Source organism: Burkholderia sp. IMCC1007 (genome assembly GCF_027257875.1).
Taxonomy (GTDB): domain Bacteria; phylum Pseudomonadota; class Gammaproteobacteria; order Burkholderiales; family Burkholderiaceae; genus Burkholderia.
The window spans coordinates 1-55,972 of record NZ_JAPVQY010000021.1; the positions used below are offsets into that span (position 1 = coordinate 1).

51 protein-coding genes and 2 tRNA genes (1 of these 53 cut by a window edge) are annotated in these 55,972 nt (G+C 66.3%); 26 read left to right on the plus strand and 27 right to left on the minus strand.

From position 1 onward, the window contains the following. The 5 genes from O1Q03_RS19085 to O1Q03_RS19105 form a co-directional block, all read left to right on the plus strand. Window positions 1–202: hypothetical protein (locus O1Q03_RS19085; protein ID WP_269505395.1), on the plus strand; the 202-nt coding region annotated here is incomplete at its 5' end. Continuing rightward, the gene (locus tag O1Q03_RS19090; protein ID WP_269505396.1) at window positions 199–3,453 is read left to right on the plus strand and encodes a T6SS effector BTH_I2691 family protein; all 3,255 of its coding nucleotides are present in this window, start codon (window positions 199–201) and stop codon (window positions 3,451–3,453) included. The genes O1Q03_RS19085 and O1Q03_RS19090, both read left to right, overlap by 4 nt. Further along, window positions 3,453–4,259 carry a DUF6708 domain-containing protein gene (locus O1Q03_RS19095; RefSeq protein ID WP_269505397.1) on the plus strand — a complete coding sequence of 269 codons (807 nt, stop codon included), beginning with the start codon at window positions 3,453–3,455 and terminating at the stop codon, window positions 4,257–4,259. The genes O1Q03_RS19090 and O1Q03_RS19095 overlap by 1 nt, the downstream gene beginning before the upstream one ends. Window positions 4,260–4,324: 65 nt before the next feature. Then, on the plus strand, window positions 4,325–5,131 hold the full coding sequence (locus O1Q03_RS19100) for a DUF6708 domain-containing protein (protein WP_269505398.1): 807 nt from the start codon (window positions 4,325–4,327) through the stop codon (window positions 5,129–5,131). Between the two features lie 65 nt (window positions 5,132–5,196). Further along, a complete protein-coding gene (locus O1Q03_RS19105; protein WP_269505399.1) occupies window positions 5,197–6,003 on the plus strand; it encodes a DUF6708 domain-containing protein in 807 nt (268 codons plus the stop codon). Window positions 6,004–6,240: 237 nt separating this feature from the next. Here the strand turns inward: O1Q03_RS19105 and O1Q03_RS19110 are convergent, their stop codons facing one another. From O1Q03_RS19110 to O1Q03_RS19120, 3 genes are all read right to left on the minus strand, one after another. After that, window positions 6,241–6,921 (minus strand): HAD family hydrolase, encoded by a 681-nt coding sequence (locus O1Q03_RS19110; RefSeq protein WP_269505400.1) that lies wholly within the window; start codon window positions 6,919–6,921, stop codon window positions 6,241–6,243. Window positions 6,922–7,014: 93 nt separating this feature from the next. Further along, entirely contained in the window at window positions 7,015–8,424 is a 1,410-nt protein-coding gene (gene argH, locus O1Q03_RS19115; protein ID WP_269505402.1) for an argininosuccinate lyase, read from the minus strand. A gap of 106 nt (window positions 8,425–8,530) precedes the next feature. Next, the gene (locus O1Q03_RS19120) at window positions 8,531–9,340 is read right to left on the minus strand and encodes a helix-turn-helix transcriptional regulator (protein WP_269505404.1); all 810 of its coding nucleotides are present in this window, start codon (window positions 9,338–9,340) and stop codon (window positions 8,531–8,533) included. A 200-nt stretch (window positions 9,341–9,540) separates the two neighbouring features. Between O1Q03_RS19120 and O1Q03_RS19125 the strand changes: the two genes are divergently transcribed. Further along, the gene (locus tag O1Q03_RS19125; protein ID WP_269505405.1) at window positions 9,541–10,293 is read left to right on the plus strand and encodes a class I SAM-dependent methyltransferase; all 753 of its coding nucleotides are present in this window, start codon (window positions 9,541–9,543) and stop codon (window positions 10,291–10,293) included. 134 nt (window positions 10,294–10,427) lie between these two features. Here O1Q03_RS19125 and ppc read toward each other — a convergent pair whose 3' ends face one another. Next, the gene (gene ppc, locus O1Q03_RS19130) at window positions 10,428–13,433 is read right to left on the minus strand and encodes a phosphoenolpyruvate carboxylase (protein ID WP_269505406.1); all 3,006 of its coding nucleotides are present in this window, start codon (window positions 13,431–13,433) and stop codon (window positions 10,428–10,430) included. A 217-nt stretch (window positions 13,434–13,650) separates the two neighbouring features. Here ppc and hemC point away from each other — a divergent pair, with 217 nt between their 5' ends. The 3 genes from hemC to O1Q03_RS19145 are packed head-to-tail and all read left to right on the plus strand — an operon-like array spanning window position 13,651 to window position 17,812. Then, window positions 13,651–14,652 carry a hydroxymethylbilane synthase gene (gene hemC, locus O1Q03_RS19135; RefSeq protein ID WP_269505407.1) on the plus strand — a complete coding sequence of 334 codons (1,002 nt, stop codon included), beginning with the start codon at window positions 13,651–13,653 and terminating at the stop codon, window positions 14,650–14,652. Beyond that, window positions 14,652–16,622, plus strand: coding sequence for a fused uroporphyrinogen-III synthase HemD/membrane protein HemX (hemDX, locus tag O1Q03_RS19140; protein WP_269505408.1), 1,971 nt, complete (start codon window positions 14,652–14,654; stop codon window positions 16,620–16,622). The genes hemC and hemDX overlap by 1 nt, the downstream gene beginning before the upstream one ends. A 2-nt stretch (window positions 16,623–16,624) precedes the next feature. Then, window positions 16,625–17,812, plus strand: coding sequence for a heme biosynthesis protein HemY (locus O1Q03_RS19145; RefSeq protein ID WP_269505409.1), 1,188 nt, complete (start codon window positions 16,625–16,627; stop codon window positions 17,810–17,812). Between the two features lie 88 nt (window positions 17,813–17,900). Here the strand turns inward: O1Q03_RS19145 and O1Q03_RS19150 are convergent, their stop codons facing one another. From O1Q03_RS19150 to O1Q03_RS19160, 3 genes are all read right to left on the minus strand, one after another. Beyond that, window positions 17,901–19,205: an MFS transporter gene (locus O1Q03_RS19150; RefSeq protein ID WP_269505410.1), complete on the minus strand. Its 1,305-nt coding sequence runs from the start codon at window positions 19,203–19,205 to the stop codon at window positions 17,901–17,903. Between the two features lie 134 nt (window positions 19,206–19,339). After that, window positions 19,340–20,098: an SDR family oxidoreductase gene (locus tag O1Q03_RS19155; RefSeq protein ID WP_269505412.1), complete on the minus strand. Its 759-nt coding sequence runs from the start codon at window positions 20,096–20,098 to the stop codon at window positions 19,340–19,342. A gap of 56 nt (window positions 20,099–20,154) precedes the next feature. Continuing rightward, window positions 20,155–21,594 (minus strand): aldehyde dehydrogenase family protein, encoded by a 1,440-nt coding sequence (locus O1Q03_RS19160; RefSeq protein WP_269505414.1) that lies wholly within the window; start codon window positions 21,592–21,594, stop codon window positions 20,155–20,157. 530 nt (window positions 21,595–22,124) lie between these two features. Between O1Q03_RS19160 and ppa the strand changes: the two genes are divergently transcribed. Then, complete coding sequence (gene ppa / locus O1Q03_RS19165) at window positions 22,125–22,652, plus strand: inorganic diphosphatase (protein WP_269505415.1); 528 nt, start codon at window positions 22,125–22,127, stop codon at window positions 22,650–22,652. Window positions 22,653–22,709: 57 nt separating this feature from the next. Here the strand turns inward: ppa and O1Q03_RS19170 are convergent, their stop codons facing one another. Both O1Q03_RS19170 and O1Q03_RS19175 read right to left on the minus strand, forming a co-directional pair. Next, entirely contained in the window at window positions 22,710–23,630 is a 921-nt protein-coding gene (locus O1Q03_RS19170; RefSeq protein WP_269505417.1) for a GIY-YIG nuclease family protein, read from the minus strand. A 151-nt stretch (window positions 23,631–23,781) separates the two neighbouring features. Next, the gene (locus tag O1Q03_RS19175) at window positions 23,782–24,966 is read right to left on the minus strand and encodes a GNAT family N-acetyltransferase (protein ID WP_269505419.1); all 1,185 of its coding nucleotides are present in this window, start codon (window positions 24,964–24,966) and stop codon (window positions 23,782–23,784) included. 107 nt (window positions 24,967–25,073) lie between these two features. Between O1Q03_RS19175 and O1Q03_RS19180 the strand changes: the two genes are divergently transcribed. Continuing rightward, window positions 25,074–26,828, plus strand: coding sequence for an NAD+ synthase (locus O1Q03_RS19180; protein ID WP_269505422.1), 1,755 nt, complete (start codon window positions 25,074–25,076; stop codon window positions 26,826–26,828). 82 nt (window positions 26,829–26,910) lie between these two features. Further along, entirely contained in the window at window positions 26,911–27,249 is a 339-nt protein-coding gene (locus O1Q03_RS19185) for a P-II family nitrogen regulator (protein ID WP_128841862.1), read from the plus strand. Window positions 27,250–27,388: 139 nt separating this feature from the next. Here the strand turns inward: O1Q03_RS19185 and O1Q03_RS19190 are convergent, their stop codons facing one another. Together O1Q03_RS19190 and O1Q03_RS19195 are read right to left on the minus strand one after the other, a co-directional pair. Next, window positions 27,389–28,474: a porin gene (locus tag O1Q03_RS19190; RefSeq protein ID WP_269505425.1), complete on the minus strand. Its 1,086-nt coding sequence runs from the start codon at window positions 28,472–28,474 to the stop codon at window positions 27,389–27,391. A 572-nt stretch (window positions 28,475–29,046) separates the two neighbouring features. After that, window positions 29,047–30,018: a LysR family transcriptional regulator gene (locus O1Q03_RS19195; protein ID WP_269505426.1), complete on the minus strand. Its 972-nt coding sequence runs from the start codon at window positions 30,016–30,018 to the stop codon at window positions 29,047–29,049. Between the two features lie 89 nt (window positions 30,019–30,107). Here O1Q03_RS19195 and O1Q03_RS19200 point away from each other — a divergent pair, with 89 nt between their 5' ends. After that, window positions 30,108–30,605, plus strand: a complete 498-nt coding sequence (locus O1Q03_RS19200) for a GNAT family N-acetyltransferase (RefSeq protein ID WP_269505428.1) — start codon at window positions 30,108–30,110, stop codon at window positions 30,603–30,605. Window positions 30,606–30,658: 53 nt separating this feature from the next. On the opposite strand, the gene O1Q03_RS19205 is transcribed toward O1Q03_RS19200, so the two are convergent. From O1Q03_RS19205 to O1Q03_RS19220, 4 genes are all read right to left on the minus strand, one after another. Then, the gene (locus tag O1Q03_RS19205) at window positions 30,659–31,438 is read right to left on the minus strand and encodes an ABC transporter ATP-binding protein (protein ID WP_269505430.1); all 780 of its coding nucleotides are present in this window, start codon (window positions 31,436–31,438) and stop codon (window positions 30,659–30,661) included. A gap of 18 nt (window positions 31,439–31,456) precedes the next feature. Continuing rightward, window positions 31,457–32,170, minus strand: coding sequence for an ABC transporter permease (locus O1Q03_RS19210; RefSeq protein WP_269505432.1), 714 nt, complete (start codon window positions 32,168–32,170; stop codon window positions 31,457–31,459). Continuing rightward, window positions 32,167–32,856, minus strand: coding sequence for an ABC transporter permease (locus O1Q03_RS19215; protein ID WP_269505434.1), 690 nt, complete (start codon window positions 32,854–32,856; stop codon window positions 32,167–32,169). Before O1Q03_RS19215 ends, O1Q03_RS19210 begins: the two co-directional genes overlap by 4 nt. Window positions 32,857–33,083: 227 nt before the next feature. Next, the gene (locus tag O1Q03_RS19220; protein ID WP_269505435.1) at window positions 33,084–33,860 is read right to left on the minus strand and encodes an ABC transporter substrate-binding protein; all 777 of its coding nucleotides are present in this window, start codon (window positions 33,858–33,860) and stop codon (window positions 33,084–33,086) included. A gap of 367 nt (window positions 33,861–34,227) precedes the next feature. On the opposite strand from O1Q03_RS19220, the gene O1Q03_RS19225 reads away from it, so the two are divergent. Beyond that, window positions 34,228–34,926, plus strand: coding sequence for a pirin family protein (locus O1Q03_RS19225; protein WP_269505436.1), 699 nt, complete (start codon window positions 34,228–34,230; stop codon window positions 34,924–34,926). Between the two features lie 69 nt (window positions 34,927–34,995). Here the strand turns inward: O1Q03_RS19225 and O1Q03_RS19230 are convergent, their stop codons facing one another. Continuing rightward, entirely contained in the window at window positions 34,996–35,547 is a 552-nt protein-coding gene (locus O1Q03_RS19230; protein ID WP_269505437.1) for a periplasmic heavy metal sensor, read from the minus strand. A 223-nt stretch (window positions 35,548–35,770) separates the two neighbouring features. Between O1Q03_RS19230 and O1Q03_RS19235 the strand changes: the two genes are divergently transcribed. Further along, entirely contained in the window at window positions 35,771–36,496 is a 726-nt protein-coding gene (locus O1Q03_RS19235; RefSeq protein ID WP_009693256.1) for a response regulator, read from the plus strand. Further along, on the plus strand, window positions 36,480–37,796 hold the full coding sequence (locus tag O1Q03_RS19240) for an ATP-binding protein (protein ID WP_269505438.1): 1,317 nt from the start codon (window positions 36,480–36,482) through the stop codon (window positions 37,794–37,796). The genes O1Q03_RS19235 and O1Q03_RS19240 overlap by 17 nt, the downstream gene beginning before the upstream one ends. 40 nt (window positions 37,797–37,836) lie before the next feature. Here the strand turns inward: O1Q03_RS19240 and O1Q03_RS19245 are convergent, their stop codons facing one another. Further along, window positions 37,837–38,103 carry a double-stranded DNA-specific endonuclease gene (locus O1Q03_RS19245; protein ID WP_027786765.1) on the minus strand — a complete coding sequence of 89 codons (267 nt, stop codon included), beginning with the start codon at window positions 38,101–38,103 and terminating at the stop codon, window positions 37,837–37,839. Between the two features lie 493 nt (window positions 38,104–38,596). Here O1Q03_RS19245 and O1Q03_RS19250 point away from each other — a divergent pair, with 493 nt between their 5' ends. Beyond that, on the plus strand, window positions 38,597–40,354 hold the full coding sequence (locus tag O1Q03_RS19250; RefSeq protein WP_269505439.1) for an ABC transporter permease: 1,758 nt from the start codon (window positions 38,597–38,599) through the stop codon (window positions 40,352–40,354). Window positions 40,355–40,376: 22 nt separating this feature from the next. Further along, window positions 40,377–41,714 (plus strand): ABC transporter ATP-binding protein, encoded by a 1,338-nt coding sequence (locus O1Q03_RS19255; protein ID WP_269505440.1) that lies wholly within the window; start codon window positions 40,377–40,379, stop codon window positions 41,712–41,714. Window positions 41,715–41,786: 72 nt separating this feature from the next. On the opposite strand, the gene O1Q03_RS19260 is transcribed toward O1Q03_RS19255, so the two are convergent. Both O1Q03_RS19260 and O1Q03_RS19265 read right to left on the minus strand, forming a co-directional pair. Further along, complete coding sequence (locus tag O1Q03_RS19260) at window positions 41,787–42,281, minus strand: hypothetical protein (RefSeq protein WP_269505441.1); 495 nt, start codon at window positions 42,279–42,281, stop codon at window positions 41,787–41,789. Continuing rightward, on the minus strand, window positions 42,278–42,829 hold the full coding sequence (locus O1Q03_RS19265; RefSeq protein WP_269505442.1) for a hypothetical protein: 552 nt from the start codon (window positions 42,827–42,829) through the stop codon (window positions 42,278–42,280). The genes O1Q03_RS19260 and O1Q03_RS19265 overlap by 4 nt, the downstream gene beginning before the upstream one ends. A gap of 288 nt (window positions 42,830–43,117) precedes the next feature. Between O1Q03_RS19265 and O1Q03_RS19270 the strand changes: the two genes are divergently transcribed. The 3 genes from O1Q03_RS19270 to O1Q03_RS19280 all read left to right on the plus strand — a co-directional run bounded on the left by O1Q03_RS19270 (window position 43,118) and on the right by O1Q03_RS19280 (window position 45,461). Then, window positions 43,118–43,315: a hypothetical protein gene (locus O1Q03_RS19270; RefSeq protein ID WP_269505444.1), complete on the plus strand. Its 198-nt coding sequence runs from the start codon at window positions 43,118–43,120 to the stop codon at window positions 43,313–43,315. Window positions 43,316–43,465: 150 nt separating this feature from the next. Then, window positions 43,466–44,887 (plus strand): alpha,alpha-trehalose-phosphate synthase (UDP-forming), encoded by a 1,422-nt coding sequence (gene otsA, locus O1Q03_RS19275; RefSeq protein ID WP_269505445.1) that lies wholly within the window; start codon window positions 43,466–43,468, stop codon window positions 44,885–44,887. Then, on the plus strand, window positions 44,880–45,461 hold the full coding sequence (locus O1Q03_RS19280) for an AAA family ATPase (protein WP_269505446.1): 582 nt from the start codon (window positions 44,880–44,882) through the stop codon (window positions 45,459–45,461). The genes otsA and O1Q03_RS19280 overlap by 8 nt, the downstream gene beginning before the upstream one ends. 25 nt (window positions 45,462–45,486) lie before the next feature. On the opposite strand, the gene O1Q03_RS19285 is transcribed toward O1Q03_RS19280, so the two are convergent. Together O1Q03_RS19285 and O1Q03_RS19290 are read right to left on the minus strand one after the other, a co-directional pair. After that, window positions 45,487–46,854: an MFS transporter gene (locus O1Q03_RS19285; protein ID WP_269505448.1), complete on the minus strand. Its 1,368-nt coding sequence runs from the start codon at window positions 46,852–46,854 to the stop codon at window positions 45,487–45,489. A 188-nt stretch (window positions 46,855–47,042) separates the two neighbouring features. After that, entirely contained in the window at window positions 47,043–47,423 is a 381-nt protein-coding gene (locus O1Q03_RS19290; RefSeq protein ID WP_269505449.1) for a DUF5594 family protein, read from the minus strand. 117 nt (window positions 47,424–47,540) lie between these two features. Between O1Q03_RS19290 and O1Q03_RS19295 the strand changes: the two genes are divergently transcribed. Beyond that, window positions 47,541–47,942 (plus strand): hypothetical protein, encoded by a 402-nt coding sequence (locus O1Q03_RS19295; RefSeq protein WP_269505450.1) that lies wholly within the window; start codon window positions 47,541–47,543, stop codon window positions 47,940–47,942. Window positions 47,943–48,135: 193 nt separating this feature from the next. Here the strand turns inward: O1Q03_RS19295 and O1Q03_RS19300 are convergent, their stop codons facing one another. Next, window positions 48,136–48,447, minus strand: coding sequence for a hypothetical protein (locus O1Q03_RS19300; RefSeq protein WP_269505454.1), 312 nt, complete (start codon window positions 48,445–48,447; stop codon window positions 48,136–48,138). A gap of 144 nt (window positions 48,448–48,591) precedes the next feature. Here O1Q03_RS19300 and eco point away from each other — a divergent pair, with 144 nt between their 5' ends. Beyond that, window positions 48,592–49,092: a serine protease inhibitor ecotin gene (gene eco, locus O1Q03_RS19305; RefSeq protein WP_269505455.1), complete on the plus strand. Its 501-nt coding sequence runs from the start codon at window positions 48,592–48,594 to the stop codon at window positions 49,090–49,092. Between the two features lie 340 nt (window positions 49,093–49,432). Here eco and O1Q03_RS19310 read toward each other — a convergent pair. From O1Q03_RS19310 to O1Q03_RS19330, 5 genes are all read right to left on the minus strand, one after another. Beyond that, window positions 49,433–49,509: transfer RNA gene (locus O1Q03_RS19310), tRNA-Met, on the minus strand. 397 nt (window positions 49,510–49,906) lie between these two features. Further along, window positions 49,907–50,143, minus strand: coding sequence for a hypothetical protein (locus O1Q03_RS19315; RefSeq protein WP_269505456.1), 237 nt, complete (start codon window positions 50,141–50,143; stop codon window positions 49,907–49,909). A 9-nt stretch (window positions 50,144–50,152) separates the two neighbouring features. Continuing rightward, window positions 50,153–50,320: a hypothetical protein gene (locus tag O1Q03_RS19320; protein ID WP_269505458.1), complete on the minus strand. Its 168-nt coding sequence runs from the start codon at window positions 50,318–50,320 to the stop codon at window positions 50,153–50,155. Window positions 50,321–50,524: 204 nt separating this feature from the next. Next, window positions 50,525–50,599 (minus strand) — tRNA-Arg (locus O1Q03_RS19325). 147 nt (window positions 50,600–50,746) lie between these two features. After that, the gene (locus O1Q03_RS19330) at window positions 50,747–50,929 is read right to left on the minus strand and encodes a rubredoxin (RefSeq protein WP_006478164.1); all 183 of its coding nucleotides are present in this window, start codon (window positions 50,927–50,929) and stop codon (window positions 50,747–50,749) included. A 198-nt stretch (window positions 50,930–51,127) separates the two neighbouring features. On the opposite strand from O1Q03_RS19330, the gene O1Q03_RS19335 reads away from it, so the two are divergent. The 3 genes from O1Q03_RS19335 to O1Q03_RS19345 all read left to right on the plus strand — a co-directional run. Beyond that, a complete protein-coding gene (locus O1Q03_RS19335; RefSeq protein ID WP_269505459.1) occupies window positions 51,128–51,532 on the plus strand; it encodes a DUF4399 domain-containing protein in 405 nt (134 codons plus the stop codon). A 253-nt stretch (window positions 51,533–51,785) separates the two neighbouring features. Beyond that, window positions 51,786–53,735, plus strand: a complete 1,950-nt coding sequence (locus O1Q03_RS19340; protein WP_442865813.1) for an ATP-binding cassette domain-containing protein — start codon at window positions 51,786–51,788, stop codon at window positions 53,733–53,735. Between the two features lie 274 nt (window positions 53,736–54,009). Then, on the plus strand, window positions 54,010–55,972 hold the 5' portion of the coding sequence (locus tag O1Q03_RS19345) for a DNA topoisomerase IV subunit B (RefSeq protein WP_269505462.1). Its footprint extends 20 nt past the window's final position; only the first 1,963 of its 1,983 coding nucleotides appear in the window; its start codon is at window positions 54,010–54,012; its stop codon lies beyond the right edge, outside the window.

The following is a 55,972-nucleotide window of genomic DNA, read 5'->3' on the forward strand; positions in this document are numbered from 1 at the left end:
GCGCCTGAGCGCCGACGTCATCGATCTGTGCATGCATCGCGTGTTCATTCATCCGGATTTGCCACTGCACCCTCACGTACAGGCTGACATTGCGCGCGCGTTGGCCGGCACATCCACGTTACAGGCGCGTTTTGAGACCTACGACGATTCGGCCTGGATGCGCATCGTCGCGTCGTTACCCGCAGCAGTGAGCTATTCATGAGCACGAGCCAAACTCTCACCCGAGCCGCACGCCAAGCAGCGCCCAATCCCACCGGAGATTGCAACGCGTGTCAGCGCACGGGCGTACCGATCCTGCCGTTGCGGCTCGCCGTCATGCCGGTTACCCAGGGGCTCAAGCGGCAGGGTGCGCTGCATCACGCGTCGGTACAGACCGCGTTGCGTGTACTGCGACAGGGCTACGTCTATGTGCTGCTGGATGAAAAAATCTGGCACGCCTATCAGGTGACTCCGGAAGGCTACCTGCGTCAATGCAATCCCTTTGCCATGCCGCGCGCGAAACCCGAGCCGCTCTCGAAGGCGTGCGTGGATGCCGGGCATGATCTGCGTGCTGCGTTCATCAACATCGACACGGCAACCTACAAGCAGGCCTGGATCGCGTTCGCGCAGGACCCCTGGCCGAAGGCCACGCTCGATGCGTATCGCACGGGCAAGCACGCTAACGGCAAGCCGCTGCCGGCAGACTATCGCCAGCGATTCAAGCTGATCAATCTCGCCATCCTGAAGTCCGATCCAAAAGCGAACAATCAGGCACTTGCGCTGGAGCATGGCGATGCACTCCACGAGCACGTGGCCGAATACGCCGCGAACACACGCGACTTCGGTAGCGTTCATGCGTGGCATCCTCGCCAAGCACGCGCGCAAGCGATGCGCGCGCAATTGCACATACTCGAGAAGCAGCATGGGCTCGAGAAAGGGGTAGCGGGCCTCATCTTGCCCGATCCGGTGGGCATGGCAGCGGAACTCAACAGCTTGCGGCTCTCCGTCAGCACTTTGCGCCAGCACTGGCGTGAGGAGCCGGCGCGGCGATATGCCTACCTCACTTCGCAATGCTTGCTGGGCATAAAAGCCTACATCGCCCAGCTCGTGGATGCCGACACGCCACCTCCCGCCGATGATTTCTGGATGCCCAGCGAGGCTGGCGTGCCGCCGGTGTTCCAAGATCCGGCGAAAGAGCGCGCTACCACGGTCGAGCACAAGGTCAAGAGTCGAATCGCGCGACTCGAAGAGCGTTACTGGGAAACCGGCCCGAAGGGACGGAAAACTTTCCAGGACGCCTACGACAAAACGGTCGACGATTTCCAGAAGCAGATCGATGCCTATGCGACCGACTGGGGTACGCAGGTGGGCAGTGCTGACTGGAACCGTATCATGACGCTCGACTATGCCGACGCGGATGTTCGTTCATGGCAATGTCGTCTCGTTACCGCCGCCGACTGTCTTGCCGGGGGTATCACCGATGCGCCATCGTCGCCGGCCAAAGCGGGCGAAACACCCAAGCCCCAAGTACTCGGCCCGAGTGGCAAGGTATGGCAGCAGTTACTGAAAGACCCCAACAGCCCGGCCTACATCGCGCTGAATGGGCAGCATACCGACCTGCAGAAAGCGTTTGAGCCGCAGTTCGCAGCCGGCGCCATGCCCAACGATGCGGGCAAGAAATACTATGACGTGCTCAAACTCATCGCGACCAGTAAGGACGGTGATGATTGGCGCAGAAGTGTCATCGTCGGTGCGGCTGATCAGTTGCTCGCCGCGATGCATGACGCGGCCAATCGCCTGGACAGTACCCTGAGCATCGGCGCCAAGGCGGCGCTGGACAATCTCCATATGGGCGCGGCGTGGCTCTACGGAAAAACCAAGCTCACTCAGGTCACGATCCAGCTCACGGTAGGCGAGTGCTTCGATCTGTTGTCGGAGGAGATACGCGGCCACGCCAATGCGGCGCAAAAGGCTGTCGGCAAGGGGGCGCGCGCGATGCTGTTGGGGAGCTTGATCACTATCCCGAACGCCAACGTTCGCAACGTATTGATCGACGTCACGCTATGGGTTCATGGTTCGGCCGAAGAGGTCAAGCAACGGCTCGTACAGTTTGGGCAGGATGCGACGGAGCGGGCGCGCGATATCAAACAGGCCGGCGGTGTGTTGGGGCAGGACGTGAACCGGGAGGCCAAGGCGGCACTGCGCCAGATCAAGGCAGGCCTCAAGAATCTGGAGCCGGCCGCGGCCAAGCTGCTTAACGGCTTGCAGATCGGTGCCGCCGGTGCGCATCGTTTTGCTGGCAGCAGCTTCGCTGGCCTCAAGAGCTTGTCTGTCGGCAGCGTGGACGCGGGCTTGTCGTTCGTCGGGCTGTACTTTCTGCAGGACAGCTTGAAGAGCACGCTGGCCGATCTGGATGCGAAGGTCGGTGCGCGCCATCCGGAAGCGGTGGCTGCGTTTTACAGTGTGTCGATTAGTTTGATGGGGGCGCATGTTGAAGCGGCTGGTTTGGCGATCAAAATTCCGGCGGAGGCGATGAAGGAGTTTGCGCGGCGTTGGGGCGTTGAGCAAACGCCGGTGCTTGGTCGAGTCGTTGGGTTGGGTAGCCAAATAGTGAAGGTCGGTGGGGCTATAGCGTCGCTAGCAGGAATCGCGGACGGAGCAGCGAATTTTCGTGCAGCAGTACGAGTGGCAAAGGCGGGGGACAAGACCGCACAGTTGACTTATACAGTTGCTGCTGGATTGTCGATTGGAGGCGCGATCGCGAGCGCAGTTGGGACTCTCGGCTCGGGAGCATTATTTGGCGTTCTTGGGCTTGGAATTGCTCTCGGCCTTTTTGCCTTTGCCGCAGTCCAGTACGCGAAGAGTCTCGAATCTGATGCTTTGGAACAATGGGCACGGCGTTGCTACTTCGGCCAGGCACAGGGCAAGCAGCATTGGGCGGATCCAGAGATAGACATGGATCGTGCTATCGCGGCACTCAATGCCGCGGTACTCGGTATGGATGTGACACTCAGTTTCGAGAGCGGAACTCGCGCGAGATCCGTCGATGAGCTTATGGCTGAAGACGTCGAGGTACTGAAAAACGGTGGTGCCGTGGAGGCAGGAACGGTGTTGGCCTACGGTGCGGTCTTACCGGGATTCGATGCTCAACGATCACGCTATCGCTTTACGCTTTCTAGCGAGCGCTTTGGCGTAGCAAGCACTGGTAAGCGCCTGCCCGCTCTATCCTCCCATGTCATGGCATCAGGGCAATTCAACGACACCGCAACGCTCAAGCCAGCCACAGTGCTGAAGCGCTTGGATTACTCACTCGAAATCGAGACGAAGCCCACTTCGAAGCGGCCAGTGTTGAGCGGCCGATATTGGTTGGATCCAGTTCACAAGATCAAGTCGGCAACATTGATTGTGACCTTCTGGCCTGATAAGAACGATAGTTCTGGCTTCGCAGCCATCGAAATCACCGAGGAAGCCTAATGGCAAAATCCAAACTCAATGTCCCATGCAAGGGTTGGCAGCGCGATTTGCCCGAGCCTAATGAGCCGATAGAGGAATCCCCGTCGTTGCTATGGCTGGCACCTACATACATTGACCAGATATTTTTAGAGCTATCACGTAACACTTCCACCGTTCGAGGACTGGTACTGTGCGGAGCTGCCTTGATGGCTGCGGTAAGCATTCACTTCTTCTTTTTTTCGATTTCGTTATTTACCGATTCACAGTTTGCTGGCCAGATTAGTATCGCCGAATACGCAGGATTTCTACTTGTTGCTATTTCTTGCATAGTTCTGTTTGTATGGCTCACGTGCCTTTTATATCGAATGGATGTTTCTCCGCCGCGGGATCTGCCTCTACGCTTCAATCGCATGCGCCGCAAAGTATACGTGTACGGCTTTCACTCGGTCTGGTGGAATCCGTTCACACGCTGGCATGTCACTACGGCGAGTTATGACTGGGACGATTTGCGCGCCGAGAAATGGAAGGTACGCGGAGCAACCGCCGGTGGTGCACCCATCATCAAAGAAGGTGTCTCCATTGCCGTCGTGAAGCCTGGTACCAACGAAGTCATTACGCGCTTCGATTTCAGTACCACCGCTGCAAACACCACGAACCTTTGGGCCTATGTGTGCTCGTACATGCAACACGGCACCGAGCGTCTTGATCCAGACCATGCCGAGCCGCGCGATCCCAATGACGTTGCCCCGTATAACGTTGCGTTGCGCTTGGCACCGAAGGTGGAGTGGCCTGCTGATATGGATCATGAGTCGCGCACGGCACCATGAATACCTATGTCTGATAAGAACGACAGTTCTGGCTTCGCAGCCATGGAAATCACCGAGGAAGCTTGATGGCAAAACCCAAACTCAATGTTCCGTGCAAGGGTTGGCAGCGCGATTTGCCCGGGCCCAATGAGCCGATAGAGGAATCGCCGTCGTTGCTATGGCTGACGCCTACGCACCTCGATACGATCTACTTGGAGCTTGAACGCAATACCTCAACGGTACGTGGCCTAGGGTTGTTGTGTTCGCTGGTGACGGCATTGACAACCATCTTCTATGCAATCTTTGATGTTTGGTTTTTTGTAACGACTGACCTAGTTGCAACAAGCACCATTCTCGAGATTGCCGGTTTTGCCATCATGGGCCTCGGTATTTGCTTGTTGCTAGGGTGGGCTACGTATGTGATGTATCGCGCGGACGTATCTCCACCGCGTGATCTGCCTCTACGCTTCAATCGCGTGCGCCGGAAAGTGTATGTGTACGGCTTTCACTTGGTCTGGTGGAATCCGTTCACGCGCGGGTACGTCACCACTGCAAGCTACGACTGGGACGATCTGCGCGCCGAGAAGTGGAAGGTGCGAGGTGCGACTGCGGGCGGTGTGCCCATTATCAAAGAGGGTGTCTCTATTGCCGTGGTCAAACCTGGTACCAACGAGGTCATCACGCGCTTCGATTTCAGTACCACTGCCACCAACACGACCAACCTTTGGGCCTACGTGTGCTCGTACATGCAACACGGTACCGAGCGTCTTGATCCAGACCATGCCGAGCCGCGCGATTCCAACGACGTCGCACCGTACAACTTGGCGCTGCGCTTGGCCCCCAAGGTGGAGTGGCCTGCTGACATGGACCGCGAGTCGCGGACGGCACCGTGAATGCCCATGTCTGATAAGAGCGATAGCTCTGGATTCGCAACCATCGAAATCACGGAGGAACCCTGATGGAGACACCCGCGCTAAACCCTCCTTGTACTGGTTGGAAACGTGATCTACCGGGGCCCAATGAACCTATCGATGAAAATCCCTCTTTGATGTGGTTGACTCCGACACACCTCGATGCGACTTATCTGGAACTTGCTCGGAATACAACCGCGCTACGGGGATTGGTTCTGTGTTTTGCCGGTGCAATGGCGCTTGTGACGGTCAGTCTTGCTATGTTTGAAGTGTGGTTTTTCACCACCCCGCAGTTTTCGCACGCTGGTTCATTGGCTGATGATGTCTGTTATTTTCTATTATTTGTAGTGTTAATTTCTTTTTCGGCCTGGCTAACCTACGTTCTGTATCGCATGGACGCATCTCCGCCCCGCGATTTGCCGCTGCGTTTCAATCGCTTACGTCGCAAAGTGTACGTGTACGGCTTTCACTCCGTCTGGTGGAATCCGTTCACGCGCTGGTACGTCACTACGGCGAGTTATGACTGGGACGATCTGCGCGCCGAGAAGTGGAAGGTGCGCGGAGCAACCGCCGGCGGTGCACCCATCATCAAAGAGGGTGTTTCCATTGCCGTTGTGAAGCGCGGTACCAACGAAGTCATTATGCGCTTCGATTTCAGTACCACCGCTGCAAACACCACGAACCTTTGGGCCTATGTGTGTTCGTACATGCAAAACGGCATCGTAGGTCTCGATCCTGATCATGCAGAGTCGCGTGATCCTAACGACGTCGCCCCGTACAACTTGGCGTTACGCTTGGCTCCCAAGGTCGAGTGGCCGGCCGACATGGACCATGAATCGAGAACCGCGCCGTGAACTCGCATGTCACGGGGTACCCTGATTTTGCATCGAGCGCGACAGAAATTCGGGCACGAATAGCCCGGGATTTTGCACAACGGCCACGCTGGTTTGCAGCAACAGTCGCACGCGTAGCAAGTCCTTGATGCACCAGCAACGGTTCGGTGTTCTACGTTGAATACCGAGCGTCGGCACCCTCGTCGACGTGAAACTGGATGACTATCGCTCAGCGGGAGCGGCGGCTTACGAGCCGGTTCAATTCAGCAGTGTGCTGCGCTTGCCGAACCACGACGGCACGAGCGCAACCGCGTCGTCGAGCGATGCGAGCACGTGCAGGCTCAGCGCGACGATCTCCGGCGTGGGCGCCTTCAGGTCCGGCACGGTGATGACCGATGCGCCGGCGCCGGCCGCCGACAGCGCGCCGAAATCGCTGTCCTCGAATGCGACGCAGGCCTGCGCCGGCACGCCGAGGCGTTCGGCCGCGAGCCGGTAGACGGCCGGGTCCGGCTTGCCGCGCGAGACTTCGTCGCCGCCCGCGATCGCGCGGAAGAACGGCAGCACGCCGACCGCATCGAGCCGCGCGCGGATCACGTCGCGTGCGGACGACGACGCGACCGCGCACGGAATGCCGGCCTGTGCGAGCGCCTCGAGCAGCGCGAGCGCGCCGGACTTCAGCGGAAACTTCGGATGGGGTTCGGGTGCGGCGAGCTGTTCGCGCACGCGGATGCGCACGGCTTCGAACGTGTCGGCGTGGCCGATCAGCCGCGCAAGGATCACCTGGCCTTCGGCGAACGAGCGGCCGACGATCTGCAGGTAGTCGATCTCGGTCAGCACGACGCCGTGGGCGTTCGACACGTCGATCCACGTGTTCATGATGGTCCGCTCGGAATCGACGAGCAGGCCGTCCATGTCGAAGAGCGCGGCGGAGAAAATCATCGGCGGTATCCGGGAAGCGGGGAAGGCGACGGGCGGCGCGACGGCCGCCCGAATAAAAACGGACGCCGCAGGCGTCCGTTCGTGACAACAGACTTACTTGCCGAGCGCGGCGCGGGCGGCCTTGGCCGCTGCACGCACCTGATCGGGCGCGGTGCCGCCCGGGTGATTGCGGCTCGCGACCGACCCTTCGAGCGTCAGGTAGCCGAACACGTCGTCGCCGATCAGGTGCGCGACGTTCGGCAGTTCCTGCTTCATCTCGTCGAGCGTCAGGTCGGCGAGATCGATCCCGCGGTCGTCGCAGATCTTCACCGCGTGCGCGACGGCTTCGTGCGCATCGCGGAACGGCAGGCCGCGCTTGACCAGGTAGTCGGCGAGGTCGGTCGCGGTCGAGAAGCCCTGCAGCGCGGCCGCGCGCATCGCGTCCGGCTTCACGGTAATCCCAGCGACCATTTCCGCGAAGATCCGCAGCGTGTCGGCGACGGTGTCGACCGTGTCGAACAGCGGTTCCTTGTCTTCCTGGTTGTCCTTGTTGTACGCGAGCGGCTGGCCCTTCATCAGCGTGAGGAGCGCCATCAGATGGCCGTTCACGCGGCCGGTCTTGCCGCGCGCGAGTTCGGGCACGTCCGGGTTCTTCTTCTGCGGCATGATCGAGCTGCCGGTGCAGAAGCGGTCGGCGATGTCGATGAAGCCGACGCGCGGGCTCATCCACAGCACGAGTTCCTCCGAGAAGCGTGACACGTGCGTCATCACCAGCGCGGACGCGGCCGTGAACTCGATCGCGAAGTCGCGATCCGACACCGCGTCGAGCGAGTTCGCGCAGATGCCGTCGAAGCCGAGCGTCTTCGCGACCGCGTGACGGTCGATCGGGTAGCTGGTGCCCGCGAGCGCGGCCGCGCCGAGCGGCAGGCGGTTCACGCGGGTGCGGCAGTCGCGCATGCGTTCCGCGTCGCGCGTGAACATTTCCACGTACGCAAGCAGGTGATGACCGAACGTGACGGGCTGCGCGACCTGCAGGTGCGTGAAGCCCGGCATGATCGTGTCGGCGTTCTTCTCCGCGAGGTCGATCAGTGCGCCGCGCAGGTCGGTCAGCAGGCCGCCGATGCGGTCGATCTCGCCGCGCAGCCACAGACGGATGTCGGTCGCCACCTGGTCGTTGCGCGAGCGGCCCGTATGCAGGCGCTTGCCGGCGTCGCCGATCAGCGCGGTCAGGCGCGCTTCGATGTTCAGGTGGACGTCTTCCAGGTCGAGCTGCCATTCGAATTCGCCGCGCTCGATCTCGCCCTTGATCTGCGCCATCCCGCGTTCGATCGCGGCGAGGTCGTCGGCGCTGATGATCTTCTGCGCCGCGAGCATGCTCGCATGCGCGAGCGAGCCGGCGATGTCGACGAGCGCGAGGCGCTTGTCGAAAAACACCGACGACGTGTAGCGCTTGACCAGCTCCGACATCGGTTCCGAGAAGCGGGCCGACCAGGCCTCGCCCTTTTTGTGCAGTTGGGACGTCATGGCGATTCTTCGAAGGGGAGTTGGGCGGCGTGCGCCGCCGAGGGAATCCCGCGATTCTAACATTCGCGGGGCGGCCCGCCGGCCTTTGCCGGCGCGGGCCGATCGCTCAGTCGCGCACGAGCACCACGAGCTTCAGGTCTTCCCGGTGCGCGGGCTTCAGCGTGATCTGCTGGTACACGAGGCGGCCGTCGGCCGGGTGGTCGAACTCGCGCAGGCCGCCTTCGCGCTCGAACACGTCCTGCGACGCCCAGTACTGCGCGAACGCGTCGCTGCCGGCCATCAGCGCGTCGATCAGCGCGCGGGTCGGCGCATCGGCCAGATGGCGGATCGAGTCGGCGCGGAATTCCGCCGCGAGGCGCCGCGCACGGGTTTCCCAGTCGACGATCAGCGTGCGCGCGGCCGGCGACATGAACGTGAAGCGCAGCAGGTTGCGGTCGTGCTCGCCGTCGAGCCAGCCCGCAAACAGCGCGGCGGCCGGCGCATTCCACGCGAGCGCGTTCCATTGGCGGTCGAGCACGTAGGCGGGCGTGGCGATCGCGGCGACGGTCGCCGCGAGCGTCGGCGGCAGGTCGCCGGCCGCCACGTCGGGCTCGGCCGGGTCGCGCTGCGCGGCCAGCTCGAACAGGTATGCGCGCTCGGCCTTCGACAGCTGCAGCGCGACGGCGATCCGCGCGAGTGCGTCGGCCGATGCCGACACCGGGCGGCCCTGCTCGATCCACGTGTACCAGGTCGGGCTGACGCCGCAGAGCTGCGCGACTTCCTCGCGCCGCAGGCCCGGCGTGCGGCGGCGCGGGCCGGGCGGCAGGCCGACGGCCTGCGGCGACAGCCGTTCGCGGTGCGCGCGGATGAATTCGCCGAGTGCGCGGGCGGGTGTCGCATCGAGTGGCGGGGTAGGGGCGGAAGACGGCGAGTTCATGCGAAAACGGCTGAAATGGCTGAAACGGCGAAAAGGAAAAAAGCGCTGGGCGCGGCAAACCCGGCAAACCCGGCAAACATCAGGCAGGTGCAACGAATACCAGAATAACTGCTTAACTTGTACTGGTACAGGCGCGGCCCTATTGTAGCGATTCGCGCGCTGGCAGGCAGCGAGCGCCCCACCACGAGAAGGAGCGAACGATGAAACACCACGACCAGGTCGCCGACGCATTCGGCACGACGGCCGCCGCCTATCTGACGAGCACGGTCCACGCGACGGGCGCCGATCTGCAGGCGCTGGCCGACGCGGTGCGCGCGACGCCCGATGCCGCGGTGCTCGATCTGGGTTGCGGCGCGGGTCACGCGAGCTTCGCGGTCGCGCCGCACGTGCGCGACGTGGTCGCTTACGATCTCGCCGCGCCGATGCTCGCGACCGTCGAGGGCGCCGCGCGCGAGCGCGGGCTCGCGAACGTCCGCACGCAGCAGGGCCCGGCCGAGCGGCTGCCGTTCGACGGGGGGACCTTCGACTGGGTGGTGAGCCGGATGAGCGCGCATCACTGGCACGACGTGCGCGCGGCGCTCGCCGAGGTGCGGCGCGTGCTGAAGCCGGGCGGCCGCGTGCTGATGATCGACATCGCGGGTAACGACCATCCGCTGCTCGACACGTATCTGCAGGCCGCGGAAGTGTTGCGCGACGCGTCGCATGTGCGCGATTACCGTGCCGACGAATGGCTCGCGATGTTCGGCGACGCCGGGTTCGACGCGCACGTGCACAGCCGCTGGCGCCTGCCGATCGATTTCGATACGTGGGTCGAGCGCATTCGCACGCCGGCCGACAGCGTCGCGGGCATCCGCGCGCTGTGGGCGCACGCGCCCGACGAGGTGCGCGGCTACTACGCGGTGCAGGCGGACGGATCGTTCGAGCACGACGCATTGCTGATCGACGCGCAATGAGTGCGCGGCCCGGCGGCTCGCACCGTCGCGCTTCCCGATGAAAAAAGCCTCGATACGCGCGGGCCGCGTATCGAGGCTTTCGTTTCGTGGCGCCGGCCGGCGCGGGGCGAACCCGCGCCGCGCGCGGATCGGGATCAGCCGGTATTGCGCAGGCCGGCCGCGATCCCGTTGATGGTCAGGTGAATCCCGCGACGCAGCCGCGCGTTCGTGTCGCCCGCGCGGTGACGCTTGATCAGCTCGACCTGCAGGTGGTTCAGCGGATCGAGATACGGGAAGCGGTTCGTGATCGAACGCGCGAGCAGCGGGTTGGTCGCGAGGCGGCCTTCGTGCCCGGTGATTTCCGCGAGTGCCTGCGACGTGCGCTCCCATTCCGCGACGATCCGCTCGAACACGTGCTTGCGCAGCTTGCGATCGGCAACGAGCTGCGCGTAGCGCGACGCGACCGCGAGATCGGTCTTCGCGAGCACCATGTCCATGTTCGACAGCAGGTTCGCGAAGAACGGCCAGGTCTTGTTCATCTTCTTGAGCAGCGTGACGCGCTTCGTGCGTTCGGCCGCGTCCGGCGCACCGTCGAGATACGCGCTCACCGCGCTGCCGAAGCCGTACCAGCCCGTCAGCAGCAGCCGGCACTGACCCCACGAGAAGCCCCACGGAATCGCGCGTAGATCCTCGATCTTGCGGTTCTTCGGATCCTGCAGCTTGCGCGAAGCCGGACGGCTGCCGATGTTCAGCTCGGCGATCTCGGTGATCGGCGTCGACGAGAAGAAGTAGTCGGTGAAGCCCGGCGTTTCATAGACGAGCGCGCGATACGACGCCATCGCGGCATCGGACAGCGTCTGCATCGCGGCTTCGAACGCGGGCAGTTGCGTGGGCGCGTTCGACTGCGGCAGCAGCGACGCCTCCAGCGTGGCGGCCACGACCGTTTCGAGGTTGCGCCGGCCGATCTCGGGGTTCGCGAACTTGCTCGCGATCACCTCGCCCTGTTCGGTCAGGCGGATCTGGCCGTTCACGGTGCCCGGCGGCTGCGACAGGATCGCCTGGTAGGTCGGGCCGCCCCCGCGGCCGACCGTGCCGCCGCGACCGTGGAACAGGCGCAGCGTGATCTTGCGTTCGCGGAACAGGTCGACGAGCGCGAGTTCCGCGCGATACAGCTCCCAGTTCGACGTGAGGAAGCCGCCGTCCTTGTTGGAGTCCGAGTAGCCGAGCATCACTTCCTGTTCGGCGCCCTGGTGCGCGATCAGCGCGTCGACGCCCGGCAGTGCGAAGTACTCGCGCATGATGCGCGCGGCGTCGCGCAGATCGGGGATCGTCTCGAACAGCGGGATCACCATCAGGCCGCTCTTTGCATTGCGGCCGAGCGTGCCGTCGAGCAGGCCCGTCTCCTTCTGCAGCAGCAGTACCTCGACGAGGTCGCTGACGGTTTCCGTATGCGAAATGATGTAGTTGCGCACCGCGCGCGCGCCGAACTTCGCGCGCACGTCGCGGGCCTTCTCGAACACGCCGAGCTCGCTCTGCGCGAGCGGCGAGTATTCGAGGTACGGCGAGCGCAGCGGACGCGGATCGGCGAGCGCGGCGAGCAGCACGCGCAGCTTGTCTTCCTCGGCGAGCGCCGCGTAGTCGGCTTCGACGCCCGCACGCGCAAACAGCTCGGCGACCACGGCTTCGTGGACGTCGGAGCTCTGGCGCAGATCGATGCTCGCGAGGTGGAAGCCGAACACCTCGGCCGCGCGCATCAGCGGCGCGAGGCGCGGTGCGGCGAGCGACGCGCCGTGATGCTCCTCCAGCGATGCGGTCAGCACCTTCAGGTCGGCGACGAATGCTTCGGAATCCGCGTACGGCACGGCGCGCACCGGCGGCGCGCCGCGGCCCGCGCTGCGCACCGGCACCGTGCCTTCGCCGAGGCGCACGCGCGCGCTCGCGGCGAGTCGCGTGTAGATGCCGATCAGCGCGCGGCGATACGGTTCGTCGACGCGATGCGGCGACTGGTCGGGCGATGCGGCCGCGAGCGCCTTCACCGCGTCGTTCGCGCCGACCAGCAGGTTCGACACCGACAGCTCGGCGCCGAGCTTGTGCACCTGTTCCAGATAGTGTTCGAGGATCACCGCGGCCTGGCGGGTGATCGCTTCGTCGAGCGTCGCGGCCGTCACGTTCGGGTTGCCGTCGCGGTCGCCGCCGATCCAGCTGCCCATCTGGAAGAACGCGGGCACGCGCGCCTGCAGGCCGTGCTCGGCGAGCGCGGCCTCGATGTCGCCGTACAGCGCCGGCAGTTCGTCGAGGAACGTCGCGCGGTAGTACGACAGTGCGTTCTCGATCTCGTCGCCGACCGTCAGGCGCGCATCGCGCAGCATGCGGGTCTGCCACAGCGCGGTCACGCGCGCGCGCAGCATCGCTTCGTTGTACTGGCGCTCGCGCGCGGTCAGTTCCTGGTCGCGCTCGGCGAGCAGGCGCGCGATGTCGTGCTGCGCGTCGAGGATGCTCTTGCGCTGCACTTCCGTCGGGTGCGCGGTCAGCACCGGGACGATCAGCGCATCGTCGAAGAAGCGCTGCAGCAGGCGCTTCGACGCGTTGCCGGTGGTCTTCAGCTGGTCGAGCGCGTACGCGACGGTGCCGGGCTGCGGCGCGGAGCCGGCCAGCGCGTGGATGCGGCGGCGGCGGTTGTGATGGCGGTCTTCCGCGATGTTCGCGAGGTGCGAGAAATAGCTGAACGCGCGCACGACGCTCACCGTCTGCTCCGGCGTCAGCTTGCGGAGCTTCTTATCGAGCGTCTGCGCGGCCTCGCTGTCGTCCTCGCGGCGAAACTTCACGGCCGTCTGGCGAATGGTCTCGACGACCTCGAACACCGTGTCGCCTTCCTGCTCGCGCACCACGTCGCCGAGCAGCCGGCCGAGAAAGCGGATGTCCTCGAACAGCGGGCCGTCCTTGTCTTCGCGCGTGCGGGCGCCGGCCTTCGTCGCGCCGGCCGTGCGGGCGGCCGGGCCGGTAGTCTTGATCGTGCGTTTTGTCGGACGTATCGGGTCTTTCGGTTTGGTTGCCGTTTTCGCACGGCCGTTCGCGGCAGCGGCGACGGTGCCCGTCTGGGCGTCGGAGGAGGGCAGGGCAGCATTGCGGCGCGTCGTACGCACCGATCCGGAAGACTTCACGATGGGTTTCCTTGGGAAAGCTCGAGTCAAAAGGGACTGCGGGGACTGCGGAAACTACGGGAACTGCGGTCAAGCAACCAGCTATGTACGGCACATTCGCGCATCGGCGTCGCCGCCCGCGCCGAAGCGGGGCGGGCGCAGGCTCCGGGCCCGGGCGGGCCGGGGCGTGCGTGCTACCATTGTTCGATCTTCAATCCCGTCCTTCGATGTTCCAGCAATGAATTCCGAGATTCCTGCGGCAGGGCCGCGACAGACGCAGCCGCCCGCGACGCTGACGATTGCTTCGCGTGAGAGCCGCCTGGCGATGTGGCAAGCCGAACATGTGCGTGATGCGCTGCGCAAATTATATCCAGCTTGTGACGTGAAAATCCTCGGGATGACGACCCGTGGCGATCAGATTCTCGATCGCACGCTGTCGAAGGTCGGTGGCAAGGGCCTGTTCGTGAAGGAGCTGGAGAACGCGCTCGCCGACGGTCGTGCCGATCTGGCCGTGCATTCGCTGAAGGATGTGCCGATGGCGCTGCCCGACGGCTTCGCGCTCACCGCGATCATGGCGCGCGAGGATCCGCGCGACGCGTTCGTGTCGAACGACTACGCGTCGCTCGACGCGCTGCCGGCCGGCGCGGTCGTCGGCACGTCGAGCCTGCGCCGCGAGGCGATGCTGCGCGCGCGCTATCCGCACCTCGACGTGCTGCCGCTGCGCGGCAATCTCGACACGCGCCTGTCCAAACTCGATCGCGGCGACTACGCGGCGATCATCCTCGCGGCCGCGGGCCTGAAGCGCCTCGGCCTGGACGCGCGGATCCGCGCACTGATCGACGTCGAGGACAGCCCGCCGGCCGCCGGCCAGGGCGCGCTCGGCATCGAGATCGCCGCGCACCGTGCCGACGTCGCGGCGTGGCTCGCACCGCTGCACGACCCGCAGACCGCGCTCGCGGTCGAGGCCGAGCGGATGGTGTCGCGTGCACTCGGCGGCAGCTGCGAAGTGCCGCTCGCCGCGCATGCGGTGTGGCGCGCGGGCGAGCTGTACCTGACGGGCCGCGTATCGACGACCGACGGCCGGCGTGTGCTGACGGCCGAGGAATGCGGCTCCGTCATCACCGTCGCCGACGCGCTCGCGCTCGGCCGAGCGGTGTCCGACGAGCTGGAGGCGCAGGGCGCGCTCGACATCGTCAACGCACTGCTCGCCGCGTCGCAGGCCGGCAAGGGCGACGCCTGATGGCGGGCGGCGCGCGTGCGTTCACCGCCGTCCTGACCCGCCCGGACGGCCAGTCGGCCACACTCGCGTCGCAGCTGGCCGAAGCCGGCTGCGACGTGCTCGAATTTCCGCTGATCGACATCGCGCCGGTCGACGATCCGGCGCCGCTCGAGGCGGCACTCGCCCAACTCGCCGACTACGCGCTCGTGATCTTCGTGTCGCCGAATGCGATCGACCGCGCGCTCGCGCAGTACGGCGCGATCTGGCCGAATGCGCTGCCGATCGGCGTCGTCGGGCCCGGCAGCGTCGCCGCGCTCGAGCGTCACGGCATCGCCGCGCCCGCGCATCGCGTGATCGCACCGCAGGCGCCGGCCGACAGCGGCGTCCCTCATTACGATTCCGAAAGCCTGTTCGCGAGCATCGAGGCCGCATTCGGCGGCGCGCAGGCGCTCGCCGGCAAACGCGTGCTGATCGTGCGCGGCGACGGCGGCCGCGAATGGCTCGCCGAGCGGCTGCGCGAGGCCGGCGCGGACGTCACGCTCGTCGCCGCGTACCGGCGCGTCGTGCCGGAGCCGCGCGTGGCCGTGTGGGAGCGCGTGCATGCACTGCTCGCCGGCGCGCCGCATGCGTGGCTCGTCACGAGTTCGGAAGGCGTGCGCAACCTGCACGAACTCGCACGCACGCACCTGAACGACGCGGAGATCGACGCGCTGAAGCACGCGCCGCTCGTGACGCCGCATCCGCGCATCGAGCAGAGCGCGCGCGCACTGGGTTTTGATAGGATTATGCTGACCGGCGCGGGCGATGAGCGCATCGTCCGCGCGTTTCGAACGATGGCCGACGAGGCCGTCCAACCGGCGACAGCCGCACCGGTGACTAAACGCATGACAGATACCAACGATTCCAAAAGCGTCGCTTCCCAGCCGGCCGCTGCATCCGCACCGCCGCCCCGTCCGCCTTATCTCGCGTCCGAGCCGCATGCGCGCCGCGGCGGCAGCGCGGTGCTGTGGTTCGTCATCGTCGTGCTTGGCTGCGCGGCCGGGGTCGGCGGCTACGCGCTGAACCGCAAGGTCGACCGGCTCGGCGATTCGTTCGTCGCGCGCCAGAAGGCGCTCGATGCGCAGACGGCCGAGACCCGCATGAAGACTGAGCAGGCGCTCGCGAGCACGCACCAGGTCGACACGCAGCTCGCGCAGCTCGACGGCAAGCTCGCCGATGCGCAGAGCGCGCAGCAGGCGCTGCAACAGCAATACCAGGACCTGTCGCGCAACCGCGACGCATGGATGCTCGAGGAAGTCGACCAGATGCTGTCGAGCGCGAGCCAGCAGCTGCAGCTGACGGGCAACACGCAGCTCGCGCTGATCGCGCTGCAGAATGCCGACGCGCGTCTCGCGACGTCGCAGAGCGCGCAGGCCGTCACGGTGCGCAAGGCGCTCGAGCAGGACATCGAGAAGCTGAAGGCCGCACCGTCGGCCGACCTGACGGGCCTCGCGATCAAGCTCGACGACGCGATCGCGAAGATCGACACGCTGCCGCTGTCGGGCGAGGCGATCGTCCCGCACGCGGCGCCGCAGGCCGCGCCGGCCGACGCCGCGTCGTCGGTCGCCGCCGACGCGCCGCGCTGGAAGGTGTGGTGGCATGACTTCTCGGCTGGCCTGGGCCAGCAGCTGAAGGGCCTCGTGCAGGTGCGCCGGATCGACAACGCCGATGCGATGCTCGCATCGCCCGACCAGGGCTACTTCGTGCGCGAGAACGTGAAGCTGCGCCTGCTCACCGCGCGACTGTCGCTGCTCGCACGCAACGACAGCGCGATGAAGGCCGACCTGCATGCGGCGCAGGCGTCGCTCGGCAAGTATTTCGACCAGGCATCGAAGGACACGCAATCGGTCGAGGATCTGCTCAAGCAGGTCGACGGCGCATCGCTGACGGTCGCGGTGCCGAACCTGAACACGAGCCTGAACGCCGTTCAGCAGTTCAAGAGCCGGGGGTAACGATGACGCTTCGAGGAATCGTCTGGCTCGCGATCCTGTTCGCGATCGCCGTCGCACTCGCCACGGTCGGCCGTTTCGATGCGGGGCAGGTGCTGCTCGTCTATCCGCCGTACCGGGTCGACGTGTCGCTGAACCTGTTCGTGATCGCCATCGTGGTGCTGTTCATCGTCGTGTATGCGCTGCTGCGCATCGTGCGCAACATCTGGCGCATGCCGCAGCGGGTCGCCGCGTATCGCGCGCGTTCGCGTAACGAGAAGGCCCAGGCGTCGCTGCGCGATGCGATCGCGAACCTGTACGCGGGCCGCTTCTCGCGCGCCGAGAAGGCCGCGCGCGATGCGCTCGCGGTCGATGCGAACCAGGGCGCCGCGAGCCTCGTCGCCGCGACGGCCGCGCACCGGATGCACGAGTACACGCGTCGCGACGACTGGCTGTCGAAGGTCGATGCGCCCGAATGGCAGGACGCACGGCTGCTCGCGTCGGCCGACATGCGCGCCGACGCACGCGATGCGGACGGCGCGCTCGCCGCGCTGGCCGACCTGCAGGCGGGCGGCAAGCGCATTCATGCGCAACAGGTCGCGCTGCGCGCGCAACAGCAGTTGAAGAACTGGGCCGAGGTGCTGAAGCTCGCGAAGGCGCTCGAGAAGCGCGAGGCGCTGCATCCGGCCGCGGCCGTGCGGCTGCGCCAGCAGGCCGCGGAAAACCTGCTGCGCGAGCGCCGGCACGATCCGGATGCGCTGCTCGAAGTGTGGCAGTCGCTGTCGCCGCTCGAGCGCCAGTCGCCGCGTCTCGCCGATCTCGCGGCCGATTTGCTGGTGCAGCTCGAGCGCCGCACCGAGGCGCGCCGGATCGTCGAGGACGCGCTCGCGCACAACTGGGATGCGCGCCTGCTGCGCCGCTATCCGGACACCGCCGGCGGCGATGCGCTGCCGCTGATCCAGAAGGCCGAAGGGTGGAAGAAGGACCATCCGGACGATGCCGACCTGTTGTTCGCGCTCGGCCGTCTGTGCCAGCAGCAACAACTGTGGGGCAAGGCGCAGTCGTTCCTCGAAGCCGCGCTGAAGCAGGCCGACAACGAGGCGCTGAAGGTGCGTGCGCACCGTGCGCTCGCGCGCCTGTTCGAGCATCTCGGCGAAACCGACAAGGCCGCCAAGCACTACCGCGAAAGCGCGCTCGCGATCACCGTGGTCTGACGCGGCGCTGCGCAAGCAGGCCCCGAACGCCGTGCGGCGTTCGGGGCTTTTTTCGTCCGTTGTCGACGGGATCGTCATATGCGCGGCATCACTTGTCGACCAGCCGTTTCGGCACCGACAGCGCGAGCAGCCCGCCGAGCACGAGGAACCCGGCGAGCATGTACATGCCCGCGTCATTCGCGCCGGTCGCCTGCTTGAGCCAGCCCATCATGTACGGGCTGATGAAGCCCGCGAGGTTGCCGATCGAGTTGATCATCGCGATGCCGGCGGCCGCCGCCGCGCCGCCGAGGAATGCGGTCGGCAGGCTCCAGAACAGCGGCAGCGTGGTCAGGATGCCCATCGTCGCGAGCGTGAGGCCGAGCATCGCGAGTGCCGTCTGGTGCGCCCAGATTACCGACAGCACGAGCCCGAGCGCGCCGAACGCGGCCGGAATCGCCAGGTGCCAGCGTCGTTCGCGGCGCTTGTCGGCACTGCGCGCGATCAGGATCATCGCGACCACCGCCGCCGCATACGGAACCGCCGACAACAGGCCGATCATGAACGTGTCGACGACGCCGGTCGCCTTGATGATCGTCGGCAGCCAGAAGCCGACGCCGTAGAGGCCCATCACGAACGAGAAATAGATGAGCGCCATCAGCCATACGCGCGGGCTCGACATCACGGTGCCGAGCGGCAGGTCTTCCTTCGTCGCTTCCTCCGCTTCGACGTTGCGCGCGAGCAGCGCCTTTTCTTCGGCGGTGAGCCAGGTCGCCTTCGAGATCCGGTCGTCGAGCGCGAAGAACACGAGCACGCCGGCCAGCACCGACGGAATCCCTTCGAGCAGGAACAGCCACTGCCAGCCGTGCCAGCCGCTCACGCCATTGAACGCCTTCAGGATGAAGCCCGAGATCGGCCCGCCGATCACGCCCGACAATGCGACGGCGGTCATGAAGAACGTGGTCATCCGGCCGCGCCGGTGCGCGGGATACCAGTAGGTGAGGTACAGGATCACGCCGGGGAAGAAGCCGGCCTCGGCGACGCCGAGCAAAAAGCGCATCACGTAGAACATCGCGGGTGTCGTGACGAACATCGTCAGGATCGAGATCACGCCCCACGTCGCCATGATGCGCGCGATCCACACACGCGCGCCGACCTTGTGCAGGATGATGTTGCTCGGGACTTCGAACAGAAAGTAGCCGAAGAAGAAGATCCCGGCGCCGAGCCCGTAGACGGTATCGCTGAGATTCAGGTCGCTCGCCATCTGCAGCTTCGCGAAGCCGACGTTGACGCGGTCGAGATACGCGACCACGTAGCACAGCAGCAGCAGCGGGGTGAGCCGCCACGACACCTTGCGGTAGGTTGCTTCCTCGAATGCGCCGGACGAGCCCGGCAGCGACTGCGTCGATGTTGCCATGTTGTCTCCTGTCGTTTCTTGTGGTGGCCGGAGCCGGCGCGGCGGCGCCCGATCCGGGGTCGTGCGAGGCACTGCTCATGCGGAGATGCGGCGCCGGCCGGCGTTGCCGGCGCGGCGCAATCACGGTCGTGCGGCTAGATGCAGCGCCCGCCGTCGACTTCGAGACAGACGCCGGTGATGAACTCGGCTTCGTCGGATGCGAGGTAAAGGGCCGCGTTCGCGATGTCCTGCGGCGTCGAGAAGCGGCCGAGCGGAATCGTCGCGAGGAACCGGCTGCGATTCTCGGGTGTGTCTTCGCAGCCCATGAATTCGGTCATCAGCGCCGTCTCGCCGAGCACCGGATTGATGCAGTTCACGCGGATCCGGTCGGCGCCGAGCTCGGCTGCGAGCGACTTGCTCGCGGTGATCATCGCGCCCTTCGTGCTGTTGTACCAGACGAGGCCCGGGCGCGGGCGCACGCCGGCCGTCGACGCGACGTTCACGAACACGCCGCCGCCCTGCGCGCGAAAGTACGGAACGAAGGTCTGCACGCTCCAGAACAGGCTCTTCATGTTGACGGCGTACACGCGGTCGAACTCCGCTTCCGTCACGTCGAGCACCGGCTTGTTGCGGTGCGTGGTGCCGGCGTTGTTCACGACGATCTGCACCGCATGGAAGTCGTCGAGCGCGGCCTGCAGCAGCGCGCGCCAATCGTCGTCGCGCGACACGTCGCCCGCGACCGCGATCGCCTTGCCGCCCGCCAGCGCGATCTCGCTCGCGACACGCTCGGCCGCCGCGCCGTTCAGGTCGTTGACGACGACGTTCGCGCCTTCGCGCGCGTACGTCTTCGCGATGCCTTCGCCGAAACCCGAGCCGCCGCCCGTGACGACGGCCGTCTTGCCGCTCAACCGCATGGTGTGTCTCCTGGGTTGGATGAGTGCATGGTGCGGCCGGTCGTTGCCAGCCGTGTTCAGCCGTGCCGGATCGCGATCGTCTTCAGCGTGGTGAAGCCGTACAGCGCCTCGAAGCCTTTCTCGCGGCCGTGCCCCGAGTGCCCGACGCCGCCGAACGGCAATTCGACGCCGCCGCCCGCGCCGTAGTTGTTGATGAACACCTGGCCCGCGCGCAGCCGCCGCGCGAGCCGCATTTGACGCGCACCGTCGCGCGTCCAGATGCCCGCGACGAGGCCGTAGGGCGTGCCGTTCGCGAGTGCGACCGCTTCGTCTTCGTCGGCGAAGCGCATCGCGGCGAGCACCGGGCCGAACACTTCCTCCTGCGCGAGCCGGTGCGACGACGGCACGTCGCGCAACAGCGCGGGCGCCTGGTAGAAGCCGCTTTCGGGCGCGTCGGCCACGACCTGGCCGTGCGCGGCCATCGGAATGCCGTCGTGCTGCGCATCGGACAGGAAGTCCCACACGCGTTGCTGCTGCTGCGCGTTGATCAGCGGGCCGCAGTCGAGGTCCGCGCGGCTCGGGCCGACGCGCAGCCCGTTGAATGCGGTCGCGAGCCGTTCGACGAGCGGCTCGTAGATCGCGCGCTCGATCAGCACGCGGCTGCCGGCCGAGCAGGTTTGCCCGCCGTTCTGCACGATCGCGGACACCAGCACGGGCAGCGCCGCTTCGAGATCGGCGTCGGCGAACACGATCTGCGGCGACTTGCCGCCCAGTTCGAGCGTGACGGGTACGTGGTTCTCGGCGGCCATCTGCGTGACGAGCTTGCCGGTCGCGGGCGAGCCGGTAAACGAGATGTGGTCGATGCCGGGGTGGCGCGCGAGCGCGGCGCCGGCTTCATGGCCGTAGCCGGTGACGATGTTCAGTGCGCCGGCCGGCAACCCGGCTTCGGCGGCCAGCTCGGCGACGCGCAGCACCGACAGGCACGCGTCCTCGGCCGGCTTCACGACGCACGCGTTGCCGGCCGCGAGCGCCGCGCCGACGCTGCGCCCGAAGATCTGCATCGGGTAGTTCCACGGCACGATGTGGCCGGTGACGCCGTGCGGTTCGCGCACGGTGAGCACCGTGTAGCCGGCCTGATAGGGCAGGGTTTCGCCGTGCAGCTTGTCGGCGGCGCCCGCGTAGAACTCGAAGTAGCGCGCGAGCGCGGCTGCGTCGGCGCGTGCCTGCTTCAGCGGCTTGCCGGTGTCGCGCGCCTCGATCTTGGCGAGTTCCTCGAGGTGATCGGCGACGCGTGCGGACAGCCGCATCAGTGCGCGGCCGCGTTCGGCGGCGCTTGTCGCGCCCCACGGGCCCGCGAACGCGTCGCGGGCCGCGGCGACCGCGCGCTCGATGTCGGGTGCCGTGCCGCGCGCGATCGTCGCGAACGGCTGGCCGTCGGACGGATCGACGACGGGGATCGTCTCCAGTTGCGCAGGCAACGTCCATTCGCCCGCAATGAAGTGCTTCGCTTCTTCCATGCCTGCTCCTGTCGACCCAAGTTGGCGCTTTAGCGCTTACTTGGGTCCCATGCTTCGCGGTCGACCCACGTCAGCGCTTCAGCGCCTATCGGGTTCCATGCTTCGCGGTCGGCCTGAATTAGCCCTTCGGCGCTTGCTCGGGTCCTATGCTTCGCGGTCGGCCTGAATTAGCCCTTCGGCGCTTGCTCGGGTCCTATGCTTCGCGGTCGGCCTGAATTAGCCGTTCGGCACTTATCGGGCCTCCATGCTACGCGGTCGCCCCGAGTTAGCGCTCCAGCATTTATCGGTCCCACGCTTCACGGCCGCCTCGCGTGAGCGCTTCAGCACTTATCGGATCGCATGCTTCGCGGCGGACGCGCAACGGGGCGTTGGCCCGATGACCGGACATCCGGAACGATTATCGCGCCGATCGTCATCCGGACGCCACCGGTCGATTGGCTATAATGGCGCATTCCTTGGCGGGACGCCCGCGGCGGTGCATCGGCCGCGGCGCCCCTGTCCCGAATTCCATCGACCAACAGAGAGCGCCTATGAGCTTCAACCATGTTCCGGCCGGCAAGGACCTGCCGCACGATTTCAACGTGATCATCGAGATCCCGGCGCAAAGCGACCCGGTGAAGTACGAGGCGGACAAGGAGCTGGGTCTCCTCGTCGTCGACCGCTTCATCGGTACCGGCATGCGCTATCCGGTGAACTACGGCTACATTCCGCAGACGCTGTCGGGCGACGGCGATCCGGTCGACGTGCTGGTGATCACGCCGTTCCCGCTGCTGGCCGGCTCGATCGTGCGTTCGCGCGTGCTCGGCATGCTGCAGATGACCGACGAGTCGGGCGTCGACGCGAAGCTGGTCGCGGTGCCGCACGACAAGATCTGCCCGATGACGGCCAACCTGAAGTCGATCGACGACGTGCCCGAGTACCTGAAGGACCAGATCAAGCACTTCTTCGAGCAATACAAGGCGCTCGAGAAGGGCAAGTGGGTGAAGGTCGAAGGCTGGGCCGGCATCGAAGCCGCGCACAAGGAAATCACCGACGGCGCCGCGAACTACAAGAAGTAAAGCCGGCCGGACGGCCGGACGGTCGCCTCGCCCGCCACGCAAACCGCGCGTGTCTCCTCAGGAGGCCGCGCGGTTTTGTTTTTGGCGCGGTGTGGCGGCGGGTGCCGTTTTCTTTCGGGTGTGGGCGGGCGCCGGCGCGGGCAGAGCGGCGTCGTCGGGTGCGGCATTCGCGCTTTTCGCGCTTGTTTTGCTCGTTGCGCTTATTGCGCGGCGCTTGGTGACCACGGGGGCTGCGGCTTCGACGGCTTCGGTCGGGGTCTTGCTCATCGATGCGCGGCGGCGCGTCGGCGTGGAAGCCGTGCCGGCGCGTTCCTTCGCGATGGACTTGCGGCCGGCGGCCCGCGCTTTCGGCTTCGACTTCGGCGCCGCGTTCGTCGCCGGCTTTTCCTGCTTGGCCGCGGTGCCGCGTGTTGAAGTCTTCTTTCCTGCGTCGGCAGCGTCGCCGGTCTTGGCCCGCTTCGTCGCGGGCGTGGCCTGTGTCTTCGTGGACGTCCGAGCGGTTGTCCCGGACTTCACGGTCCTGGCAGGACGGGCCGCCTTCCCGTCATCGCCGGCCTTCGCGGCTTTCCTGACGGGTCGTTCCGCTTCGGCCGCCTGCGTCCCGATGTCGGCTTGCTGCGCTTTCTTCCCCTTCTTGCGCCCGCGCGCTTCGGTCTTCAAACTCGCCGCATCGACACCGACACCGACATTCCCGTCGATCGACATCCCGGCCGGCAACACCGATTCGAGCGTCCGGATCCCGGCCGCCAGTTCGCGTTTCTGCGCGGGCGTGAGCCGCTTCACCCAGTATTCGACGCGCGACGCGATCGACCGGTCGGGCAGCGGGAACGACGCGAGCACCGCGCGCGGCTTGCGCGAGCGCGTGTAGCGCGCGCCCTTGCCGGACGCGTGCTGGTCGAAGCGCGCGGCGACGTCGTTCGTGATGCCCGTGTAGACGCTGTCGTCGGCGCACTCGATCAGATACAAAAACCAGGACATGGAAAAGCGGCGGGATGCGAAGCCGCCAGTGTCTCAGAAAAGATCGGGCGGGCCGCCGGATTTCGCGATCGGGGTCGTTCGCGCGGCGGTCTCGGCGGATGTGCGGCCAACGTCGGCGAATTCCGCCACGAACCGTAACGCGCATCGCGCATCAGGGGCGACCGCCGCTGTGCCGGAACGGATCGTGTTCGCGCAGTTCGTCGACGTACGTGTGAATATGCTCGGTCTCGCGTTCGAGAAAGCGCGCGACGGCGTCCGAGAACGCCGGGTGCGCGAGCCAGTGCGCGGAATGCGTGACGGTCGGCAGGAAGCCGCGCGCGAGCTTGTGTTCGCCCTGCGCGCCGCCTTCGAACGTATCGAGTCCGGCCTCGATGCAGAACTCGAGCAGCTGGTAGTAGGCCGTTTCGAAATGCAGGCACGGCACGTGCTCGAGCGCGCCCCAGTAGCGGCCGTACAGCGTGCCGCCGCCATGCGCGCCGCGCCGGTAGACGGCGAGCGAACTCGCGATCGGCTTGCCGTCGGCCTGCGCGATCACGAGCACCAGGTTCTCGGGCATCGTCGCGCCGACCGCGCGGAAGAAGTCGAGATTCAGATACGGGCTCGAATAGTGTTCGCGGTAGGTCTGCCGATAGCAGCGCGAGAAGAAGCGCCAGTCGGCGTCGGTGATCATGTCGCCGGTGAGCCGGCGGAACGTCACGCCCGCATCGCGCACCTTGCGGCGTTCCGCGCGGATGTTCTTGCGCTTTTTCTGCTCGAGCGTGCCGAGGAAGTCGTCGAAATCGCGGTAGCCGTCGTTGAGCCAGTGAAACTGCACGCCTTCGCGCAGCATCATCCCCATCGATTCGAACAGCCGCGCCTCGTCGCCGGTCGGGAACAGCACGTGCAGCGACGACACGTCGCTCTGCTCCGCGAACGCGAGCAGCGTGGCCGCGAGCTGCCGGCGCGCATCGTCGTCGGCGGCGAGGAGGCGGGAGCCCTGTACCGGCGTGAACGGCACCGCGCACAGCAGCTTCGGGTAGTAGGACAGCCCGTTGCGCTGGTACGCGTCGGCCCATGCCCAGTCGAACACGTATTCGCCATACGAATGCTGCTTCGCATAGACCGGCGCGGCGGCCGCGAGCCGCCCCGTGCGCGCGTCGGTGAGCGTGACGAAATGCGGCGACCAGCCGGTGTCGTCGACCGCGCAGCGCGTGACGTGCAGCGCGTCGAGGAATTCGTGGCGCAGGAACGGTGTCGGCTGCGCGTCGCCGTCGAGCAGCGCGTTCCATTCGTCGGCCGGGACTTCCGACGGGGACGACAGGATGCCCGTGCGATAATCGATGCGTTCGTGTTTCAAGCGTGAATCCGTACTGTTGGATGCCGCCCGATGCGTGCCGCCGTGGCCCGCATCCGGGATGATTTCGTCAGCCATTCAGCGCGCGCCGCCGGGCTGCGCCGACCGTCATGAAGACCCGACTCGCTCTCGCCCAGATCAACGTCACCGTCGGCGACTTCGCCGGCAACGTCGCGCGAATCGTCGCGGCCGCGCGCGCCGCGCACAACGATGGTGCGCAGTTGATGGTCGCACCCGAACTCGCGCTGTCCGGCTATCCGCCCGAGGATCTGCTGCTGCGGCCGGCGTTCTACGCGGCGGCCGCCGCCGCGCTCGACGCGCTCGCCGACGCGCTGCGCGCGTTCGACGGGCTCGCGGTGCTGGTCGGCCATCCGTTGCGCGGGCCGGGCAGGGGACCGGGCAGGGGGCCGGGCAGCGGGGCGGCCAGCAGCGCCGGCGACGATGCGCGCGCGCCAGCCGTCGATGGTAATGCAAACCGTCCGATCGAGCGCGGCATGCCGCCGACCGATACCTACAACGCGGTATCGCTGATCGTCGGCGGCGAGATCGTCGGCACCTATCGCAAGCAGGATCTGCCGAACGCCGACGTGTTCGACGAGAAGCGCTACTTCGCGACGGACACCGAGCCGTTCGTGTTCGACCTGAACGGCGTGAGGTACGGCGTGATCATCTGCGAGGACGCGTGGCATGCGTCGGCCGCACAGATCGCGAAGGCGGCCGGCGCGCAGGTGCTGCTGATCCCGAACGGTTCGCCGTACCACATGGGCAAGGAAGCGCTGCGCATCGACATCCTGCGCGCGCGGATTGGCGAGACGGGGCTGCCGATGGTGTATGTGAACCTGGTCGGCGGCCAGGACGAACTCGTGTTCGACGGCGGCTCGTTCGTGCTCGACGCGCAGGGCGCGCTCGTCGCGAAGATGCCGCAGTTCGACGAAGGGCATGCGATCGTCGAATTCGACGGCACGCGGCCGCTGCCGGGCGCGATCGCGCCCGATCTGCCGGTCGACGCGCAGGTCTATCGCGCGCTCGTGACCGGCGTGCGCGACTACATCGGCAAGAACGGTTTTCCCGGCGCGCTGATCGGGCTGTCGGGCGGTGTCGATTCAGCGCTGGTGCTCGCCATCGCATGCGATGCGCTCGGGCCCGAGCGCGTGCGCGCGGTGATGATGCCGTCGCGCTATACGGCCGATATCTCGACGACCGACGCGGCGGAGATGGCGCGGCGCGTCGGCGTGCGCTACGACGAGATCGCGATCGCGCCGATGTTCGACGCGTTCCGCGCGGCGCTCGCGAACGAATTCGCGGGCCGCGCGGAAGATGCGACGGAAGAGAACATCCAGGCGCGTATCCGCGGCACGCTGCTGATGGCGCTGTCGAACAAGTTCGGCTCGATCGTGCTGACGACCGGCAACAAGAGCGAGATGGCGGTCGGCTACTGCACGCTGTACGGCGACATGGCCGGCGGTTTCGCGGTGATCAAGGACATCGCGAAAACGCTGGTCTACCGGCTCTGCCGCTATCGCAACGCGAGTGCCGACTTCGGGCCGCGCGACGTGATTCCCGAGCGGATCCTGACGCGCGCGCCGTCGGCCGAGCTGCGCGAGAACCAGACCGACCAGGACAGCCTGCCGCCATACGACGTGCTCGACGCGATCATGCGGATGTACATGGAAGAGGACCTGCCGCTCGCGGAGATCGTCGCGGCAGGCTACGCGGAGGCCGACGTCGCGCGCGTGACGCGGCTCATCAAGGTCAACGAATACAAGCGCCGCCAGGCGCCGATCGGCATTCGCGTCACGCATCGCGCGTTCGGGCGCGACTGGCGCTACCCCGTCACGTCGCGCTTTACCGAACGGCTCGATTGAGGGTGCTGGGCCGGATGCGGCCCGCCGGCTTACAATCGGGGTCGCGATTTTTCACCCAAACGAGCATCGAGGGACAACCATCATGAAACGCATCACCGCCATCATCAAGCCGTTCAAGCTGGACGAAGTTCGCGAAGCGCTCGCCGAAGTCGGCCTCACCGGCCTGACCGTGACGGAAGTGAAGGGCTTCGGCCGCCAGAAAGGGCACACCGAGCTGTATCGCGGCGCCGAGTACGTCGTCGATTTCCTGCCGAAGATGAAGATCGAGGTCGTCGTCGCGGAAACGCAGGTCGACCAGGTGATCGATGCGGTGATCGGCGCGGCGCGCACGGGCAAGATCGGCGACGGCAAGATCTTCGTGTCGGACGTCGAGCGCGTGATCCGCATCCGCACCGGCGAAGAGAACGAAGCAGCGGTCTGAGCGCCGCATCCGGCAAGGGGTGGGCGACACCGGCCCGCCAAGAAAAAACGGTGCGGATACCCGGTTGGGTACCGCACCGATACGCGCCTCTCGCAGCAGCGTGGAAAGTGTTGTCCAATCGTTCTTTGACGGCGCCTGATCAGAACAGGTGCTGGATGCCGGCGTAGACGCCGGTCTGGCTGCCGCCCGGATTCGGGTTGCCCGTCGACACGGCCGTGCCGGCGCCGTTCGCGTTCAGGCCGAAGTTCGCGTTCTTGCTGTTGCGCACGGTCGCGACCTGCAGGTCGAACAGCGTGCGCTTCGAGATGTTGTACGAGCCGCCAACCGTGTAGATGTTCGCGTTGCCGCCGCCGTGGTTCGCGTTCACGTGATACACGGCTGCGATCAGCGCCGCTGCCGGCGTCGCCTGCCACGTCACGCCGCCCCACACCTGTTGCGTACCCGTCACGCCGGCGTTCACTGCCGGGCCGCCGCTGCCGTCCGCGTGCGATGCCTGGTAGGCCGCCTGCACCTTGAACTGGCCGAGGAACACGTTCACGCCCGCGAAGTATTCACGCGAGTAGTTGAACACGTCCGAGAAGCGGCCGTTGCTGTCGCGCGTTTCGTCGTAGATGCCGCGCAACTGGAACAGCGAATTCGTATAGGTGATCTGACCGCCCATTGCACGGCCCGGCTGGCCGGCCGTGGTGTTGCCGTTGAAGCTCGTCGAGTTCGAGAACGAGAACTGGCCGTAGAAGTCGAGGCCGTACAGCGACGGCGACTGGTACGACACGTTGTTGCTGGTCTTGTTCCAGTTGCGGCCGCGCACCAGCGAGGCCGTCGACCAGGCCGACTGGCCGAACGGGTCGAAGTCCCACACGCCGTTGGCGATCGCGAGTTCGCGACCCAGCAGCAGCGTACCGTAGAGATCGTTCGAGATCCCGACCGTCGCGAAACGATCCCAGATCGTACCGCTCGTGCCCAGGCCGCCGTTCATCGTGTTGAATGCGCCTTCGATGTGGAACAGGACCTTGTTGCCGGCGCCGATGTCCTCGCTGCCCTTCAAGCCCCACAGGCTCGTGCCCCAGTCGCCGCTTTCCGCGCGCACTTGGTGGCCGTTTTGCAGACCGTTCAGGTACTCGATGCCTGCGTCCAGACGGCCGTACAGCGTGACGCTGCTCTGCGCGTGCGCCGTAACCACCCCAGCAGCCATCAGCGCGGCCGCGACCAAAGCTTTCTTCATCATCTCCTCCATACCCTGTCAAAAAGTCAACCCAGACTGCACGAGATGCCCGGCGCGACGAACGCCGGGCAAAAGCGGAAAGCGGGATAACCAGGGAGACCTCGTGCAGGGCCGGTAAGCGCGGCACGCGGGCAAGCGGACGGAAAACCGTTGAACGGTCCCGCGCAGCCGGGTCGGCTTGCGGGGTCTCCTTGTTGTGTCGTGAAGCTAAACTACATTTCACGAACTTCGTTTTGCTACTTTGGTTACTAATTTAGCAAAAATACAATTTTGTGGCGATGGAAATCGTTGTTTGACTAACACGTGTCGCCAAATTGCCATGCAACAGAGGGGACGGACGGAGCCACGGCGTCCGTCGACCCCCGGAAAACCCTTGTCGGACAAGGGAGACACGGTTTTGGCCGCCATGGGTCAAGGATTGCCACTATTGACGTTGGCGGGGCGCCGGCGTAGGTGCTGGAAAGACGAAATTGGTAAGTATTTCGTAATAACCGGGCGGCGGCCCGGCGTCGCCGCGCTGCGCGTGAACCGCACCGCTGGCCGCGCCACGTCGCGTGCCGGACAGCGTGCACCGATTACCCGGGTTCCGGGCGCGCGTCGAGCAACTGTGCGCGAATCCAGCGGTGCGCATCGGTGCGCGCATGCTTCGCGTGCGAATAGACCTTCACCGTGTAGCGGGGGATCTCGAACGGCGCGGGGAAGATGCGGATCGGCGCCGCGTGGCGCAGCACCTGCGCGGCGCGGTTCGGGATGGTCATCAGCAGCGACGATTCCGCGATCACGAACGGCGCGGCCAGCACGCTCGGCAACTGCACGGCCACCTGCCGCTCGACGCCGAGCCGGTCGAGCACATAGTCGACGACGCCGCGCGACTCGTTCCACGGCGTGACGACCACGTGGCGGGCCGCGAGGTACTGGTCGAGCGTCAGGCGCCGGTGAAGGTCCGGATGCCGGGCGCTCGCGATGACCACGTAGTCGTCCGAGAACCAGTCGAAATCCTCGATGCCCGGCGCGTCTGCCGTCGATTCCTCGTGATAGCCGAGCGCGAAATCGATACGGCCGGCCGCGAGTTCGTCGACGGAGATCTTGCGGTCGGAGTGGACGACCCGGATGCGCAGGCGCGGCGCGACGCGCTCGATGCGCGCGACGAACGCCGGCAGCACCGCGAATGCCGTGTAGTCGCTCGCAGCGAACACGAACGTGCGGTCGCTTTGCGCGGGATCGAAGCGGCGCGCGCGGGCGAGCCCCTTCGACATCGTGTCGAGCGCGTCGCCGGCCCACGTTGCGATGTCGTCCGCGCGCACGGTCGGCTGCATTTCGTTGCCGAGCCGCACGAACAGCGCATCGCCGATCGCGTCGCGCAGCCGTGCGAGCGCATGGCTCAGCGCGGACGGACTCATCGCCAGCTCGTGCGCGGCAGCGGCGACCGAGCGGTGGCGGTACAGCGCGTCGAACGCGAGCAGCAGGTTCAGGTCGAGGCGGCGCAGATCGGAATGCATGACTTTCATGTCGTGATGAAGAAACTGCACTTCCTGCAGTGGCGCCATGAACGTAGCATGTCGATCTGCGCTGCGCCAGCGCGATTGCGCGGGCGTTGCAGCCCGTTTCCCGCCAGAGCCGAAGGAGGGCTCACACCGTGCAAATCGATATTCGTGCCGCCACCGTCGCCGACGTGCCGCAAATCCTGCGTTTCATCACCGAGCTGGCGATCTACGAGAAGGCCGAGCATGAAGTGATCGCGACGCCCGCATCGCTCGAGCGCAGCCTGTTCGGCGAAGGCTCGCCGGCGCGCGCGCTGATCTGCGAGGTCGACGGCGAGCCGGCCGGCTTCGCCGTGTATTTCTTCTCGTACTCGACGTGGCTCGGCCGCCAGGGGCTGTATCTCGAGGATCTGTACGTGTCGCCGCGCTTTCGCGGCGCGGGCGCCGGGCTGCGGCTGCTGAAGGCGCTCGCGCGGATCGCGGTGGATACGGGCTGCGGGCGTTTCGAATGGAGCGTGCTCGACTGGAACGAGCCGGCGATCCGCTTCTACGAAAGCGTCGGCGCGGCGCCGCAGAACGAATGGGTGCGCTACCGGCTCGCGGGCGATGCGCTGCGCGCGTTCGCCGACGGCACGCCGGTCGACGCCGCGTAAACGTTAGAACGGGCGCCGTCTGGCGCCCGTTGTGCGTATCGCGATGCGTGCGTTTACTTGAGGCTGCCCGACAGGAACCCGCGCAGGCGCTCGCTCTTCGGATTGGCGAACACCTCCGACGGCACGCCTTCTTCCTCGACGCGCCCCTGGTGCAGGAACATCACGTGATTCGACACGTTGCGCGCGAAGCCCATCTCGTGCGTGACGACGATCATCGTGCGGCCTTCCTCGGCGAGCTTCTGCATCACCTTCAGCACTTCGCCGACCAGTTCCGGATCGAGCGCGGAGGTCGGCTCGTCGAACAGCATCACGTCCGGATGCATCGCCAGCGCGCGCGCGATCGCCACACGCTGCTGCTGGCCGCCCGACAGGTGCGACGGATACTGCTTCTCGACGCGCGGCGCGAGGCCGACCTTCTCGAGATACGTCCGCGCGCGGTCCTCGGCTTCCTTCTTCGGGATGCCGAGCACGTTCACGGGCGCTTCCATCACGTTCTCGATCACGTTCATGTGCGACCAGAGATTGAAGTGCTGGAACACCATCGACAGCTTGGTGCGCACGCGCTGCAGCTGCTTCGAATCGGCGGCACGCAGCGCGCCCGTCTTGTCCTTCGTGGTTCGCACTTCCTCGCCGTCGACGACGATGCGGCCCGCGTTCGGCTGCTCGAGGAAGTTGATACAGCGCAGCATCGTGCTCTTGCCGGAGCCGGACGAGCCGATCACGCTGATCACGTCGCCCGAGTTCGCCTTCAGCGACACGCCTTTGAGCACCTCGTTGTCGCCGTACCGCTTGTGGAGATCGTCGACGAAAAGCTTCTGGGTCTGGGAGTTCATCAATAGTCCTGCGAAAACTTACTTGCCTTGCGGGCGCAGATACGCGAGCCAGCGACGCTCGGCCTGGCGGAACAGCCACACGAGCGTGAACGAGATCACGAGATAGAGCAGGGCGGCGATGCCGAATGCATGGAACGACATGTAGGTCGCCGAGTTCACGTCGCGCGCGATCTTCAGGATGTCGGGCACGGTCGCAGTGAAGGCTACCGTGGTGGCGTGCAGCATCAGGATCACTTCGTTGCTGTACAGCGGCAGCGCGCGGCGCAGCGCCGACGGCAGGATCACGCGACGATACATCGTGAAGGTGGACATCCCGTACGCGCGCGCGGCTTCGATCTCGCCGTACGACGTCGCCTTGATCGCGCCCGCGAAGATCTCGGTGGTGTACGCGCAGGTGTTCAGCGTGAACGCGAGCAGCGTGCAGTGCATCCCGTCGCGGAAGAACGCATCGAGCATCGGCGTGCCGCGCACGGCCTGCAGGCTGTAGAGGCCCGTGTAGCAGAGCAGCAGCTGCACGTAGAGCGGCGTGCCGCGGAACACGTACGTGTAGAGCCACACCGCGCCCGACAGCCACTTCTTCTTCGACACGCGGGCCACCGCGAGCGGCACCGACAGGCAGAAGCCGAGGCCGATCGATACGACCAGCAGCCACAGCGTGATCGCGACACCGGTGATTCGGAAACCGTCGGTGTACAGATAGTTGCGCCAGTATTCTTGGATGAGTGCGATCATAGGTCAGCCTTGCGGACGCCGGTCGAGTAGCGCTTTTCGAGCCACATCAGCACGAAGTTCGAGATCGTGGTGATGGCGAGATAGACCGCACCGGCGATCAGCGTGAAGAAGAAGAACCGCAGCGTGCCCTTGCCGGCGTCCTGCGACGCCTTCACGACGTCGGCCAGGCCGATGATCGACACGAGCGCGGTCGACTTCACGAGCACCTGCCAGTTGTTGCCGATGCCGGGCAGCGCGAAGCGCATCATCTGCGGGAACATGATCCGCGTGAACACCTGCCAGCTGGTCATCCCGTATGCGCTGCCGGCCTCGAGCTGGCCGCGCGGCACCGACAGGAATGCGCCGCGGAAGGTCTCGGTGAAGTACGCGCCGTAGATGAAGCCGAGCACGAGCACGCCGGCGAGGAACGGGTCGATGTCGATCTGATCCCAGCCGAGTGCGTCGGTCGCCATGTTCAGCCAGATCTGCAGGCTGTAGAACAGCAGCAGCATCAGCACGAGGTCGGGCACGCCGCGGATCAGCGTCGTGTAGACCGTGCCGGCGCCGTGCGTGAAGCGGTTGCGCGACAGCTTCGCGCCCGCGCCGAGCAGGCCCAGCAGGAACGAAAGCGCGAGCGAAAGCACCGCCAGTTTGACGGTTTGCCAGGTGCCTGCGAGGATCAGCGGGCCGTAACCTTGTAGAAACATGTGTGGTCCCTGGTGTGGTCCCTGAGGGCGCACGCGGTGCGCCGCGAAATACGCGCCCGCCAAGCTGCGCGGAACGCCCCGTGCGTATCATGCCGTCCGCCCCGGCAACGGTGCCGGGCATGCCCGTCGCGCAAGCGCGGGCGAGGGGGCGGGCGGCGCGTGGTTGACTGCCTGTACTGCGCGGACGCGGGGCCGCCCCCGCATCCGTGGTCCGTCAGTGTCGGCGCTCAGCGGGCCGAGTAGACGCTGAACGCGAAATACTTGTGCGACAGCCGGTCGTACGTGCCGTCCTTGTGCATGTCGGCCAGCGCCTTGTTGATCTTCAGCTTCAGGTCCGTATCGTCCTTGCGCAGGCCGATCGCGGTGCCGTCGCCGATCGTCTTCGGGTCCTTCACTTCCGGCCCGGCGAACGCGAAGCCCTTGCCGCGCGGCGTGCGCAGGAAGCCGTAGTCGGCCTGCAACTCATCCTGCAGCGTCGCGTCGAGGCGGCCCGAGCCGAGGTCGGCATAGACCTGATCCTGGTTCTGGTAAGGAATGACGGTCACGCCCTGCGGTTCCCAGTACGCTTTCGCGTAGGATTCCTGCGTCGAGCCCTGCTCGACGCCGACGTGCTTGCCCTTGAGCGATGCGACCGTCGGCAGCAGCGGCGAGCCGGTCTTCGCGATCATCCGTGCCGGTGCGTCGTACACCTTGTCGGAGAAGTCGATCTGTTCGCGGCGCTTGTCGGTGACGGTCAGCGACGACACGATGATGTCGTACTTCTTCGCCTTCAGCGCGGGGATGATCCCGTCGAGATCCTGCGCGACCCACACGCACTTCACGTTGATCCGCTTGCAGATTTCCTTGGTGAGATCGACGTCGAAACCGACGATCTCGCCGCTCGGCGCGGTCGACTCGAACGGCGCGTAGCTCGCATCGACGCCGATCCGCACGGTCTTCCACTCTTTCGCGAAGGCGCTGCCCGCCACGAGGGCGAGGGCGGCGCACAGGGCGGCCTTCTTCATTTCCATCCTTTTGTCGCTCACTTCCGGGAGGGCGCTCGCGGCCGGTCGGGCCGGGCGCCGCGGCGTATTCTAGACGGCCAAAATTCGTGTTTCGGCGCGCTGGCAACGGCGCCCGCCGGACGGGCGAACGCCAAAAGGGCGGTATTTTACCCGAACGCGATACCCGGAAAACGGCAATCCGTCCGGCCCGTCGATTCTTTGATTCGGCTGTTGCGGTAATCGTGGTATTTGCAACGGGCATTGCATCGATTGAATTCGTGAGCGCAACGATGCGGTGCGCGGAAAGCGGATTGTGGCGTGCCCGGGCCGCCTCTACAGTGCAGGTAAACCCGAAAACGAACCTTTGCCTGCCGAAGTGCCCACCCCCATGTTCCAGATCCGCCGTGCCGCCGACCGTTGCCACACGCGCCAGGGCTGGCTCGAATCGAGCCACAGCTTTCCGCTCGCGGGCGATGCCGGCGCGACGCATCCGCCGTTCGGTGCGCTGCGCGTGCTGAGCGAGGACCGGATCGCGCCGACCCGCGGCTTCGGCATGCAGCCGCGCCGCGACCTCGAAATCCTCACCTATGTGCTGGACGGCGCGCTCGCGCATCGCGACAGCCTCGGCAACGGCGCGATCGTGCGGGCTGGCGGGATTCAGCGGATGAGCGCGGGCACGGGGCTCGTGCACAGCGAGACCAACGCGTCGTACGACCGCACACTGCATCTGCTGCAGATCTGGCTGCAGCCGGCCGAGCGGGGCGGGCGGCCGGGCTACGCGGAACGGCGCTTCGCCGACGACGACAAGCGCGGCCGGCTGCGGCTGGTGGCGTCGCCGGACGGCGACGACGGCGCGTTGTCGATGCGCGCGGACGCGCGGATCTTCGCCGGGTTGATCGACGGCGACGAGGCGACGGCGTTCGATGTGCGTGCCGGGCGCCGTATCTATGTGCACGTGGCGCGCGGCGACGTGGAAGTCAACGGTCATGCGCTGGGCGCGGGCGACGGCGCGCGGATCGCCGCGGTGGACGCGGTCGCGTTCGCGCGCGGCCGGGCGGCCGAGGTGCTGCTGTTCGACGTCGCCTGAAATGAAACCGGGGACGCGGCCGGATGCCCGCGTCCCCGTCGGGACCGCCCGGGAGGGCAGCCTGCCGGCTTACTGCGCGGGCGCCGATGTGGCCTTGGCCGCGCGGTGCTGCTCCCAGCGCTCCTTCATCTTTTCGTGGCGCTGCTCCATCCGCGCGAACTGCTGCTTCAGCGCGGTGCTGACGGTGGTCTTCTGCTGGTCGTTCAGCCCGTTGTAGAACGCGAGCCAGGCGGCCGAGCTCTGTTCGCGCAGCTGCGCATTCTGCTGCTCGGCCTGCTGGCGGGCCGCGTGCATCGCGTTCAGGTCGAGGATCGGCTGGTTCTGCTGAGCCTTGAACTGCTCACGCATCTGCTCGTGGCTCTTCCGCATCGCCTCGTGGTTCTGCTTCATCGTGTTGACGGCCGTCTGCCATTGCTGTTCCTGCGACGCGTTCAGCTTCAGCTGATCGTGCAGCTTCATGATCACGCCGAACGGGCCGCCTTCGTGCCCGCCGTGCATCTGGTGCATGCCGGGGCCGCCCGGCGGCGGCATGTCGTTGGGCTGCGCCGCATGCGCGGTGCCGAATGCGAGAGCGAGCACGGTGGCAGCCGCAATGGCCACACGGGATGTCTTCTTATACATTTCAGAAACTCCTTGTTCCAAAGGGTCCGGCGATGCGGTGCGCGGGGGGCCGTGTGCCGCATCCGGTAAGACGCAGGTTAGCGGCGCGCGTCCCGGCCGGTGTTACGCGGGAAGCCTGGCGGGTTACGGCGCATTACAGTTCCCTTGCGCGGTAACCCGCAGTAACCCTTTCGCCCGTTTGTTTCGTTCTTCGACTCCCCCCTCGCGCGGTAAACTTCGAGCCATGACTACCCAGATCCTCATCGTCGACGACGACCAAGAACTCCGAGACCTGCTGCGCGATTATCTCGTGCGCCAGGGGATGGAAGTGTCCGTGCTGCACGACGCGGCGACGCTCGAGAAGCGCCTCGAGCGCGAGCGGCCCGACCTGATCGTGCTGGACCTGATGATGCCGGGCGTGGACGGCCTGACCGCGCTGCGCCAGTTGCGCGCGGCCGGCGACGACATCCCCGTGATCATGCTCACCGCCCGTGCGGACGACGTCGACCGCATCGTCGGGCTCGAGCTCGGCGCGGACGACTACCTCGGCAAGCCGTTCAACCCGCGCGAATTGCTCGCGCGCGTGCAGGCCGTGCTGCGCCGCCGCCGCGCGACGCCGTCGGCGGCCGCGCCCGAGCAGCGCGAGCCGTTCGCGTTCGGCCGCTTCGTGCTCGACTTCCAGGCGCGCACGCTGTCGGTCGACGGTAAGCCCGCCACGCTGTCGAGCAGCGAATTCGCGCTGCTGAAGATCTTCGTGAACCACGCGCTGCGCACGCTCACCCGCGAGCGGCTGCTCGAGCTGCTGCACGGGCCCGAGTACGACGGCACCGACCGCGGCATCGACGTCCAGGTGTGGCGTCTGCGCCGTATCCTGGAAACGGATCCGTCGACGCCGCGCTTCATCCAGACGGTGCGCGGGCGCGGCTACGTGTTCGTGCCCGACGGCGAGGCCCATGCGCAAACCCATTGATTCGCTGTTCGGGCGGCTGGCGCTGCTGGTCGTCGGCGTGCTGCTCCTGTCGCACTTCGCGTGGTTTTTCGCGATGCGGCTCGAGCGCAGCCAGATGCAGACGCGCTATGCGGTCGAAGAGGCCGCGTTCCTCGTCGACGCGGTGCGCCAGCACGTCGAGCGCACGCCCGATCAGCCGCTGCCGTCGCGCGTGCGGCTCGTATCGCCGGACAGCCCCGACGTGCCGACGGGCGGCGACGCGAACCTGCCGGCGCCGCTCAAGCGTTTCCGTGACGACGTAAGCGAGCGGATGCCCGCGGGCACCCGCGTCGAGATCGGTCAGCCGGGCCATCCGCCGGTGCTGTGGGTCAAGGAGCCGACCGATCGCAACTGGATCGTGGTGCCGGTGCAGCCGTTGCGCCCGCCGCGCTCGCTCGACCGGATGCTGTTGTGGCTCGGCACGATTTTCTCGGCCGGCGTGATCGCCGCGCTATTCGCGGCGTGGCAGCTCCAGCAGCCGCTGCGCTCGCTCGCGCGTGCCGTTGCGCGCTTCGGCCGCGGCCAGCCGGTGCCGCCGCTGCGCGAACGCGGGCCGCGCGAGCTGCGCCAGCTCACGCACGGCTTCAACCAGATGGTCGAGCAGGTGTCACAGGCCGAGAGCGACCGCGCGGTCATGCTGGCGGGCGTCGCGCACGACCTGCGCACACCGCTCGCGCGGATGCGCCTGCGGGCGGAAATGATGGACGACGCGCGGTTGCGCGACGGTGTCGTGCGCGATGTCGACTCGATGTCGCACATCGTCGATCAGTTCCTGGTGTTCGCGCACGGCGGGGCCGATCGAAGCGACCCCGTGCCGGTCGACCAGACCTGCGAGCGGATCGCGCGCAGCTATCGGGCGGTCGCGCCGAACGCACCGACGGTCCAGACGCATCTCGCGGCCGATGACGGCTTCCGTCTGCCGACCGCGACGCTCGACCGGATCCTGTCGAACCTCCTCGACAACGCACATGCGTATGGTGCGCCGCCCGTGGTCGTCGAGACGGTGCGCACGTCGGCCGGCTATGTGCTGTCGGTCAGCGACAGCGGCGGCGGGATCGCGCCGCGCGACCTCGCGGCCGCGACGCGGCCGTTCGTGCGGCTCGACCCCGCGCGCGGCGGGAACGGCCACAGCGGGCTCGGGCTCGCGATCGTCGAGCGGCTGGTCGTCAGGCTGGGCGGGGTGTGCGAGATCGGCAACCGTCCCGAGGGCGGCCTGCGCGTGGCGATGACGTTCCCGTTCGACGTGGTGCCGAAGGACGAACTTCACGCACAGGCCGCGTAAGCGGCGCATGCGGCGCCTGCCGGGCAGGCGCCGCGCGGCATCATTCGCCGAACAGCGTGCCGAGCGTCTCGGCGGCGTTGCTGTCGATGGTGTTGTAGGTCACGCTCGTGGCCTCGAAGATATAGACGGTCGTATAGCGGCCGAGGCGCTCCAGGATTTCCTCCTGCAACGATTCCGGCACGACGTTCATGTTCAGGTACCACGCCGTCGACGACAACCGCGTCTGGAACGACCCGTATTCCTGCATCAGCTCGTAGAACGCGTCGGCATCCTGATCGCGGCAGACGATCACCAAATTTCCTGCCATTCCCTTCCTCCCGCTGGTCGAACGATCCCTAGGGGCTGTCTGTCGGCAGACTCTAAGGGCTAGCCCCGATCATACCCGCTTCAACGCGTTCGTCCGCAGACCTCCGGCATGGTTTGCGTCCGAGTGCGGCGGGCGGGTTCACGGCCGGCCCGGATCACGGCATAATTCGGGGCCTGCATGCCGGCCGACCGACTGCGGCCGGGTTGCTCCGCACCGTGCGCCCGCCGTCGGCCCGCGCGCCGGGCACGCACCGTGCGGCGCCCGCGCGTCGCACCGTCCCCGGACGGTTGTACCTGAAATACAGGTTGGTGTAGTGTCGTGCCGTCGCGGCCCGACTCGGGGCACCGGGGCGCAGCTTGCACGCGCGGCGCGTCGCGCCGGCGTGAAATCGTGAATCCATCGAATTACCGCGTCGAATTACCGCGCCCGAGCGCTTTGCCATGAATCAACATCGTCTGCCGGCTTCGTTCGGCCTTACCGGGGAGGGCGCCTGATGGACGTCGGATTCTTCAATCCGAACCGGACTGCCAACGCGTCCGCGTGGCGTGTGCTGCCGAACCGGTGGGATTTCATCGCGTTTCCGCTGATCATCTGCCTGATCGCGATGGCGGTCGTCGGTTTCCATGAAACGATGGCGCCGATCGGCGTGCTGCAGACGCAGAAGATCTCGCTCGATCCGTCGAACCTGCCCGAATACGCGCTGCGCACCACGCTGCGGATGCTCGCCGCGATGATCGCGTCGCTCGCGTTTACGCTCGTCTACGGCACGCTCGCCGCGAAAAGCCGGCGCGCGGGCATGGTGCTGATCCCGATCCTCGACATCCTGCAGTCGGTGCCGGTGCTCGGCTTCATCTCGTTTACGGTCACGTTCTTCCTCGCGCTGTTCCCGAGCCGCGTGCTCGGCGCCGAGCTCGCGGCGATCTTCGCGATCTTCACGAGCCAGGCGTGGAACATGACATTCAGCTTCTACCAGTCGCTGCGCACGGTGCCGCGCGACCTGGACGAAGTGTCGCGCGGCTTCCACCTGACGTCGTGGCAGCGCTTCTGGAAGCTCGAGGTGCCGTTCTCGATGCCGGGCCTGATCTGGAACATGATGATGTCGATGTCGGGCGGGTGGTTCTTCGTCGTCGCATCGGAGGCCATCACCGTCGGCAACCAGACCATCACGCTGCCGGGCATCGGCGCGTATCTCGCACAGGCGATCGCGGACAAGAACCTCGGCGCGATCGCCTGGGTGATTCTCACGATGACCGTCGTGATCCTCGCGTACGACCAACTGCTGTTCCGCCCGCTGATCGCGTGGGCCGACAAGTTCCGGATGGAGAACACCGCGTCGGGCGATGCGCCGCAATCCTGGCTGCTCGACCTCGTGCGCCGCACGCGCCTGATTCATCAGCTGCTCGTGCCGGCCGGCTGGTTCTTCGCGAAAGCCGCGCGGATCCCGCTGCGCCTGCCGCTGTCGGGGGCGATGCGCTTCACGCTGCCGAAAGTCGAGAAGAAGGCGTCGCGCACCGTCGACATCGCGTGGGCGATCCTCGTGCTGATCGGCACGGCCTATATCGTGTGGCGCGTCGTCAGCTTCGTATCGACCGGCGTGACGATGGCCGACGTTGGCCACGTGCTCGTGCTCGGGCTCATCACGCTGCTGCGCGTGGTCGTGCTGATCTCGATCGCTTCCGTGATCTGGGTGCCGATCGGCGTGTGGGTCGGGCTGCGTCCGAAGCTCGCCGAAAAGCTGCAGCCGCTCGCGCAGTTCCTCGCCGCGTTCCCGGCCAACCTGCTGTTCCCGGTGTTCGTGATCGTGATCGCGCGCTTCCGCCTGAACCCGGACATCTGGCTGTCGCCGCTGATCGTGCTCGGCACGCAGTGGTATATCCTGTTCAACGTGATCGCCGGCGCGACGTCCTACCCGAACGACTATCGCGAAGCGGCGACGAATTTCCGGATCCGCGGCTGGCAGTGGTGGCGCCAGGCGATCCTGCCCGGCATCTTCCCGTACTACGTAACCGGCGCGATCACCGCGTCGGGCGGCGCGTGGAACGCGAGTATCGTGTCGGAAGCGGTGCAATGGGGCACGACCAAGATCGAGGCGCACGGCCTCGGCGCGTACATCGCGCAGACCACCGCCGCCGGCGACTTTCCGAAGATCATCCTGGGCATCGCCGTGATGTCCCTGTTCGTTACCCTGTTCAACCGCCTGCTGTGGCGCCCGCTGTATGCCTTCGCCGAAGCGAAGCTGCGGCTCGACTGAGACCGATCGAGAGCGAAACGCGATGCACAATCCGAATGCTGTAAACGCCCCCATCCAGACGTCCCAGCCCCCGCGCCTCGGCGAAGAAATCCTGCGCGTCGATCACGTCTGTCGCGGCTTCAACAAGACGCAAGGCGAGCTGCTCGTGCTCGACGATGCGAACCTGTCGCTGCGCGAAGGCGAGATCGTCGGGCTGCTCGGCCGTTCCGGGTCCGGCAAATCCACGCTGCTGCGGATCATCGCCGGCCTGATCGAGCCGACCGGCGGTGACGTGACCTATCTCGGCAAGCCGCTGCGCGGCCCGGCCGAAGGCGTCGCGATGGTGTTCCAGACCTTCGCGCTGTTCCCGTGGCTGACCGTGCTGCAGAACGTGGAAGCCGGGCTGGAAGCGCTCGGCGTCGGCGCGCGCGAGCGGCGCGAACGCGCGCTCGCCGCGATCGACCTGATCGGTCTCGACGGTTTCGAGAACGCGTATCCGCGCGAGCTGTCGGGCGGGATGCGCCAGCGCGTGGGCTTCGCGCGCGCGCTCGTCGTCGATCCGACGATCCTGCTGATGGACGAGCCGTTCTCCGCGCTCGACGTGCTGACCGCCGAAACGCTGCGTACCGATCTGCTCGATCTGTGGACCCAAGGCCGGATGCCGATCAAGTCGGTGCTGATCGTCACGCACAACATCGAGGAAGCGGTGTTCATGTGCGACCGCATTCTCGTGCTGTCGTCGAACCCGGGCCGCGTGATCGCCGAGATCAAGGTGCCGTTCAAGCATCCGCGCAACCGTCTCGACCCGGCGTTCCGCAAGCTGGTCGACGACATCTACGCGAAGATGACCGCACGCCAGACCGGCGAGGCGACGAAGAAGGGGCTCGAACTCGGCAGCTGGCTGCCGCAGGTGTCGACCAACCTGATGGCCGGCCTGATCGAGACGCTCGCGATGGCGCCGTACCACGGCCGTGCGGACATGCCGGAAATCGCGCGCACGCTGCATCTGGAAGTGGACGACCTGTTCCCGATCGCGGAAGTGCTGCAGTACCTCGGTTTCGCGGATGTGCGCGAAGGCGACGTGTTCCTGACGCCGCCGGGGCGTGTGTTCGCCGAATTCGGCACGCAGGAGCGCAAGCTGATGTTCGCGGATCATCTGCTCAAGCACGTGCCGCTCGCCGCGCGGATCAAGAAGGTGCTGAACGAGCGCCCGGGCCATCGTGCGCCGCGCGTGCGCTTCGAGCAGGAGCTGGAGGATTTCCTGTCGGACGGCGCGGCCGAGGAAACGCTCGACGCGGTGATCGACTGGGGCCGTTACGGCGAGATCTTTTCGTACAACGACCAGACCGAGATCTTCAGTCTCGAGGACGTCGAGTCCTGAGCCACCGGCCGGGCCGCGCGGCCCGGCATCCGCGTGTGCGGCGCGCGTCGTCGGGCGCCGCACATTGCAGCGTTACTGCAGGTTGCCCCAGCGGTCGACGGCCGGTTCCGCCGACGCCCACTTCCAGTTCGTGCCTTGCTGGCACGCACTCGCGAAATACCAGTCGGCCTTGTCGCCGTCCTTCACCGAGAACGCGAATTCCTTGCACAGCGCGAGCGCCGTCGAATACGCCCGCGCGACGCGCACCTCGCCTTCGCCGTTCTCCAGCGGCAGCCTGTTCTTCACCTTCCACGGCTTCACTTCGCCGACGGCCAGCGAGCCGGCCACCTGCGCGATCGCGTCCTGCTGGTTCTGATGCAGCTGGTTCATCGTGCGCTTGACGGCCTCGTCGGTGGCCGCCTGCACGGCAATGCCGACGCCGATGCCCACGGCCGGGTTCGCGGTGACGAGGCCCGTCGCCGCACCGGCGAGCGCGCCGCTTGCCGCGCCGACCGAGCCGCAGCCCGACAGCGCGGCCGTGGCTGCGCACAGCGCGCCGAGCGCCGCGATACGGAGCGCGACGCTCATTGCAGCGCGCCCCAGCGTTCGGTTGCAGGTTCGGCCGATGCCCATTTCCACACCGGGCCGTCGCGGCAGATCGTGGCGACGTAGAACGCCGATTGCGCGGCCTTGTCGCCCTTGGCGGGCGTGTCGACCGCGAACACGATTTCCTTGCAGTCGAGCGGGCCGACGCTGATCATCCGGCTCACCGTTACGCGGCCCTGTTCGTCTTCCTCGATCGGGAACGAATGGTGTGTCGACCACGGCGCGACGCCGCCGACATCGAGCGGGCCGGCCGCCTTCGCGATCTGTTCCTGCGTATAGCGGTGGGCGACGCGCTGCGTGTACTGGACACCCGCACGGGCGCCGGCGACGGCGCCCAGGCCGATGCCCGTCGCGGCGGCGGCGTTGCTGGTGACCTTGGATGCGATCGCGGCGCCCGCGATGCCGGCGCCGGCGGTTGCGCCTTCGCTGTACAGCGAGTTGCAGCCGGACAGCAGTGAGGCCGTGGCGATCGCGGCCAGCACGATGCGCACCGGCATGGCCCGGCGCGGCGATTCGAAGCGAGTGTTCATCCCTGAGTGCAAGTCCTGTCTGGGTGAGCGGCGACGCGTGCGCGTCCCGTTGCCGCGTCATTGTTTCGCAATCGTCATACGAAAACTGCAAAGCTTTGACAAATCGCCGGGCGGCCGCTCGCGCGCGTATGCGCGGCGTTATTGTCGAACAGATGCTTCGCCAGGGGTCGAAACGTTACAAATTGAAGGTAATTGTTACCTTCGCATGCGAGCAAGCAACCTAGACTGTTTTGTTATGGAATGTTTCAACGACGGCCCCGAGCCGCGCTGCCCATGAGACACCCCGCCATGCGCCGTTCGAAACGCTTGTCACCGCGGCCGCCCGAACCGGGCGCCGACCGTCCCGCTCCGCAGCGCGACGCGCCTGTTGCACCGCCTGCGGGCGCGCCCGGCGAGACGCCGTCCGACGGCGATCACAACCAGGGCGGCGCACGCCCGGAAGGGCTCGACTATCAACGCGACCTCGGCCAGGAGCAGGACGCTTGACGCCGTCGACGTTGCATTCCGCCGCCGCATTTCACTGCGCTCTTTGTTGCATCACTCACATCTGAATCGCCGCGTGGCCGCCTGCGGGCCGCCGCGCCCGTCTTGGCGCGCGCCGCGCGTCATCCAATCGAATCGAGGAGGGGAAGCCGCATGAGCAGATTGATCGTGGTATCGAATCGTGTCGCCGCAGGCGAGGACACACGCCCGAGCGCGGGAGGGCTCGCGGTCGGCGTGATGGACGCGCTGAAGGAAACCGGCGGCGTCTGGTTCGGCTGGAACGGCGAGATCGTCGGTGCGCCCGACGCCGCGCCCGCGATTCAGCGGGACGGCAACGTCACGTATGCGACGGTCGGGCTGACCCGGCGCGACTACGATCAGTACTACCGCGGCTTCTCGAACGCGACGCTGTGGCCGGTGTTCCACTACCGCGGCGATCTCGCCCGCTTCGACCGGCAGGAGTACGCGGGCTATCTGCGCGTGAACGCGATGCTCGCGAAGCAGCTTGCCGCGCTGCTGCGGCCCGACGACCTGATCTGGGTGCACGACTACCACCTGCTGCCGTTCGCGCATTGCCTGCGCGAACTCGGCGTGAAGAACCCGATCGGCTTCTTCCTGCACATTCCGTTTCCGTCGCCGGAGATGCTGCGCCTCGTGCCGCCGCACGAGGAACTCGTGAAGTTCATGTGCGCGTACGACGTTGCGGGCTTCCAGACCGATGCCGACAAGCAGGCGTTCGCCGACTACATCGAGCGGCGCGGGATCGGCACCGCGAGCGACGACGGGATGCTGCATGCGCACGGCCGCGTCGTGAAGGTCGCCGCCTATCCGATCGGCGTGCATCCGGACGCGATCGCCGAGGCGGCTGTGCAGTATGGCGCGCGCAAGCCGGTGAAGATGCTGCGCGATGCACTCGACGGCCGCAAGCTCGTAATGAGCGTCGCCCGTCTCGACTATTCGAAGGGGCTGGTCGAGCGCTTCCAGTCGTTCGAGCGGATGCTCGCGAACGCGCCGGGCTGGCAGGGGCGCGTGTCGCTCGTGCAGATCGCGCCGCCGACGCGCTCCGACGTGCAGACCTACCAGCACATTCGCGAAACGCTGGAAGGCGAGGCCGGCCGCATCAACGGGCGCTTCTCGCAGCTCGACTGGACGCCGATCCAGTACCTGAACCGCAAATACGACCGCAACCTGCTGATGGCGTTCTTCCGGATGTCGCAGGTCGGCTACGTGACGCCGTTGCGCGACGGGATGAACCTCGTTGCGAAGGAGTACGTCGCATCGCAGGATCCCGCCGATCCGGGCGTGCTCGTGCTGTCGGAGTTCGCGGGCGCGGCAGCCGAGCTGACCGGTGCGCTGCTCGTCAATCCGTACGACCTGTCGCAGATGGCCGACGCGCTCGAGCGCGCGCTGTCGATGCCGCTCGCGGAGCGGCAGGCGCGCCATGAGCAGAACCTCGCGCGGTTGCGCGAGAACGACCTGTCGGTATGGCGCGACACGTTCGTCGCCGACCTGCGCAGCGTCGCGGCTGCCGCGTCGGTCACGCAGCGGGCGGGCCGGCGGATCGCCCATGTCTGAACACGTGGAAGCGGCCGGCGCAGACGACGATGCGGCCGGCCGTTTCTACGTCGTCACGGGCGGCCCCGGCTCGGGCAAGAGCACGCTGCTCGATGCGCTCGAGCGCACCGGTTTCGCGCGTTCGCAGGAGGCCGGGCGCGGCGTGATCCGCGACCAGATGGCGATCGACGGCCACGCGCTGCCGTGGCGCGACCGGGCCGCCTTCGCGGAACTGATGCTGAGTTGGGAGATGCGCTCGTACCGTCTCGCGCGATGCATGCGCGGCCCGGTGTTCTTCGATCGCGGTGTGCCGGACGTGATCGGCTACCTGCGGTTGACGGGCCTCGCGGTGCCCGCGCATGCGGAAGCGGCGGCGCGGCGCTATCGCTATCACCGGCGCGTGTTCATTGCGCCGCCGTGGCCCGACATCTACGCGCAGGACCCCGAGCGCAGGCAGGATTTCGCGGAAGCCGTGCGGACCTACCACGCGATGGTCGACTGCTATACGTCGTACGGCTATCGGCTGATCGAGCTGCCGCGCGCGAGCGTGACGGCACGCGTGCGCTTCGTGATGGATACGCTCGACGCCGCGTGACGTGCGCGCGCCGCGCGCGTCGGCTTCAGGTTGCCGCGTCGGGCTTTGGCGACGCGATGCGCAGCATGCTCACCACGGCCGCGACCGCCGCGAACACCGTCGCGACATACAGCGCGATGGTTGGGCCGCGATCGGGCGCAAGCCCGAAAATCAATGCGACGAGCGCGGCGCCGAGCGTCTGGCCGGTCAGGCGTGCCGTGCTCAACATTCCGCCCGCGCCGCCGCTGCGCTCGCGCGGCGCGGACGACAGCATCGCGCGGTTGTTCGGCGACTGGAACAACCCGAAGCCGGCGCCGCACAGCGCCATCCGCCACACGATGTCGACCGTGCCCGGGTGCGCGCCGATCGTCGCGAGCGACAGCAGCCCGGCTGCGAACAGCGCGAGCCCGATCCCGCCGAGGATACCGGCCGAATAGCGGTCCGACAGCACGCCCGCGAGCGGCGCGGCGAACACGATCACGAGCGGCCACGGGGTCATGTAGAGGCCCGTTTCGACTTGCGAGAAACCAAGCGAATGCTGCAGCCAGAACGGCAGCGCGACGAACGCGAGCATCTGCGACGTAAACGATGCGACCGACGTGCAGATCGACAGCGCGAACATCGGGATGCGCATCAGGTCGACCGGCAGCAACGGCGCCGGCTGTGATAGCTGGCGCTTCACGAAGAAGTAGCCGATGCCGAATGCGACGGCCAGCTCGAGCGCAACGTATGCGCGGCTTTCGCCGTGGCCGAGCCCGTCGACGGCCATGATCAGCAGACCGAACACGCAGGCGTTCATCAGCGCGCTCGGGAAGTCGTACGGTGCGTCGTGCAGCGGGTTGGTCGGCAGCGCACGGATACTGCCGAATACCGCGGCGATGCCGATCGGCACGTTGACCGCGAACAGCCACGGCCACGACGCGAACGACAGGATCGCCGACGCGACCGTCGGGCCGATCGCCGACGACAGCGCGACCACCATCGCGTTGATCGACAGCCCGCGCCCGAGCATCGACGACGGGTAGATCATCCGCACGAGCGCCGCATTCACGCTCATGATGCCGGCCGCGCCGAACCCCTGGATCACGCGCATGACTGCCAGCATCGGCAGCGAACCGGCGAGCGCGCAGCCGAGCGAGGCCGCGGTGAAGAGCGCGAGCCCGGCGATGTAGATGCGGCGGTAGCCGATGCGCTCGCCGAGCGATGCGAGCGGCAGCAGCGTGATCGTGACGGCGAGCTGGTACGCGTTGACGATCCAGATCGATGCGGCGTCGGACGCGTGCAGGTCGCGCGCGATCGTGGGCAGCGCGACGTTCGCGATCGCGCCGTCGAGCACGGCAAGCGTGATGCCCAGTGCGACGCAGACGATCGCCCAGTAGCGTTGCGGAAGCGGCAGGCCGATGTCGGCGTTCATGACGGGAGTGAAAGCGTGATTGTCCGCGCGCCCGGATGCCGGTTGCGTGCGCAACCATGCCCACGGGCGGAGGCGGCGGTGAATGGCCAGGCCGGCACAGCATCTGCGCCGAAGCGGGACCGGCCGAGTGTATCACCGGCTCGCATCGCGCGACGTCGACGCGCGCGGCCGCAGCCCGGCACGCGCATTCAGCCTTCGAAGTCGAGGCCGCCGAGCCGCACCAGCGGGTCGGCCTGCGTGCGCGACGCCAGATCGATGTCGCGTGCGCCTTCCCACGCGCGCAGCTTCCTCGGCAGCGCGCTCAGGTAATGCTCGAAGCGTGCGGGACCGTCGGGCTCCATCAGCCGTTCGATCTCGTCGCCGTCCCAGGTCAGTTCGAGGTTCAGCGGATGCACGTAGCCGCTCACGTGCTCGTGCGGTGCGCTGCGGATCCGCACGCGCGTCGGTTGCCCGTGTCCGCCGTACGGGACGACATCGGCCTGCACGTGATCGGCGAAGAAAGCGGCGATCGCCTGCGCGATGCGCGGCGCGAATTCGGTATCGAAACGGTGAGTGGTTTCGGGCTGCATGAACGCGTCTCCTGTATCTCGAAAATCGTAGCACGGCGGTGCCGCGTTTCGGCGTGCGTGATACCCGTAATGGCGCGTTACCACTTGCTGCATCTATTACGGCCGGGTGCCGCCACAATGCATCGCATCCAGTACCACTTCGCGTGGGAGTCCATCATGAAAAGAATTGCCGCAGTCTGTGTCCTCGCCGGTTCGCTCGTCGCGGCCGGTCCGGCTTCCGCGCACGGCCGCGATGGCGGCGCCGTCATCGGCGCGCTGATCGGCGGTGCGGTGCTCGGCGCGATCGTGACGTCGGCGATGAGTCCGCCCGTCGCGTACCAGGCGCCCGTGTATCAGGCACCGGCCTATCAGCCGCCGACTTACTACCAGGCGCCGGCGTACCAGCAGCCGGAGTATCCGACCTATCAGCAGGCGCAGTATCAGGGCGACGGCCCGAACTATTGCTACGACCGCTATCAGCGCGCGTACGTGTGCGGTGCGCCCGTGTCGGGCGGCTATGCACAGCCGGCCGGCTGGTAAGCGGACGGATGACGGGATTCGGCGCGGGGTGGTACGCGAAGATCGAACCGCCGCTACGCAGGACGACAAAAAGCAAGGCCCTCGCAGGATGCGAGGGCCTTTGTCATTTCGCGAATGTCAATTCTCGTGCGCTACGCGGCACGCCGAGCGCGGCCGCGTGCGGATACAAACGGTTGCAATTGGACCGGCTGGATCAGTGACGATGGCCGCCGTCGCCGTGACCGCGTCCGCCGCCGCCTTCGTTCCAGTCGCCGCGACGCCCGCCGCCGTGACCCCAGTCGCCTCGATGGTAGTCGCGACGTCCGCGGTCCCAGTCACGTCCGCGGTCCCAGTCGCGTCCGCCGCCGCCGCCCCAGATATTGACCGTGCCATAGACCGGTGCCGGGCCGTACGCATAGCCCGGCTCGGAATAGTAGGGTTGTCCGTAGCCGTATCCGGGCTCCGGACCGACGACGCAGCCGGCCAGTAACGTGGCGACGCCGGCGGCAGCAATGAGCTTCAACATGATGTTCTCCGTTGGTTGCCCTATAAGTACCGCGCGCGGAGATTGCTGGCTGTTTGCAATTGTGTCGTCAAATTACAGCCTCGTAAGCTGTTGCGACGGAAGTGTTAGCATCCGGGGCCTATTTTGTTTATGAGGAGCATATCGATGAAATGCGCGATCCGGGCTGTCCTGGCCGCCATGGGCGTCACGACCGCCGCCGCGTGCGCGGCCGGCCCCGCATCGGCGCCCGCCGTGTCGGCCGAGTCGATCAAGATGTTCCCGCAGCCGGCCGCCGGACAACAGCGTGCGGTGATCGCGCTGCCTGCGCTCGAGAACGAGGGCGATGCTCGCGTCGAGTTGATGATCGGCAAGACGCTGCAGACCGACTGCAACCAGCAATGGTTCGGCGGCGAGCTGACCGCCGAGGACGTGAAGGGCTGGGGCTATACGTACTATCGGCTGACCGACGTGAAGGGGCCCGCGTCGACGCTGATGGCATGCCCGGGCCAGGCGCCGCGGCAGCGGTTCGTGCAGGTGCGCGGCGACGGTCAGCTGCTGCGCTATAACAGCCGTCTGCCGCTCGTCGTGTACGTGCCGGACGGCTTCGACGTGCGCTACCGCGTGTGGCATGCGTCGAAGGACGTGCAGCATGCGGTGACGCAGTAAAGCGGTATTGGCGTGGCCGCGCGGGGCGCCTGTTGCCGCGTGGCTGCGTGCGGTTTCGCGGGTTTCGTTCTGGAGTCCGCTGGTTGTTTGGTGCTTGCGTTTGCGAGCGCCGGCGGGGTGCCCAGCGCGGTTTGCACGATACTTCCCGATCACGACGGCTCGCGCCGTCTCATGCCTGAATCCATATCTCCTGTTGGGCCGTCACGTAGAGGCGCGATCGCCCGTCGCATGTCACTGTGATGATGCTGCGATGAATGACAGAGGACCCCGAACGATCGAACGGCAACCGTCCGGTCGAATGAGAAAAGCCCGCTTGCTGACGCAGAGCGGGCTTCGAAATTGGTTGCGGGGATAGGATTTGAACCTATGACCTTCGGGTTATGAGCCCGACGAGCTGCCAGACTGCTCCACCCCGCGGCGCGAAGTGTACGCGGAGTGTTACCTCCGTGTCAAACCGAATCGGGAAAACTCTTTGCGATGCTCGCCCGGTGGTGCGGGCCGGGTCTGTCTCGGCGTATCGAAGGGCTTGGTCAGCAGGCGTTCGAGTGACGTGAACGTCGGCTGAAGTGATCGGTTTTTTCAGCGTGCGCTGTTTGGCGTACGACAACGGCGTGGCTGTATTTCGTACGGCAGCGCGGTTGCAGCGGAGCCCCGCGAAACCCATGCTCGGCCATACGTGACGTGTAGACCGTTCGATACAGGGCATACCGCAGTGTGATGCGTTTGTTACGGCGAAGCCGGTGGAACCCTCGACGATCTCCCTGCAGTATCGGTATGTCAGTGATGGGCGCGCCGAGTAGAACTCCACAAAAAATCAGTCTCGATTCGCCTCGATAATCTGCTCCAACGCATTGGCATCGTCGGTAGGCTCCTCCGTACCGCGAAAAATGCAAACCTCCGTATGCCCGTCTCGGAACACGTCTATTTCGACTCGCATCCCAACCACGGTGACCGAGACCAAGACCGTATCGGGTCGATTGCGGCTCAGGATGTAGTGAATTTTCGCGGAGTCGAGCCGATCGAGCAGATCAAAGAGTGTATGGGTGGTCATATCGGGCGCCTATTTCTTGAATCGATGACTGTTGAGCGGCTCGAGCGCCTTACGCACCTCCTTGATGCCGTCGCTCGCGTCGCCTTGAATCTCGTTGCCATCGAATTCAAATACTGCCCCGGAAATTGAAGCAGCGCCGAGCCCTTGGGATTCTGCTCTGATGATGTCGCGGGCCATCAAGACAACATGGCTCGGCTGCCAGACGCTATATCGATAGTCACTGACGCCATGCGACTTGTTCCCCGATTCCGATCGATATACGTCATCCGATACCGGGGTGGTCCTTTTGGCTTCGTCGAACAGGAGCTGAGCTGAAGCAATTCGCTGCTACGCCAAACTCGGCGAAGAGGTGTGTCGCGTAAGACTGGGATGGTGTGTCGCTGGTCCCCCCGACAGGAATCGAACCTGTATCTAGCGCTTAGGAGGCGCTTGTTCTATCCATTGAACTACGGGGAGAGCCGTGTCCGCGGTATCGCGTGTTGAAAACGCGAACGGGAAGGCGATGTGGACAGCGCGCAGAGTATAGCAAACGCGCGGCGCATCGGCGGACGGAATGCGTGCCGATGCGCGGCTCGCGCGTTCAGCGTGGTCGGGAATCGAGAATCAGAAATCGACGACGACGAAATCTTCCTTGCCCACGTCGCACAGCGGGCAGCGCCAGTCGGCGGGAATGTCGGCGAAACGGGTGCCGGCCGGGATGCCTTCGTCGGGCAGGCCTTCCGCTTCGTTGTAGACCCACCCGCAAATCAGGCAGACCCAGCTCTGGTATTCGGTTACTTCGCTCATATGGCGCTCGGGATGATGAAAGTCGGTGATGCCGCTCGCGGCACGGCCGGCGGACGAAAGGCGCAATAGTACCGGAATTTCGCCGAACGCCTCGACAACGTCGTTTTAAACGTACGTATCGCGAACAACGGACGTCGTCGCACGGGCCGGGCGTGCAGTGTATGCTTCGTGAGCCTTTCAATCCGAAGGAGTAAAACGATGCTCAACAAGAAATGGATCGCGGGTGTGATGTGTGTGGCGGCGCTGGGTGTGTCGACGCTCGCGCGTGCCGAGGCGCGCGTGTTCTTCGTCGAACCGAAGGACGGCGCGACGGTGTCGAACCCCGTGCACGTGAAGTTCGGCCTCGAAGGGATGGCGCTGAAGCCGGCCGGCGACATGACGCCGGACACGGGCCACCATCACCTGCTGATCGACGGCAAGCCGGTGCCGAAGGGCGACGTGATCCCGGCCACCGAACATTCGCTGCACTTCGGCAAGGCGCAGACCGAAACCGACGTGAAGCTCCCGCCCGGCCAGCACACGCTGACGCTGCAGCTCGGCGACGGCGCGCACCGTTCGTACGGTCCCGCAATGAGCTCGACGATCACGGTCAACGTGCAGTAAAACTGCATCGCCCGCATGCGAACGCCCGGCCGGGAAGCAGCGGCCGGGTACCGGCGCCATGTCAGCGCCGACGCGGATGACGCCGGCTCGCCCGCCGTCGCGGCACGCGCACCGACACGCCGCCGAGCACTGCCTCAGCAACCATTCGACATAAAAAGTCCTGCACACCGGCCTATCCCATTCGGCCATACCGGCGCGGGCGTCCTCCACCGGTACAATGGGCGCTTCCGATTTCTCTCTTCGCCGTCTCCCCATGTCGCTTTATTCCATTACCGGTGCGCAACTCGCGTTCGGTCACGTCGCGTTGCTCGACCACGCGGACTTCTCGCTGGAGGCCGGCGAGCGCGTCGGCCTGATCGGTCGCAACGGCGCGGGCAAGTCGTCGCTGCTGAAGATCGTCGCCGGGCTCGCGAAGCCCGACGGCGGGCTCATCACGCGCCAGCAGGATCTCGTGACCGTCTACGTGCCGCAGGAGCCCGAATTCGAACCCGGCGCGACGGTGTTCGACGCGGTGGCGTCGGGGCTCACGCACACGCGCGAAGTCCTCGAAGAATACGATTCGATCGCGCACCGCCTCGCGGAGACGCCGGAAGGCGCCGAGCACGACGCGCTGCTCGCGCGGATGAACGCGCTGCAGTCGTCGCTCGATACGCACGACGCGTGGAACTGGCGCACGCGCGTGTCGATGACGCTCGCGCAGATCGGCCTGACCGACGGCGACGCGCAGGTCGACGCGCTGTCGGGCGGGATGCAGAAGCGTGTCGCGCTGGCGCGTGCGCTGGTGCTGCAGCCCGACGTGCTGCTGCTCGACGAACCGACCAACCACCTCGACTTCGACGGCATCCGCTGGCTGGAAGAGCTGCTGGTCGCGCAGCGCGCGGGGCTGCTGTTCATCACGCACGATCGCGCGTTCCTCGACCGCGTCGCGACGCGCATCGTCGATCTCGATCGCGGCAATCTGCTGTCGTATCCGGGCAATTTCTCGGCGTACCAGACGCGCAAGGCGCAGCAGCTGGAAGTCGAGCGCGTGGAAAACGAGAAGTTCGACAAGCTGCTCGCGCAGGAAGAAGTGTGGATCCGCAAGGGCGTCGAGGCGCGCCGCACGCGCAGCGTCGGGCGCATCGCGCGGCTCGTGCAGATGCGCAACGAACGTGCGGAGCGTCGCAACGCGCAGGGCAACGTGAAGCTCGACGTCGCGCAGGGCGAGAAGTCCGGCAAGATCGTCGCGGAGCTGACCGACGTGACGAAGCGCTACGGCGATCGCACGGTGGTCGACACCTTCTCGACGACGGTCATGCGCGGCGACAAGATCGGCTTCGTGGGCCCGAACGGCGCCGGCAAGACGACGCTGCTCAAGCTGATCCTCGGCGAACTGAAGCCCGACGCGGGCACGGTGCGCACGGGCACGAACCTGCAGGTCGCGTACTTCGACCAGATGCGCGCGCAGCTCGACCAGGAAAAGAGCCTGGCCGACACGATCAGCCCGGGCAGCGAGTGGGTCGAAATCGGCGGCGTGCGCAAGCACGTGATGAGCTATCTCGGCGACTTCCTGTTCGCGCCGGAACGCGCGCGTTCGCCGGTGAAGTCGCTGTCGGGTGGCGAGCGCAACCGGCTGCTGCTCGCACGCCTGTTCGCGCGCCCGGCCAACGTGCTGGTGCTCGACGAACCGACCAACGACCTCGACATCCCGACGCTCGAACTGCTCGAAGAGCTGCTGGCCGACTACGATGGCACGGTGCTGCTCGTCAGCCACGACCGCGCATTCCTCGACAACGTCGTGACGTCGGTGATCGCGGCCGAAGGCGACGGCAAGTGGCGCGAATACGTCGGCGGCTTCACCGACTGGCAGATCCAGAGCGAGCGTTCGCAGCAGCTCGCGCAGCAGGAAGCGGCGAAGTGCGCGGTGAAGGACGCGGTGCCGGTCAAGGAAGACGCGGCGAAAAGCGCGGCAGGCCGCAACGCGCAACGCACGGTGAAGCTGTCGTTCAACGAGCAGCGCGAGCTCGATGCGCTGCCGGAGAAGATCGCCGCGCTCGAGGAAGAACAGAAGACGATCAACGCACAACTCGAGGACGGCGCGATCTTCGCGAAGGATCCGCAGGAAGGCACGCGCCTGACCGAGCGGTTCGCGGCGATCGACGACGAACTGCTCGCCGCGCTCGAGCGGTGGGAGACGCTCGAGGCGAAGCGCAAGCCGGTCTGACGCACCGCACGCGGGCCGGCCTGCCCTGGCCGGCGCCGCGCGCGCAGTGGCCGGCCGGCGGCGCGGTGTGACGATCTTGCGGCGGCGCGCCACGCGGAACCAGTAAAATACCGCGCGTCCCGGGCCGCGCAGCGCATGCGGCGCGCCCGCTTTCGGAGCAGTCCAAGCACACCGTTGTTTCGATTCGCTTTTTTACGGAACTCAACGCTTTGTCCACGACGTTATCCACACGAGATGTGGAAAACGTCCCGATGAACGACGAAATTCAGCGCCTATGTCAACGAAGAAGCCCAGCGCGGCCTATAGCGAAGCATCGATCAAGGTGCTCAAGGGTCTCGAGCCGGTCAAGCAGCGGCCCGGCATGTACACCCGTACCGAAAATCCGCTGCACATCATTCAGGAAGTCATCGACAACGCGTCCGACGAGGCACTCGGCGGCTACGGCAAGCAGATCACGGTCACGCTGCACGCCGATCAGTCGGTGTCGGTCGAGGACGACGGTCGCGGCATCCCGTTCGGCCTGCATCCCGAGGAAGGCGTGCCGGTCGTCGAGATCGTGTTCACGCGCCTGCACGCAGGCGGCAAGTTCGACAAGGCCGCCGGTGGCGCGTACACGTTCTCGGGCGGCCTGCACGGCGTCGGCGTGTCGGTGACGAACGCACTCGCGACGCGCCTCGACGTCACGGTCTGGCGCGACGGCAAGATCGCCGAGCTCGGCTTTGCGGACGGCGATGTCGTGAAGCCGCTCTCGACACAGTCCGCGGGCCGCGGCGAGAAGAAATCCGGCACGCGCGTGCAGGTGTGGCCGAATCCGAAGTACTTCGATTCGCCGAACCTGCCGCTCGGCGAACTGCAGCGCCTGCTGCGCTCGAAGGCCGTGCTGCTGCCGGGCGTCGAGGTCGTGCTCGTCACCGAAAAGACGGGCGAGCGCCAGACGTGGAAGTATGAAGACGGCCTGCGCGGCTACCTGCTCGACGAGATGAACGGCAGCGAGCTGCTGATCCCGCTGTTCGAAGGCGAGCGTTTCGCCGATGCGCGTTCGGCTGACGAAACCTTCGCGGAAGGCGAGGGCGCATCGTGGGTCGTCGCCTGGAGCGAGGAAGGCTCGCTCGTGCGCGAGTCGTACGTGAACCTGATCCCCACACCCGCCGGCGGCACGCACGAGTCGGGCCTGCGCGACGGTCTCTATCAGGCAGTGAAAAGCTTCGTCGAGCTGCACAACCTGCAGCCGAAGGGCGTGAAGCTGCTCGCGGAAGACGTGTTCGCGCGCGTGTCGTTCGTGCTGTCCGCGAAGGTGCTCGATCCGCAGTTCCAAGGGCAGATCAAGGAACGCCTGAACAGCCGCGACGCGGTGAAGCTCGTGTCGTCGTTCTCGCGTCCGGCGCTCGAACTGTGGCTGAACCAGCACGTCGAGCACGGCAAGAAGCTCGCTGAACTCGTGATCAAGCAGGCGCAGGCGCGCACGCGCGCCGGCCAGAAGGTCGAGAAGCGCAAGAGCTCGGGCGTCGCGGTGCTGCCCGGCAAGCTGACCGATTGCGAGACGGAAGACATCGCGCGCAACGAACTGTTCCTCGTCGAGGGCGACTCGGCAGGCGGTTCCGCGAAGATGGGCCGCGACAAGGAATACCAGGCGATCCTGCCGCTGCGCGGCAAGGTGCTGAACACGTGGGAAACCGAGCGCGACCGCCTGTTCGCGAACAACGAGGTGCACGACATCTCGGTCGCGATCGGCGTCGATCCGCACAGCCCGGACGACACCGTCGACCTGTCGAACCTGCGCTACGGCAAGATCTGCATCCTGTCGGACGCGGACGTCGACGGCTCGCACATCCAGGTGCTGCTGCTCACGCTGTTCTTCAAGCACTTCCCGCAGCTGATCGAGCGCGGCCACGTGCACGTCGCGCGCCCGCCGCTGTTCCGCGTCGACGCGCCCGCGCGCGGCAAGAAGCCCGCGCAGAAGCTCTATGCGCTCGACGAAGGCGAACTCGAGGCGACGCTCGACAAGCTGCGCAAGGACGGCGTGCGTGAAACGCAGTGGAGCATCAGCCGCTTCAAGGGCCTCGGCGAAATGAGCGCCGAGCAGCTGTGGGACACGACGATGAACCCCGACACGCGCCGCCTGATGCCGGTGAAGCTCGGCGAGCTCGACTACGAGTCGACGGTTGCGCGCATGACGATGCTGATGGGCAAGGGCGAGGCAGCCGCACGGCGCGGCTGGCTCGAGGAAAAGGGCAACG

Coding starts and splice junctions, on each gene's coding strand:
- O1Q03_RS19090 (WP_269505396.1), top strand. CDS start 199: ATGAGCACGAGCCAAACTCTCACCCGAGCCGCACGCCAAGCAGCGCCC.
- O1Q03_RS19095 (WP_269505397.1), top strand. CDS start 3,453: ATGGCAAAATCCAAACTCAATGTCCCATGCAAGGGTTGGCAGCGCGAT.
- O1Q03_RS19100 (WP_269505398.1), top strand. CDS start 4,325: ATGGCAAAACCCAAACTCAATGTTCCGTGCAAGGGTTGGCAGCGCGAT.
- O1Q03_RS19105 (WP_269505399.1), top strand. CDS start 5,197: ATGGAGACACCCGCGCTAAACCCTCCTTGTACTGGTTGGAAACGTGAT.
- O1Q03_RS19110 (WP_269505400.1), bottom strand. CDS start 6,921: ATGATTTTCTCCGCCGCGCTCTTCGACATGGACGGCCTGCTCGTCGAT.
- argH (WP_269505402.1), bottom strand. CDS start 8,424: ATGACGTCCCAACTGCACAAAAAGGGCGAGGCCTGGTCGGCCCGCTTC.
- O1Q03_RS19120 (WP_269505404.1), bottom strand. CDS start 9,340: ATGAACTCGCCGTCTTCCGCCCCTACCCCGCCACTCGATGCGACACCC.
- O1Q03_RS19125 (WP_269505405.1), top strand. CDS start 9,541: ATGAAACACCACGACCAGGTCGCCGACGCATTCGGCACGACGGCCGCC.
- hemC (WP_269505407.1), top strand. CDS start 13,651: ATGAATTCCGAGATTCCTGCGGCAGGGCCGCGACAGACGCAGCCGCCC.
- hemDX (WP_269505408.1), top strand. CDS start 14,652: ATGGCGGGCGGCGCGCGTGCGTTCACCGCCGTCCTGACCCGCCCGGAC.
- O1Q03_RS19145 (WP_269505409.1), top strand. CDS start 16,625: ATGACGCTTCGAGGAATCGTCTGGCTCGCGATCCTGTTCGCGATCGCC.
- O1Q03_RS19150 (WP_269505410.1), bottom strand. CDS start 19,205: ATGGCAACATCGACGCAGTCGCTGCCGGGCTCGTCCGGCGCATTCGAG.
- O1Q03_RS19155 (WP_269505412.1), bottom strand. CDS start 20,098: ATGCGGTTGAGCGGCAAGACGGCCGTCGTCACGGGCGGCGGCTCGGGT.
- O1Q03_RS19160 (WP_269505414.1), bottom strand. CDS start 21,594: ATGGAAGAAGCGAAGCACTTCATTGCGGGCGAATGGACGTTGCCTGCG.
- ppa (WP_269505415.1), top strand. CDS start 22,125: ATGAGCTTCAACCATGTTCCGGCCGGCAAGGACCTGCCGCACGATTTC.
- O1Q03_RS19170 (WP_269505417.1), bottom strand. CDS start 23,630: ATGTCCTGGTTTTTGTATCTGATCGAGTGCGCCGACGACAGCGTCTAC.
- O1Q03_RS19180 (WP_269505422.1), top strand. CDS start 25,074: ATGAAGACCCGACTCGCTCTCGCCCAGATCAACGTCACCGTCGGCGAC.
- O1Q03_RS19185 (WP_128841862.1), top strand. CDS start 26,911: ATGAAACGCATCACCGCCATCATCAAGCCGTTCAAGCTGGACGAAGTT.
- O1Q03_RS19190 (WP_269505425.1), bottom strand. CDS start 28,474: ATGATGAAGAAAGCTTTGGTCGCGGCCGCGCTGATGGCTGCTGGGGTG.
- O1Q03_RS19195 (WP_269505426.1), bottom strand. CDS start 30,018: ATGGCGCCACTGCAGGAAGTGCAGTTTCTTCATCACGACATGAAAGTC.
- O1Q03_RS19205 (WP_269505430.1), bottom strand. CDS start 31,438: ATGAACTCCCAGACCCAGAAGCTTTTCGTCGACGATCTCCACAAGCGG.
- O1Q03_RS19210 (WP_269505432.1), bottom strand. CDS start 32,170: ATGATCGCACTCATCCAAGAATACTGGCGCAACTATCTGTACACCGAC.
- O1Q03_RS19215 (WP_269505434.1), bottom strand. CDS start 32,856: ATGTTTCTACAAGGTTACGGCCCGCTGATCCTCGCAGGCACCTGGCAA.
- O1Q03_RS19220 (WP_269505435.1), bottom strand. CDS start 33,860: ATGAAGAAGGCCGCCCTGTGCGCCGCCCTCGCCCTCGTGGCGGGCAGC.
- O1Q03_RS19225 (WP_269505436.1), top strand. CDS start 34,228: ATGTTCCAGATCCGCCGTGCCGCCGACCGTTGCCACACGCGCCAGGGC.
- O1Q03_RS19230 (WP_269505437.1), bottom strand. CDS start 35,547: ATGTATAAGAAGACATCCCGTGTGGCCATTGCGGCTGCCACCGTGCTC.
- O1Q03_RS19235 (WP_009693256.1), top strand. CDS start 35,771: ATGACTACCCAGATCCTCATCGTCGACGACGACCAAGAACTCCGAGAC.
- O1Q03_RS19240 (WP_269505438.1), top strand. CDS start 36,480: ATGCGCAAACCCATTGATTCGCTGTTCGGGCGGCTGGCGCTGCTGGTC.
- O1Q03_RS19245 (WP_027786765.1), bottom strand. CDS start 38,103: ATGGCAGGAAATTTGGTGATCGTCTGCCGCGATCAGGATGCCGACGCG.
- O1Q03_RS19250 (WP_269505439.1), top strand. CDS start 38,597: ATGGACGTCGGATTCTTCAATCCGAACCGGACTGCCAACGCGTCCGCG.
- O1Q03_RS19255 (WP_269505440.1), top strand. CDS start 40,377: ATGCACAATCCGAATGCTGTAAACGCCCCCATCCAGACGTCCCAGCCC.
- O1Q03_RS19260 (WP_269505441.1), bottom strand. CDS start 42,281: ATGAGCGTCGCGCTCCGTATCGCGGCGCTCGGCGCGCTGTGCGCAGCC.
- O1Q03_RS19265 (WP_269505442.1), bottom strand. CDS start 42,829: ATGAACACTCGCTTCGAATCGCCGCGCCGGGCCATGCCGGTGCGCATC.
- O1Q03_RS19270 (WP_269505444.1), top strand. CDS start 43,118: ATGCGCCGTTCGAAACGCTTGTCACCGCGGCCGCCCGAACCGGGCGCC.
- otsA (WP_269505445.1), top strand. CDS start 43,466: ATGAGCAGATTGATCGTGGTATCGAATCGTGTCGCCGCAGGCGAGGAC.
- O1Q03_RS19280 (WP_269505446.1), top strand. CDS start 44,880: ATGTCTGAACACGTGGAAGCGGCCGGCGCAGACGACGATGCGGCCGGC.
- O1Q03_RS19285 (WP_269505448.1), bottom strand. CDS start 46,854: ATGAACGCCGACATCGGCCTGCCGCTTCCGCAACGCTACTGGGCGATC.
- O1Q03_RS19290 (WP_269505449.1), bottom strand. CDS start 47,423: ATGCAGCCCGAAACCACTCACCGTTTCGATACCGAATTCGCGCCGCGC.
- O1Q03_RS19295 (WP_269505450.1), top strand. CDS start 47,541: ATGCATCGCATCCAGTACCACTTCGCGTGGGAGTCCATCATGAAAAGA.
- O1Q03_RS19300 (WP_269505454.1), bottom strand. CDS start 48,447: ATGTTGAAGCTCATTGCTGCCGCCGGCGTCGCCACGTTACTGGCCGGC.
- eco (WP_269505455.1), top strand. CDS start 48,592: ATGAAATGCGCGATCCGGGCTGTCCTGGCCGCCATGGGCGTCACGACC.
- O1Q03_RS19315 (WP_269505456.1), bottom strand. CDS start 50,143: ATGACCACCCATACACTCTTTGATCTGCTCGATCGGCTCGACTCCGCG.
- O1Q03_RS19320 (WP_269505458.1), bottom strand. CDS start 50,320: ATGGCCCGCGACATCATCAGAGCAGAATCCCAAGGGCTCGGCGCTGCT.
- O1Q03_RS19330 (WP_006478164.1), bottom strand. CDS start 50,929: ATGAGCGAAGTAACCGAATACCAGAGCTGGGTCTGCCTGATTTGCGGG.
- O1Q03_RS19335 (WP_269505459.1), top strand. CDS start 51,128: ATGCTCAACAAGAAATGGATCGCGGGTGTGATGTGTGTGGCGGCGCTG.
- O1Q03_RS19340 (WP_442865813.1), top strand. CDS start 51,786: ATGTCGCTTTATTCCATTACCGGTGCGCAACTCGCGTTCGGTCACGTC.